Here is a 55561-nt window from a genome sequence, read left to right as displayed (position 1 = left end):
TCAGCCGCCAGGTATCGCCGTCGCGCTCGAAGATGATGCTGCTGCGGCCGACGGCGAAGGCCTGACCCTCCTCGGTGACCCAGCCAGCGCGCATGGCGCGGGAGTCGGGGGCATCCTGGCTCTGCCACTGCTCGCCGGGCGCACTGCGCGCGAGCAGGGTACCCCGCTCACCGACAATCAGCCCCTGGCCGTTCTCGGCCATATGGATATGGTTCAGGTCGCGGTTGGTGGGCATCCGCTCCAGGGTCAGGCTGTCGTCTTCCGGCTCCAGCCGCAGGGTCAAGCCGCGCTCGCCGACGATCCAGGCGCTGCCGTCCACGTCGGTGGCCACGGAGTTCAGCGTCATGCCGCGTCCCAGGGGACTCTCGAGCGCCTCGAAGCTGCCCGAGGCAACATCGCGGCGCCAGATGGTCTCGTTTGCCCCCACCATCAGCGCCGTGCTCTCGTCACGCCAGGCGACGCCGCTCAGGTGCGTCGTTTCGGGCGCCTCGAAGCGCTGCCAGTCGCTGTCCTGAGCGGCATCGGCGAGCAGCGCCACGGCACCACCCTGCCCTACTGCCAGCGCCGATCCCGCCGGGCTGATGGCGACGTCGTTCAGGGTGGCGTCCAGCGGTGTCTCGAGCTCCTGCCACTCGCCGTCGGCGAAGCGCCATACCGCGCCGTCGCGCCCTACCGCCATGCCGATACCGTCGCGGTAGTCAGCCGCATTCAGGGTGCGGCCACCCAGGGCAGCCTCCTGCACCCAGCGCACCTGGCCGTCCTCCACCGTGCGTGTCAACAGCGAGCCTTCTTCCCGCTCGTTGACCGAGAGTGGCTCATGGGTGGAAAGAAATGGCGCAAACAGCGCCATCGCGATGATCGACAGCAGGACCACCAGGCCGATCATGGCCAGTCGGTCGCCGATAATGGCGCGCAGCGGTTCCTGCGCGCTCTTGAGGAATCTGGATCGCATCATTTGAAGCTCACCCTCGGGTCAAGCATGGTGTAGAGGATGTCCACCAGCAGGTTGAGGGTGACCACGAAGGCCGCCATCACCAGAAAGCTGGCCTGGGCGAGGGGGAAGTCCGAGGTACGTACCGAGTTGAGTATCTCGCGGCCTAGTCCAGGCCAGGAGAAAACCACCTCGACCACCACCTGGCCACCGGCGGCAAGCCCGATGGTCACCGCCAGCTGTGTCACCACCGGCAACAGGGCATTTCGGGCCGCATGGGCGTAGAGAATGCGCCGCTCCGGCAGCCCCTTGGCGCGGGCCATCTCGATGAAATCCTCGCCGTATACCTCGAGCATGGTGTTGCGCATGATCAGCAGCGGCGAGCCCAGGTAGTAGAGCGCCACCACCAGCGCCGGCAGAATCAGGTGATGCAGGAAATCCAGCGTGAATATCTTGTCGAGGAAGCTAGAGGCCTCGTAGGGCAGTGTGCGCATGCCACTGGTGGGCAGCCAGCCCAGTCCGATCCCGAAAAACAGGATGGCGATCATGCCGGTCCAGAACATGGGCGCCGAGCGGAACATCAGCCCGACGAAGATGCCGGAAGTATCGATGCGGCTACCGCGCCGCCAGGAGAGCCAGGCGCCGAGGGGGGCACCGATGCCATAAGCCAGGATGATGGCGGGCAGCATCAGGATCATGGTATTGCCGAGCCGCTCCCAGATGATGTCGGCCACCGGGGCGCGATAGTGAAAGGAGTAGCCGAAATCACCCTGGACGATATTGGCCAGGTAGATAAAATACTGTTCCCAGATAGGCTGATCGAGCCCGAAGCTGGCGCGAATCTGCTCGCGCTCCGCGGGATTCAGCCCTTCGGTGATCAGGGCAGCGGTCGGGTCGGGAAGTCCAAGGCGGAAGAGAAAGAACAGTACCGTGGCGATGATGAACAACGCCATGAAGCCGTGTAGCACACGGCGTATCAGATAACTTCTGCGTGACGACATGGCATGCTCGCTGTTGACGACTGTACGCTCCCCACCGCCTGGTAGGCGGTGGGGAGTGGCGACGTACGCGGGTTAGGATTGGAAGGGTGGGTTACTTGAGCAGACGACCTTCGTCGTCCCAGGAATAACCCGCCTCTTCCAGCTCCGCACGGGCGGCATCCATGTCAAAGTCGAAGCGCTCGACGAAGGGCTCGTTCCAGAAGGTGTTGACCGGGGCGATCACACTGGAACCCACCTCGCCGCGTCCATCGAGCAGCACGTTGACCATCCGCTCACGATCGGAAGCCATGGTCATGGCCCGGCGCATGGCACGATCGCTCATCGGCTCGCGGCGCAGGTTGTAGGTCATGTGGAAATAGCCGAAGTCCGGCACGTTGACCACGGTGAGGTGCTCCTCGCCCTCCGCCAGGCCGATCTGGCCGGGCTCCATGCGCCAGGCGGTAACGTCGATCTGGCCGGTCTGCAGGCCGGTGTAGACGCCCTCCATGTCCGCATAGATGATGAATTCGACGCCATCCACGGCGATCTCGTCGGCGTGGAAGTGATCCTCGAACTTGCTCAACGCCATGAATTCGCCCCGATCGAAACGCTCATGCACGAACGGACCGGAGCCGACGGTGGGCGTATCGGAGGGCGACAGGGTGGACGCATCCTCGATGCCTTCCCAGATGTGCTTGGGCAGGATCGGGATCTGCGACAGCGAGATGCTGGCAAACGAGGCCGAGGGCTCGCTCAGGTGGAAATGCACGGTGAGATCGTCGATCTGCTCGGCGTTGTCCAGGGCGGCCAGGTAGGAGTTGAAGTAGCTGTAGTCCTGGTCCAGATAGTAGTTCCAGGTGAAGGCCACGTCCTCGGCGGTGACCGGCTCGCCGTCGTGGAAGGTCATCCCGTCGCGCAGGGTCACGGCGATGGTGGTCTCATCCACCTGATCCACCGACTCTGCGGCCCAGGGTAGCGGCTCCACGTCGGCGGAGAGGCGGACCAGGCGATCGTAGTAGAGGCGCATCCATTTCCAGCCCCAGACCGAGGTGGAGGCCAGCGGGTTGAGGTTGTCCGGCTCCTGGGGTCCGCCGATACGCAGGGTACTGCGATCCCCAACCGGCGTCGCCTCCATGGGGCCCCACTCGCTATAAAGGCCCTCACCCGCCATGGGGTTGATGCCCTCGAAGGCGTCGTGATTGAAGGCCACCACCTCATCGCGGTGGAAGAGCACCGCCACCGGCATGTCCGGCTTGTAGAGCGCCTGCATCTCCTGCACCAGGCGCTGGCGCTCGTCCATGTCGAAGGACTGGGACTGCTGGTCGAACAGCTCATCGAACTCGGGATTTTCATAGCCCCCCGGATTGTTGCCGCCCGGGTGCGCCTGGCGGGAGTCCAGGGTGCTCAGGAAGAACTGGGGATCGAGCCTGTCGGTGCGACCGCTCCAGCCGAGAATGGTGACATCGAAGTCCTGCTGGTCGTAGAAGCGCTCCAGGGCCGTGCTGAACTCGGTGGGCTGGACATTGACCTCGAGCCCCAGTTCACGCCAGCGCTCGGCGATGATGAAGGCCGCCTCATAGCGAATCGGGTCATAGGACTCGGTGGTGGTCATCAGGTTGATCGGGGGGACCGGCTCCTGAGCCGTGGCCGAGAAGGCCAGGGTAGTCAGCCCAAGCCCTACCGCACCAGCCAAGAGATTTCTCGCGAAAATATTGTTGTTGATGGTTTTCACTACTGCCACCTCGGGTTGAAATAGGTTTTCATGCCATGGTTATGCATTGCATGAATATCACGCACCAACCGTAGGAAGCAGCGTTGAAGGTGTCAAACCTCGGATTAAACGCTTACTTCGTTTGCAAATCGAGCCGCAGTCCATATTTCACCGACTCGGTCAGCGGACGCTTGCCGCGCCAAAGCAGAAATGATTCCGCAGCCTGCTCCACTAGCATGCCCAGCCCGTCGACCGGCATGGCCCCAAGCCCACTGGCCCAGCGCAAGAACACCGTGGGCTCGGCGCCATACATCATGTCGTAGGCCGTCGCACCCGGCGCAAAGAGCGTCTCCGGCAGTGGCGGCAGCTCGCCCGCCAGGCTCGCGCTGGTACCGTTGACCACCAGGTCGAACTGGCCTGTCGCCGCCTCGAATCCTCCCCCCTGGATCGTGCCCAGGTCCTGAAAGTCCGCTGCAAGGGCAGCGGCCTTGGCCGCGGTACGGTTGACCACCAGCACGCTGGCCGGCCCGGCCGCCAACAGCGGCTCCAGCACGCCGCGCACTGCACCGCCCGCACCCAGCACCAGGATGCGGCGCCCCTTGAGGACAACGTCGTGATGGAACAGGTCGCGTACCAGGCCGACCCCGTCGGTGGTATCACCGTGGGTGCTGTCTTGATCAGCGCCAACTACCAGTGTATTCACCGCGCCGGCCCGCAGGGCCCGATCGCTCAGCGTGTCGCAAAGCGCGAACGCCTGCTCCTTGAACGGCACTGTGACGTTGGCACCCCGCCCCCCTTCAGCCATGAAGCGGTGCCAGGCACCGGCGAAATCGTCCAGCGGCGCCTCGATGGCGGAGTAGTCGATAGCCTCACCGGTCTGCTCGGCAAAGGCGGCATGGATCACCGGTGACTTCGAATGCGAAATGGGGTTGCCGAAGACGCAGTAGCGGTCTGTCATGGGATCTCCTCGCTTTCCCCCAGCCAGTCGCGAGGGCGCAGATAATCTCGATAGAGCCGCTCCTCGGCGCTGCCGGGCTCGGGCTGCCAGTCGTACTCCCAGCGGGCCAGGGGCGGCATCGACATCAGGATCGACTCGGTGCGTCCACCGCTCTGCAACCCGAACAGGGTGCCGCGGTCCCACACCAGGTTGAACTCCACGTAGCGGCCGCGACGGTAGAGCTGAAAATCACGCTCTCGCGCGTTCCAGGACATGTCACGCCGGCGCTGCACGATGGGCAGGTAGGCTTCGAGGAAGGCGTCGCCGACGGCGCGCTGGAAGGCAAAGCTGCGGTCGAAGCCCCACTCGTTGAAATCGTCGAAGAAGAGGCCACCGACGCCGCGGGTCTCCTCGCGGTGCTTGAGATAGAAGTAGTCGTCACACCACGCCTTGAAGCGAGGATAGACGTCATCCCCAAAGGGCGCACAGGCGTCCCGCGCCACCCTATGCCAGTGCAGCACGTCCTCGTGAACCGGGTAGAAGGGCGTTAAATCGAAGCCGCCCCCGAACCACCAGACCGGCGTCTCCCCTTCCTTCTCGGCGATGAAGAAACGGACGTTGCCATGGCTGGTCGGCACATGTGGATTCTCGGGATGCATTACCCAGGAGACGCCCACAGCCTGGAAGCCGCGCCCGGCCAGCTCGGGGCGGGCGGCGGTGGCCGAGGGAGGCAACAGGTCGCCGTACACATGGGAGAAATTGACCCCGCCCTTCTCGAAGATCCGCCCATGCTCGAGCACCCGGGAGCGGCCACCGCCCCCGGCTTCTCGCTGCCAGCTGTCTTCATGGAACAACGCCCCGCCGTCCTCCGCAGCCAGCGTCCGGCAAAGGCGTTCCTGGAGGTCGAGCAGGTAAGTCTTGACGTCTTCGAGGTTGGCACCTGCCATGAGAGGCTCCTTGCTCCAGTCCTTCGATTCGCCAGGCACGCCTCAGGCGCGCAGCACCCGTCCGCTGACCAGGTCGCGAATGGTGCTGGGGCGGTCAAGCCCGCCCAGCGCACCCTCGACGATGGCGTCGAGCTCATTGCCGAAGGCCTCCTGGACCTCTTCGGCGCTCAGTGCAGTGGCTTCGCCGGCAGGATTGGCCGAGGTCGACACCAGGGGGCCACCGAAGGCCTCGCAGAGCGCCACCACCCCGGGATGGTCACTGACCCGCAGGGCCACACAGTCATGCGCGCCACGCACCAGCGCATGGGTGCGCCCGTTGTCCGGCACCAGCCAGGTATGGGGCCCAGGCCAGGTGGAGACCAGCGGCGCATGGAGCTCCAGGGGCAGACCCTCGAGCCAGGGCGTGAACTGTTCGATGCTGGCCGCGATCAGGATCAACCCCTTGGCCGGGTCGCGCTGCTTGAGCCTTAGCAGATGCGCCACGGCTGCGTCGTTGTCGGGGTCGCAGCCCAACCCCCAGACGCCTTCGGTGGGATAAGCGATCACGCCGCCGGCACGCAGTGCGGCCACGGCGTTGGAAACTGACGTTACCTGAGGCATACCGGGTTGACCCTCGACGTTACGAACACAGACATTACGGCTCCCTACATCCGGCCGGCAAGACACGGATATCGGCCGGCCAATATGCTATCACGCCTGGGCAGCGCCCGGCAGGCGCACCCAGCCGCCCGGTGCCTGCGCCACCTGGCCTTCAAGCTCGAGCTCCAGCAGGCGACGCTGGCAGTCGGGCACGGCCAGGCCGGTCAGCGCGACGAGTGCATCCAGCGGCGACGGGGAGTCGCTGAGCCAGCGCAGCAGTGGGTCGCCGCCGGTATCGAGCGGCCCCGGGGCAGCAGACGACTGGGCGGGGGTGGAAAGCGAGGTGAAGGAAGGCGCCGCCCAGTGGGTCAGCTCCTCGAGAATATCCTCCAGCCGGCGCACCAGCACCGCACCCTGGCGTATCAATTGCAGGCAGCCCCTGGCCTGGGGATTGTGGATCGAACCAGGCAGCGCGAAGACCTCGCGGCCCTGTTCAGTGGCCAGCCGCGCACTCACCAGGGAGCCGCTCTTCTCGGCGGCCTCCACCACCAGCACGCCGAGAGAGAGGCCGGTGACGATGCGGTTGCGGCGGGGAAAGAAGCCCGGCCGCGCCCGGGTACCGGGGGGGTGTTCCGACAGTACCAGGCCGCCGCGATCGAGCAGCTGGTGGTAGAGCCCGGCATGACGGGGCGGATAGATCACATCGACACCGCAGCCCAGCACCGCCACGCTGCGCCCGCCGGCCTCCAGAGCAGCATGCTGCGCAGCCCCGTCGATGCCCAGCGCCAGGCCGCTGTTCACGCACCAGTCCCGGGCGGCCAGCTCGCGGGCGAAGGCCGCCGCATTCGTCAGGCCTTCACGGGTCGGTCGGCGTGAGCCGACGATCGCCAACCCGGGGGGCAGGAGTGCGTCGAGATCGCCCAGGGCCCAGAGCACCGGCGGAGGGTCGGCGATCTGGCCGAGCAGCGTCGGCCAGGCCGGATGACCGGGGAAGAGCAGATGCCGGGCCGGGGCGGCATCGAGCCAGGCCAGGTCGGCATTGACCAGGGCATCGAGGGGGCTACGGGAAGGGTGATCGAGCCATAGCCGCAGCGCCGTTGCGGCCTGCCGTGGCAGTCGCGCCAGCCACCCATCGGGCCAGGTCGGCTCCGTCGCTATCAGTTCGGCCAGGCGTGTCGCGCCCATGCCCGGCAGCCGCATCACCGCCAGCCAATCCCGCCTGTCCGATGACGCCGCTCTCACCGCTGCGCCACCCCCCGCCCATGGCGGGGATTATGCACCCGGTCGCCGACTTCCAGCGTGCGAGATGCCCGCATGACCAGGCCATAGCTCATCTTCTCGTAGGGGCGGAAAACCATGATCAGGCCCGCCTCGTTACCCGGCAGCCGCAGGATCTCGCCGCTGCGCGGGTCGTTGACCCGCTCACCCTGCTGCTCGACCTGTAGCACGTGGCCGGCTTCCAGGCCGTCGCGGCGGCCGCGGTCCAGCGCCACCACCTGCAGCCTCCCGATGAAGCGCACGCCGCCGGGTGCCGCCAGAATGCGGCCATCGACCGCGCCATCCGGGGCCCGGGGCACGAACTCGCGGACGAGCTCACGGCTCTCCAGCGGCAGGATGATGTCGTTGTTGCGCACCTCCTGGGTGGCCGAGAGCACCTCGAGGACGACGATATCCTCCTCGGCGCGCTGGACCCGCGCCTGGCCGACGCCCTCCAGCTCCAGGCCCAGCAGCTCGCCGGTGGTCGCGTCGCTATAGCGCTCGCCAATGCGATAGATACCGTATCGTGGTCCGCGCTCGATCTCGCCACGTGCATAGATACGATCTCCCGCCCCGCTGATGATGCGCCGATCGTCGCCGGCAACCACATAGGCCAGCTCGTCCAGGGCCTCTGGGTCGTCGACGATTCGATGATCGCGCAGGAAATGGCGTATCACTTCCAGGGGAATCGGCTCGATGGCCTCGCGGGTGGGAATTCGCCGCACCTCGGGCGAAAGCCGAACGGTACCCTGCCCCCGCTCGAGGCCAAGGCAGGGCCGCCCGTTGCAGTCATAGAGGTAGACCACATCGCCGGGATAGATCAGGTGCGGATTGCGGATCTGGGGGTTGACCTGCCATACCTCCGGCCACTGCCAGGGATGCTGCAGGAAACGGCCGGAGATACCCCAGAGAGTATCGCCTCGCACCACGGTATAGCGCTCGGGCGCGTCTCCGCGCAGCCCCTCCTGCCAGGTGAGGGCCTGAGCCAACGCCGAGCCAAGCAGCATCGCAACACAGACACCGCTTATCAAGGCGACTCTGAAATAAGCAGCCAGCCAGCCGTATCTTGCCCTATCGTTGTATTCCGCCATCCCCAACTCCCCCTGCTCTCGCCCCATCCCGGAAGCCCTGAGGCCATCCCGCAGGGAACCTGAGCGACGTGTCATAGTCTGATTTTATCGAAATAATAGGTGATCGGGCGGTTTCACCCCGAGCCGCAGCCCCCTAGAATAAGGGAATCCCTGATGACAGCATAACGGTGGTTCCAACGCCATGGCCAAATTACCTATCCTCGAATTCCCCGACGAGCGACTGCGCACCAAGGCGGCGCCGGTCGAAGCGGTTGATGACGAGGTGCGCCAGCTGGTCGACGACATGCTCGAGACCATGTATGAAGCCAGCGGTATCGGGCTTGCTGCCACCCAGGTGGACGTACATCGCCGCGTCATCGTAATGGACGTCAGCGACAGCCGCGCCAGTCCTCTGGTGCTGATCAACCCGGAATACACGCCGATCGGCGATGAGCGCGATCTGATGTCCGAAGGCTGTCTCTCGATTCCGGAGTATTACGCCGAGGTGCCCCGCGCCCTGAAGGTTCATCTCAAGGCGCTGGACCGGGACGGCAATCCTTATGAGCTCGATGCCGAGGGCCTGCTGGCCCACTGTATTCAGCACGAATACGATCACCTGGAAGGCGTGCTGTTCGTCGACTATCTCTCCGCACTCAAGCGCGACCGGGTACTGAAGAAAATGCAGAAGCGCCATAAGCAGATGCAGGGCGCCTGAAGCTCGTACTTTCTGCTGAAGGCCGGTGTAATAACGCCGGCCTTCGTCGTTTCCGCCTGCCTCCGTTATGATGGGAAACATCGCCCACTGGCAAGGCTTCGAAATCATGTCCCCACCCCTGCGCGTCGTTTTCGCCGGCACCCCCGACTTCGCCGCTTCCAGCCTGGCTGCGCTGCTCCAGAGCCGCCACGCCGTTATCGCCGCCTACACCCAACCGGACCGACCCGCCGGCCGGGGTCGTAAACTCGCCGCCAGCCCGGTCAAGCGGCTGGCGCTGGAGCACGGCCTGCCGGTGCTGCAACCGGAGAGCCTGAAGGCGGCGGAAGTCCAGGACGAACTGGCCGAGCTGAAGGCGGACATCATGGTGGTCGTGGCCTATGGCCTCATCCTGCCCCAGGCGGTACTGGACATTCCCCCAAGGGGCTGTCTCAACGTACACGCCTCGTTGCTGCCGCGCTGGCGCGGGGCCGCCCCCATCCAGCGGGCCATCGAGGCCGGTGACAATGAGAGCGGCGTGACCATCATGCAGATGGATGCCGGGCTGGATACCGGCGATATGCTGCTGGTGAAGCGCACTCCGATCACCGCCACCACCACCGGTGGCGAGCTGCATGACACCTTGGCAACGCTCGGCGGCAAGGCCATCGTCGAAGTGCTGGACGCCCTGGCGAGCGGTGCGATGACGGCAACGCCGCAGCCTGCCGAAGGCGTTACCTACGCCGCCAAGCTCACCAAGGCCGAGGCCGAACTGGATTTCCAGCAGCCGGCCGGGACGCTGGCGGCCAAGGTGCGCGCCTTCAATCCCTGGCCGGTAGCCTGGTGCGCACATGGCAAGGAGCGCCTGCGCCTGTTGATGGCGACGGCCTCGTCCCTCCGTGATGGCGAATCGCCCCAGCCTCCTGGCACCCTGCTCGAGCATGCCCCCGATGCCCTGCGAATCGCCTGCGGCGCGCAGGGTACCGAGGTGTTGCAGGTGACGCGCGCCCAGCTGCCGGGCGGCAAACCGCTGGCTGTTCGTGACCTGCTCAATGCCCGCAGCGAGGCCCTGGTTCCAGGCCTGCTTTTAGGACATGCCTTCGAGGAGACTTCCTGATGCATCGATCGACGCCCTCCTCCCGCGCAGGCAAGGCCGTTCAGGACGGCGGCCAGGCAGTGCGGGTCAGCGCCGCACGCGCACTGGTACCGGTCATCACCGGCAAGGGGTCCCTGGCCGACCTGGACGACCACCAGGTGGTCTCCCGGGACCGCGCCCTGTTCAAGGCGATGTGCTACGGCGTCTGCCGCACGCTGCCGCGGTTGGAGGCGCTCGCCGCTCAACTGCTCAAGACCCCCTTCAAGGCTCGCGATGCCGATGTTCAGGCACTGCTGCTGCTGGGTATACACCAGTTGCTCTACATGCGCATTCCGGCCCATGCCGCCGTGGGCGAAACCGCCGGCGCAGCGCGTCTGCTGGGCAAGGAGTGGGCAACCAAGGTGCTAAATGGCTGCCTGCGCCGTTTGCAGCGGGAATCCTCAGCGCTTGAGGCCGAAGTCGACAAGGACCCCGGCGTGGCCCTGCTGCATCCACGCTGGCTGCTGAAGGCGCTGCGCCAGGCCTGGCCCGATGACTGGCTCACCATCGCCGCCGCCAACAATGAGCCGGGGCCGATGACGCTGCGCATCAACCGTCGCCGCGGCGACCGGGAAGCGTACCTGGCAAGGCTGATCGACTCCGGCCACGAGGCCAGGCTCTGTGCGCACTCACCCGATGGCCTGGTCCTGGAAACGCCCTGCGACGTCCAGGCACTGCCCGGCTTTGCCGAAGGCGATGTGAGCGTCCAGGATGAGGCCGCCCAGCTCGCCGCCGAACTGCTGGGGCCAGTGCTGGCACCACGCCCCGGCGGGCGAGTGCTCGACGCCTGCTGCGCCCCCGGCGGCAAGGCCGCCCACTTGCTGGAGCTGTTCGACGTCGACCTCCTGGCGCTGGACAGCGACGACACGCGTCTGGCCCGAGTGGAGGATACCCTGGCCCGCCTTAGCCTCTCGGCGACTCTGTTGCACGCCGACGCCACCCAGCGGGACTGGTGGAACGGCACGCCCTTCGACGCCATCCTGCTCGACGCTCCCTGCTCCGGCAGTGGCGTGATACGACGTCATCCGGACATCAAGCGTCTGCGAAGGTCGTCGGATATCCCCAAACTGGTCGAACTGCAGTCACGCCTGCTCGACAACCTCTGGCCGCTGCTACGCCCGGGTGGCTCCATGGTCTACGCCACCTGCTCGGTGCTTCGCGAGGAGAACGATGAGCAGATCGAGGCGTTCCTGGCCCGCACGGCCGATGCCATCGCCACCACGCCCCAGGAAGTGAGCTGGGGCCGGCCGGCCGGCGCTGGTCGCCAGCTGCTGCCGGAAGCGGAGAGTCACGATGGCTTCTTTTATGCCAGACTGAAGCGGCAGGGTTGATCATGCCCTGCCTTCCCGACCACCAAGGAGCAAGGAGCCCACATGAGCGATCATGTCTACAAGCACATCGAGCTGACCGGTTCTTCGGAGAAGGGCATCGAGGATGCCATCAACCGCGCGCTCGCCAAGGCCTCGCAGTCCCTGCACGGCATGCGCTGGTTCGAGGTAACGGACACGCGGGGCCACATCGAGAACGGCAAGGTCGGCCACTGGCAGGTGACGATCAAGGTGGGGTTCACCCTGGACTGAGGATGTCTCCCGCAAGGCCCGGTCTGTTACCCGGTGAACGGCTGGTTTATGCTAGCCACCATGCTGCGGCGCCAAATCGGCGTCGCAGAGTCGTTTCACGGACCCGACAGCAATGAAGATCATCATTCTTGGCGCCGGCCAGGTCGGCGGTACGCTGGCCGAGCATCTGGCCCGCGAGGAAAACGACATCACCGTGGTGGACACCGACGGCGAGCGGCTGCGCGAGCTGCATACCCGGCTCGACATCCGCACCGTGGTGGGCCCCGGCTCCTACCCCGTGGTGCTGCGCCAGGCCGGCTGCGAGGACGCCGACATGCTGATCGCGGTGACCAGCCAGGACGAGGNCCGACCTGTCTCAGCTGTCCCCCGATCAGCTCCGCCATCTGGCGGCAACGCTGATGTCGCAGGTTGAACAGCAAGACCAGGCGCTGCAGGAGCGAGAGCAGGCGCTGGAGCAGAGCCAGAAAACCCTGCGTCACACCGAGCAGGTCAACCAGAAGCTGACCTATGAACTGGCGGTGCTCAAGCGCCACGCCTTCGGCAAGCGCAGCGAGCAGCTCAACCTCCTGCAGATCAGCCTGCTGGAAGAGGGGGTGGAGGCGGACATTGCGGCGATCGAAACCGAGCTGGAAGATCTGATCACGCTCGACGCGCCACCGGCCACCAAGAAGACGCCCAAGCGCGCGCCCTTGCCCCCTGAGCTGCCGCGCACCGAGATCCGCCATGACCCGGAGAGCGAACACTGCACGTGCGGTTGCCAGCTTCGGCGCATCGGCGAGGAGATCAGCGAGAAGCTCGACTACACGCCGGGCGTGTTCCACGTTGAGCGCCATATCCGCGGCAAGTGGGTCTGCGACCAGTGCGAGACGCTGACCCAGGCGCCGATGCCGGCGCAGATCATCGACAAAGGCATTGCTACCGCGGGCCTGCTGGCTCAGGTGTTAATCGCCAAGTATGCCGATCACCTGCCGCTCTATCGCCAGGAGCAGATCTTTGCCCGTGCCGGCGTGCCGATGCCGCGTTCCCCCCTGGCGGAGTGGGTCGGCATCTGCGGCGTGCGGCTCCAGCCGCTGGTCGATGCGCTGCGTGATCTGTTGCTGGCTGAGCCGGTACTGCATGCCGACGAGACCCCGGTGCCGATGTTGGCGCCGGGCAAGAAGAAGACCCACCGCGCCTACCTCTGGGCCTATGCCACCACGCCCTACGCCGGGTTGAAGGCGGTGGTCTACGACTTCACCGACGGGCGCGGCGGTCAGCATGCCCGCGACTTCCTGGGGACGTGGCAAGGCAAGCTCGTCTGCGACGACTACAGCGGCTACAAGCAGAGCTTCGCCAAGGGCGTCACCGAGATCGGCTGCATGGCCCACGCCAGACGCAAGTTCGTCGACCTGCACGTGGCCGACAAGAGCCAGATCGCCGGGCAAGCCATCGACCTGATCGGCCAGCTTTACCAGATAGAGCGCGAGGCCCAGTCGCTGACCGAAGAAGAACGCCAGCAGTTACGCGACACCCGGGCGAGGCCGATTGCCGACGCCCTCCATCGCTGGATGCTGGCTCAGCGCGAGAAAGTGCCAAATGGCACGGCAACGGCGAAAGCGCTGGACTACAGCCTGAAACGTTGGACGGCGCTGACGCGCTACCTCGATGATGGCCGGCTGCCCATTGACAATAATCGCGTCGAGAACCTGATTCGCCCTTGGGCACTTGGACGCTCCAACTGGCTATTCGCCGGGTCGCTGCGCAGTGGCCAGCGTGCTGCCGCGATCATGAGCCTGATTCAGTGCGCCAAGCTGAACGGCCATGATCCCTACGCCTACCTCCGAGACGTGCTGGAACGGCTGCCGACCCACAAGGCCAGCCAGATCCACGAACTCCTGCCCCATAACTGGCAGCACACCGCCTGATTATCAACAAGCGGTGATGCCCGTTCGCTTACCCTGCTTCTGGTATTGGTACCGCTAATTATTTCCTCATCCTGCCTGCTGATACTCGAGGGCCTCGAACGTATCGATTCCAACCGTACCCAGCTCGCCCAGCAGCGTGAACTGATGCTCGAAGCGCGTCGCCATGGCGCCGAGAGTATCGTTGAGGTGGCCACGACATTGGTCGAGAGTGTGGCACGCTCTGCCGCTGAACCGCAGGCGGGGCGACTGGCTGCTATCGAGCTGCTTCGCGACTTGCGCTTTGAAGAGGATAATTACGTCTTTGTCTTCGACTATGAGGGCACCATGCTGGTACAGCCTGCTGTCCCTGAACAGGAAGGGCGGAACATGTTGGCTACCCAGGATGCCAACGGCAATCGGATGATACGCGACATGATCGACATCGCCCGTCAGGGCGGTGGCCGATACGAGTACGAATGGCCCAATCCGGCAAGCGGTGTGGTGGAGCCCAAATATTCCTATGCCGCTGCCATACCCGAGTGGAACTGGGTAATCGGTGCCGGCGTCTACGCCACCGGTGTAGATGCAGCCATGGCAGTCATCGAGGCAACGGCCAGGGAGAACCTGATCGAAACGCTGATACGACTTTGGATCATTGCCTCGGTCATCAATTTATCCATCACGGTTTTTGCTATCTGGATTACCCGCCGTACAGTACATCAGATTCGCCAGACCGCCACCGACATGAACGAGATTGCTCAGGGCGTGGCAGAAGGCAAAGGCGACCTCACGCGTCGGCTGCGCGTTAACAGTAAGGACGAGATTGGCGAGCTCGCTAGGCAGTTCAATGGTTTTCTGGCGCGCATTCAGGCCACATTGGGAGAGGTAAGGGCGGGGGCGAACGATGTGTACTCGGCCTCATTGAGCATTGCACGCAGCAGCGATGAGCTGGCATCGCGCACTGATCAGGCGGCGGCCAGCCTGCAACAGACCTCATCAGCTATGGAAGAGATTACTTCCACCGTACAGAACAACGCCGAGCATACTGAGCAGGCGGACCAGCTTGTCAGAAGCAGCGCCGAGGTTGCTCGGCAGGGCAAGGAATCGATGCAGCGGGTCGAGGAGACGATGGAACAGATCAATGCCTCATCGTCACAGATCGGCGAGATTGTCTCGCTTATCGACGGCATTGCATTCCAGACCAATATCTTGGCGCTGAACGCCTCAGTAGAGGCGGCCAGGGCCGGTGAGCATGGTCGTGGCTTTGCGGTGGTGGCCCAGGAGGTCCGCTCGCTGGCGCAACGCTCGGCCGATGCGGCTCGCGAGATCAAGACACTGATCGAGGAATCGATGACGCGTACCCGCCATGGTACCGATATTGTTCATCAGGCTGGCATGACCATGCAGGAGATCTATTCCAGCATCAGCAGGGTCAATGATGTCATCGCCGAGATCAGCGCCGGGTCGCGTGAGCAGAGCCTTGGTATCCATGAAGTCAATGCCGCCGTCAGTCAGATGGATACCATGACACAGCAGAATGCCGCCATGGTGGGCCACAATACCGATACCGCGGCAGCAATGCGCAGCCGGGCAGAAAAGCTGACCCAACTGATCAATGCGTTCGTGCTTGGCGGTGAGGAGTCGTCGTCATCCTCGTTACCCCCGGTACAAGCCGGCTTGCCGGCCCCCACCGCTTTGTCAGCCGAGCCTCCCCGGCGGCAAAAGCTCCAGCCGGCCGAAAGCGAATGGGAGACGTTCTAGGCGGGAGTCGCTTGCCCGAGAGTCATAGTGGAGCGACCATGAAACCATGTGGCTGGTAAGGGAGCTTGACCTTGGCCGAGACGTCCTCGCCGAAGAGTGCGATACCGGTGGGCATCAGCGCCTGCCTGATGGGGGAGCCGGTGCGCTACAACGGTGGTCACAAGCGCTCCCGATACTGCCTGGAGGTGCTTCAGGACTGCTTCGCCTTTGAACCCTTCTGCCCTGAACTGGAAGCCGGTCTCGGCGTGCCGCGTGAGCCCATTCGCCTGGTCGGTACGCCCGGCGAGCCAACGCGGGTCAAGGGAACGGTAGATCCCGAACTCGATGTTACCGAGCGCTTGAAAGAGGTGGGACAGGCGTTCGTGGTACGCCACCGTCATTTGCGCGGCTTCATCCTGATGAAGGGCTCGCCAAGCTGTGGGCTCGAGCGGGTCAAGGTATATGACGAGAACGGGACGCCAAGCCACTCCGATTCGGGGCGCTTCGTCCACGTGCTGCGTGAGCATTTTCCGGAGCTTCCGCTGGAGGAAGAAGCACGCTTGAATGACGCCGTGCTGCGCGAGAACTTCATCTCCCGGGTATTCGCCTTCGACGACTGGAAACGGCACGTCGAGGGCGTCACGGATTTTCATGCCCTTATCCAGTTCCACAGCCGCCAGAAGTACCTGCTCATGGCGCATCACGTCGAGTCTTATCGTGTCCTTGGCCGCTACCTTGGCAGCGAAGCCCATGCCATGCCGCTGGAGCAGGCCAAGCACTCTTACCTGCGACGGTTCATGGCAGCGCTGTCACGTCTGGCTACGCGCAAGACACATACCAACGCGCTGATGCACGTGATGGGTTACCTGAAGCAGGAGCTCGACAGAGCGGCCAAACAGGATCTGCTGCAGGCGGTGGAGGAGTACCGCCTTGGCCATGTACCCCTTGCCGTCCCGGTGCGGTTGCTCAACCACTACGTGAAGCGCCACGGCTCGGACTATATTCGTCAGCAGACGTATCTGAATCCTCATCCTTATGAACTCGGCCTGCGCAACACCATCTGAACGTATCGATGGTAGAGCACGTTCAGGCTTCCATTCTGTGCCGCTCAAACTGCAGTTCCGCCAGGTGGCGGTAGAGCGGACTCTGTTCGAGCAGTTCGGCGTGGCGGCCGGCGGCGACGAGCTGCCCCTCGTCGAACACCAGCAGGCGGTCTGCGGCGGTTACGGTGGCCAATCGGTGGGCGATCACCAAACTGGTGCGCCCGGCCATCAGCCGGTCCAGTGCCTGCTGCACCAGCCGCTCGCTCTCGGCGTCCAGGGCGCTGGTGGCCTCATCCAGCAGCAGTACCCGCGGATCCTTGAGCAGCGCCCGGGCAATCGCCAGGCGCTGGCGCTGGCCGCCTGAGAGCTGCACGCCGCCGGGCCCTAGGTCGGTGTCGAAACCTCGGGGCAGGGCTTCGACGAAGCCCAGCGCGTTGGCGTCACGGGTAGCATCGCGCAGCTCTTCTAGGGAGGCGTCGGCCTTGCCGTAGCGCAGGTTGTCAGCCACCGTGCCGGTGAACAGCACCGGTTCCTGAGCCACCAGGCCCATGGCAGCGCGCAGCGCTCTCGGGTCGAGTTCGCGAAGGTCGATGCCATCCAGCGTCAGGCGGCCGTGGTCGGGGTCGTGGAAGCGCAATAGCAGCCCGAACAACGTACTCTTCCCGGCGCCGGAAGGTCCTACCAGGGCGATGCGCTCGCCGGGACGAATACACAGGTCGAGGGAGTGGAGCGCCGGTATCTCGCGTCCGGGATAGGCAAAGCTCACGCTCTCCAGTCGAATCTCGCCGCGCAGCGGGGTCGGCAGCGATATCGGATGAGGTGGTGGGCGTATGCCAGGCTCGGTGTCGAGCAGTTCGAGCAGCCGCTCGGCGGCGCCGGCGGCGCGCTGCACGTCGCCGGCCACTTCCGCCAGGGTCGCCACTGCGCCTGCCGCAAGTACTGCATAGAAGACGAAGGCGGAAAGCTCCCCTGCGCTCATCTCTCCGGCCAGCACCGCCTGCCCGCCCTGCCACAGCATCAGCCCCACGGCCGCGAATATCGCCATCATGGCCGCACCGGTAAGCCAGGCCCGCTGTCGCGTGCGAATCACAGCGGTGGCGAAGGCCTGCTCGACGCGCTCGCCGTAGTCGCGTCGGTCGATCGCTTCATGGGTGAAGGCTTGCACCGTGCGGATGCCATCGAGTGCCTCGCTGGCGTAGCGGCCGAGCTCGGCCACGCGATCCTGGCTGTGGCGTGAGAGACGACGGACGCGCCGACCGAACCAGAGAATCGGCAGTACGGTGGCGGGTATGCCGATCAGCACCAGCGCCGAGAGCCAGGGTTGTGTTAACAGCATCAGCGCTACGGCACCCAGCAGCATCACCAGGTTGCGCAACGCCATGGAGATCGAGGAGCCGAACAGGGTCTGCAGCACGCTGGTATCCGCGGTCAGCCGTGAGGCGATCTCGGCGGCGCCATGGTCGCGGTGGCTGGCACTCTCGAAGTAGGCCGGTTCGAGGGCGAGAAGATGGTCGAAGACCTGCCGGCGCAGGTCGCCGGCCAGGCGTTCGCCGATCCAGCTAACCTGGTAGTAGCGCAGCGCGGAGGCCGCTGCCAGTACGCTGACGACGGCGAGCATGGCTGCCAGCGTCTGGTTGAGCTGGGTGCCGTCGCGGGCCAGGAAGCCCTGGTCGATCACCAGGCGTAGGCCCTGGCCCAGCACCAGCACACTGGCCGAAGCCGCCAGCAGTGCCAGGGCGGCAATGAACAAACGGCCACGATAGGGCGCCAGCAGCTTGAGCAGGCGTAGCAGGATACGAGGGTCGGGGCGTGAGGTCATGACAGGGTCGTCGCTGGTGGCAGGCATGCCGCCACGATACCAGTACCGTCCTGGGAGTGCATGGGAGTGGCAGGCGTGTGACCCGCTGCAGTACTTTTCGCATCGGTTCGAAGCGGTTTAAGCTGGAAGGGTTACCTGAAAAGGGAGTTTCATACGATGACGAGCGGGATGAAGAGTGTGGTTGCCATTCGCCATCTGGCATTCGAAGACCTGGGGGTCTTCGAACCGGTGCTGGAGGAGTTGGGATATCGTGTTCGCTACCTGGATCCAGGAGTGCTGGGAGCCGACGCCCTGGAGGCACTGGACGTGGAGAGTCCCGAGCTGATGGTGATACTCGGGGCGCCAATTGGTGCCAACGATGAGGCGCTATACCCTTTCCTTGGCGCGGAACTCGACGCCATTCGACACCGCCTCGACTCTGGTCGGCCGCTTCTTGGAATCTGCCTTGGGGCCCAACTGATCGCCCGTGCCCTGGGGGGAAGGGTGTTTCCCATGCCGGAGAAGGTGATCGGCTTTGCCGATGTCAGTTTGACCCGCGAGGGACAGGAAGGCCCGCTGCGCCATATCGGCAATCCGGATAGCGTATTGCACTGGCATGGTGACATGTTCGAGACCCCGCCCGGTGCCGTGCGCCTGGCCTATAGTCACGATTGCCCGCACCAGGCTTTCGCTGTGGGCGACACCGTGCTGGGGCTGCAGTTTCACCTGGAGGCGGACCCGGGGCGAATCGAGCAGTGGCTGATCGGCCATGCCGTCGAACTGGCGGAGGCTGGTGTCGATCCCGTTGCGCTTCGCCAGCAGGCCTTGTTGCTAGGCCCCGACCTCGAACGGCGCGGTCAGCAGGTCTTCAGGGAGTGGCTGATGGCGGCGGATGCGGCCAACCAGCTCATCCCTGCCGCTCCTTGAGCTGCTCCCGCAGCCCATTGGGGACTTTCTTGATGATCAGGCGATCCTGCGTTTCGTCGTATTCGATGCTGGAGCCTAGCAGGTGCGAGTCGAAGCTGATCGAGACGCCGTTGGAGCGCCCGGTGAAGCGTCGAAACTGGCTGAGGGTTCGCTTGTCCGGTGGAATCTCGGGGGAGAGTCCGTAGTCGGCGTGGCGAATATGATCGAAGAAGGCCTTCGGCTGCTGCTCGTCGAGCAGTTCCGAGAGCGTTTCCAGGGTCATGGGCTCACCGCTGCGGACCTGCTCGTTGGCATATTCCAGCAGTACATCCGTCTTTTCCCGGCTCTTGTCTTCGGCAAAGTCCTCCTGCTCTACATAGTCGCTGAACGCCTTCAGCAGGGTGCGGGTCTCGCCGGTGGCGTCCACGCCCTCGGTGGCGCCGAGCAGTTCGGCAAAGCCCTCGGCCAGCTTCTTTCCCCCACGGTCACGGGTCCAGGAGAGGTATTGCCGGGAAGAGGCGTCGCTGCGCCACTGGCTGAGGTTGATTCTCGCTGCCAGACTCATCTGGGCCAGGTTGAGCTGGGCTGACGTCGTTACGCCATGGTCGGCGTCGATGGCGTAGCCCTCGCGATGGTGGAGCAGTGCCAGGCTCAGGTAGTGGGTGTCGCCATGCTGGTACTCGACGAACAGCAGGTGCCCCGAGACCGAAAGGTGCGCATCGAGCAGTTCGGCGATGTGCTGTGCCACGTCACGGGTGAAGGCGGCGAAGTCGCTTTGGTTCTCCAGGTAATCCGTCAGCGCCCGCGGAAATCGCAGCGCCTGAGCATTTTCGATGTCCTCTGCGCTAATGAAGTGACCCCAGGCCTTGGGCTTGGCGTGGTAGGCATCGCTGAAGCGGGCCAAAAGCTCTTCGAGGGAATCCGAGGCCTCGGCTTCGGCAGGTGCCGGATACAGGGTGGCCGGTTGCTCGCTGGATGCCTTGGCGATGCGATGAATAATGCAGTGCAGTATCGGCATGGACTGTCCGGGAAGAGGGGCGGGAAGGGGATGATACCCGCTACGGGAATGAGTTCAACCCGGCGGCTGATTGACTACCCGCACTCAGGCTTCAATGGCGGCGTGAGATGAGGGTGCGTCGGCCACCACGACACGGTTTCGCCCCTGCGCCTTACCTTCATAGAGCGCTTCGTCGGCCCGCAGCATGGCCGGTTCGAGCGTCATTTCTTCCTCCGCCACGAGACTGACTCCCACCGTGACGGACAGCATGGGTGTTTCGCCGAGCATTGGCAGGGACAGCGTTGCCACCTTCGCGCGTAGCCGCTCTGCGATGACGGTGGCGGTAGCAACGTCGGATCCGGGCAGGGCGATGATGAACTCCTCGCCGCCGTAACGGCCGATGATATCCGTGTCACGCAGCACCGACGCGCAACAGGTAGCAACCGTTGCCAGGACAAGGTCGCCTACGGCATGGCCATGATGATCGTTGAGCTCCTTGAACAGGTCGATATCGACCATGCAGATGGCGAGCGGCGTGTCCTCACGCTTGGTACGGTTCAGTTCCCGCGCGGCCAGCTCGAAGAAATGGCGGCGGTTGGCGATGCCGGTCAGGTGATCGGTGCTGGCCAAGAAGCGAAGCTGCTGCTCGAGTAGACGTCGTTCATCGATTTCGGATTGCAGCTTGCGATTGTTGTCTTGCTCCTCGAGCAGCAAGGCGAACTGCCTGCGCTGAAGACGGTTGAGCCGAGTGAGTGTCACCCAGCCCAGCAGATTGGCGAAGCCCAGCAGTAGCAGGCCGCTGGCCAACATGCCAGGCGAGAGGTAGGAGCTGAAACCGAGCACGACGGCAAAGCCGATGGCAAGATAGGCGTTCCAGACAAGAATCCAGAGAAGCCGATTGGGTACCAGCAGGTATATCGTTGTGGTGGCCACGACCATGGTAGCAATATGCAGTCCGTCTGTGCCGGGGTGAAGCGGTATGGTGAAAAGCAGCCCAGTGATGCCGACGAAATAGGCCAGGTTTACGGGCATGCGGCGATGCGCCAACGCGGGCTGCAGCTTGACGGCCAGTGCCAGTGCCATGCAGCAAAGGGCGACGAACGTACGGATGGCAAGCAGTGCGAGAAATTCACTGCCAGCGCCGAGCAGGGCGAAGTCGGCCAGGGTGAAGGCGAAGAAAATGCCGGAAATTGCCCACAGGGCGTAGCAAAGCTGCTGGGCATCTTGGGCCAGCATGGTGCGACGGTGTAACTCTTCCAGCGCTGAATCCTGAAACTCGCTGTGCCAGTCTAGAAGAGGCGCCTCTCTTGCCTTGTTGTTGCCAGCAGCCATCGACTCCTTCCTTGGAAGGGAACTGCTAGCCCTTCCGTTTATCATTCTTGTCTATTGTCCGCGGAGCCGGTTCCCTGGATGCGCCGCTTCATTGCATATCAAGCATGGACGCGAGTCGCCCGTTTTACCAGTCGCTACTGTGCGCATTCGACACACAGGATTACACTCCTACGGTCGCGAGCCGGTCAGCGTCCTGCTGATAAATATCGACCATTTCAAGTGCTTCAAGGATACCCACGGCCACCTGGCCGGTGATGAGTGCCTTAAGGAGGTATTCGCTAAATGTGAACTAACCCCCGTGCTCAAGCGACTGGGCTGCGGTCGCGTCTTGTCAGCGTGCCTTCAAGGCTTCAACCGATAGCCGGTCTTGAATATCCAGTTCACCACTGCCAGCGAGACGCCAAGGAAGGCCACGATCATGAACATGCTGGCCCAGATGCTGACATCGCCGCTGCCGTAGAAGCTCCAGCGAAAGCCGCTGACCAGGTAGACCACCGGGTTGAGTAGCGTCACCGTCTGCCAGAAGGGGGGCAGCATGTCGATGGAGTAGAAGGTGCCGCCGAGGAAGGTCAGCGGAGTGACCACCAGCAGCGGCACGAGCTGCAGCTTCTCGAAGCCGTCGGCCCAGATGCCGATGATGAAGCCGAGCAGGCTGAAAGTTATAGCGGTGAGCACCAGGAAGAGCAGCATGACCAGCGGGTACTGGATGGTAAAGGGTACGAACAGGCGTGCCGTGCCAAGCACGATCAGGCCCAGTATCAGCGACTTGGTGGCTGCCGCACCGACGAAACCCAGAACGATCTCCAGGTAGGAGATGGGGGCCGAGAGGATTTCGTAGATCGAGCCCGAAAAGCGTGGAAAGAAGATACCGAACGAGGCGGTGGAGACGCTCTGAGTCAGCAGCATCAGCATGATCAGCCCGGGCACGATGAAGGCGCCGTAACTCACGCCATCCACTTCGCTGATGCGTGAGCCGATGGCGGCGCCAAAAACCACGAAGTAGAGCGAAGTGGACACAACCGGCGAGACGATGCTCTGCAGAACGGTGCGCAGGCTTCGTGCCATCTCGGCCAGATAGATGGTCTTGACGGACTGCAGGTTCATGCTCTCTCCCTGACCAGGCTGACGAAAATCTCCTCCAGCGAACTTTGCCGGGTATGCAGGTCCTTGACCCGGATGCCGGTGGCTTCCAGGTCGGCAAGCAGGCCGGCGATTCCGGTACCTTCCTCCTGTTGTGTCACGTCGTAGGTGTAGACCAGTGCATGGCCGTCCTCCATCAGCGCCAGGTCGTGACCGGCCAGCGCCGCCGGTACGTCATCGAGGGCCTGATCCAGATGCAGTGTCAGCTCCTTGCGCCCCAGCTGGCGCATCAACGCCGCTTTCTCTTCCACCAGCACCAGCTCGCCACCCAGTATCACGCCGATACGGTCGGCCATCTCTTCCGCTTCCTCGATATAGTGGGTGGTGAGGATGATGGTCACCCCCTGGTCGCGCAATTGGCGTACCACCTCCCACATCTCGCGGCGCAGCTCCACGTCGACACCGGCGGTAGGCTCATCGAGAAACAGGACCTTGGGCTCATGGGCAAGGGCCTTGGCGATCAATACCCGGCGCTTCATGCCGCCGGAGAGCTGAAGCAGGCGGTTGTCGCGCTTCTCCCACAGGGTCAGGGCGCGCAGGACATTCTCGATGTGTGCAGGGTTCTTGGGCTTGCCAAACAGCCCGCGGCTGAAGCTCACCGTATCCCATACCGTGGTGAAGGCCTCGTTGGTCAGCTCCTGCGGCACCAGGCCGATCATTGCCCGCGCCTGGCGATAGTCACTCACGTTGTCGTGGCCATCCACCCTGACACTGCCACTGCTGGCCCGCACAAGCCCACAGATCACACTGATCAATGTGGTCTTTCCCGCCCCGTTGGGGCCGAGCAGGGCGAAGATCTCGCCGCGCTGGATTTCCAGGCTGACATTCTTCAAGGCGTGAAAGCCACCCTCGAAGATCTTGTCCAGCTGGGCTACCTGGATCATCGGTGAGCCGGTAGCTGTCCTCTGTCCCAGGCTTGCAGCGGTATCCGCTCTGGCCTTGGGCTCCTGGCTGAATGATAGGGTCATGTCCCTGCTTCCGTTAGAGAACGAGTCAATGAAGGCCATCGTAACGCGAGATAGCGCCGGGCACAGGGCATGGAACGAGAAAAGCCGCCGTGACGGGCACGTGCGGCTTCTTTCTGTCCCGTTGCGGGTCAGCTACGGCTGGTGATTTCCAGCAGATGGTAGCCGAACTGGGTCTTGACCGGGCCGTGAACCTTGTTCAGCTCGCCGGAAAAGACGACCTCGTCGAACTCGCGAACCATCTGGCCCGGCCCGAAGCTGCCGAGGTCACCGCCCTGGGCGCCGGAAGGGCAGGATGAGTTTTCTTTCGCCACTTCGGCGAAATCACGCCCACCCTCGATCTCCGCCTTGAGGGCCTCACACTTCTCTTCGCTGCTTACCAGAATATGACGCGCGGTTGCCCTGGCCATGTCGTTATCTCCAAAGTTGGCATCTTGCCGTTGAAAGGGAGAGCAATTCTATCATGGCCACACGTCAGCCGGCGCTACCGCTGGGATGGTTTCGCCAGTGCCTTCACTCCCCGCTTCCGATCCTTAACCGCAGTGCCTGCAGCCCGTCCAGCTCGACCCGGATCTCATCCGAAAAGATAGGGTGGCCGAGGACCCGGATGTCCAGGGTGGCTTCTGCGCCACGATAGGTGACCGTGGCCGAGATCCTGGTCTCCGAGGTGAGCGGTGCCAGAGGGCCATAATCGATACGCTCCACCTCCAGGGTGGATAGGCCGCGGTCGGCGACCTGCTGCTCGATGGCCTGCTTCATTGCCACGCCGTAATACAGGTAGAGTCCGCCATAGGCGAGACCCATCATCACGATAAGAGAGAACAGGCGCCCCATGGGGCCTCCTTGAAGGCTGACCTAGTTACAGCGGGGAGCCGCAGCTCCTGCCCGTTTCGCGGTAGTGCGCAGTCATCGAGTAGCAATCGGGGCATCGAAATCGACCGGTTCATCGGTATAGACGCAGACATTGGCCGCCTCGATATCTCCGTCGGGTGACTCGACCTGATCGCGGAAGAACTGCTGGATCTCACGGCGCTGGCAGTGCGCCTCAAAGGCTTCACGGTTGGCCCATATCTCATGGAAGACGATGGGGAAACTGTCACCCTGGGCAAATGGACTGTCGATCTGGCGGGTGACGGTATAGAGCAGACAGGCATCCTCTCGATGGCTATTGGGCTCGAGTGCCTGAAGCGCCTTGAACACAGCCTTCTCCTTGCCGGGCTTGGGGAGGAATCTGGCAGTGCAGTAGATCTTCTGCGACATGTCATGTCTCTGTGGAATCAGTGGAGCGCAGACGATACCACTCAGTCCTCGTATGCCGCCAGGTCGACCGTAGCGGCGGCGTCGCGCAGTGGAATCAGTGCCTGATAGGCGGGAGAGGCGTACCAGCCGTGTATCGATTCCAGGTCGGGAAAGGAGATGACTACCAGGTTGCTGTGCTGCGCCTCGCCCGCCAGCACGGCAGCCCGTTTGCCACGCAGCATGAGCTCGCCACCCCAGGGGGTGATGGTGGCAGGCACGTCGGCGACGTATTGCGCCCACCTATTGGCATCCTTGATAGTGACGTTTCCCACGACATAGGCTTTACTCATTTCTCGCGATCCTCCGGTGGATGGCGCCAAGGCGGCTGGCAGGTCACCTTATCATTCCGCCGCAGATAATGGCGCGACTGCCTGGCGTAAACCCTTGATGGACGTTGGCTGTGGCGTCATCTTGTAGTCAATGTCGCGATCAAGGAGCCCCTTCATGTCCGCTTCACTCATTCTTGGCTGTCCCAGCTGTGGCGCTATCAACCGCGTCAGCCAGGCGCGCCTGGCCGATGGGCCGAAATGCGGCAGCTGCAAGAATCGGTTCTTTACCGGAGAGCCAGTCGAGCTGACCGAGGCGAATTTCCGCGCGGTTGTCGAGCGCAGCGAGATGCCGGTCGTGGTGGACTTCTGGGCCAGTTGGTGCGGTCCCTGCAAGGCGATGGCACCGATATTCGCCGAGGCAGCCAGGGAACTCGAGCCACGGATGCGGTTTGCCAAGCTTGATACCGAAGCCCATCAGGTTCTGGTCGGTCGTTTCGGTATACGTAGTATCCCCACCCTGATCGTCTTCCGTGGCGGCCGGGAAGTGGCACGGCAGCCCGGTTTGGTGCAGGGGGCACAGCTCCGCCAATGGTTGCAGCCTTATCTACTGACTTGATTGTTGTTTCGACAAGAAGCGCATCATGGGGGCTTTTCCGGTTACCCTGAGAAGAGATTCAGACGCAGACGTCTACGCTCGTGGTCCGCTGGTCAAAGGTGGCGTGGCTGGGCACTAGCAAGGGGGAAGCATGAAGCAATGGGGGGCGATGGTCCTGAGTACCATACTGGCCGGCGGGTTCTGGTCGGTATCGGCTATGGCGGAGCGCCTGGAAGGTGAGCTCGATGGAACCGAGCGCGAGTGGTTTATCCTGAGCCAGTACGACGACGCCAGCGCTACCTTTACCGATATCGGCGACGGTGACTACCTGATCGATATCGTTGGCTTCGCCGACCCCGACGGGAGGAGAAGCCGGGATTCACTCTCCATCAGCATGGCGCTAAAGGACGGGGAGGTGCTCAATTATGATGTGCTCAACCTGATCGGCACCTCGGCCATGCCCCCCGTTTACACCTCGGAGGGGGGCGATGTGCAGTTCACCCTGGCTACCTTTGCCGTGGAGGGAGCCGTCGCACGGGTGGCTGGCAGCGTGCAGGGCACCTTGGCCTTGCAGGAGGCCCTGGGTGAGCCACCGAACCTGGAAGAGGGGGTCGACATCGCCGTGACGTTCGATATCACTGCTTCCCGCATTGAGTACTAGGCAGTCTTTGGTAGTGCCAGGCCAAGAAGGAGTCGACCCTCAGGCTAATCATCTCCTTGCCCGCCTCACCGAGCTGCTGTCCCGCTGGCAGCCGCTGTGGCGCCCGCTGCCCTTCCAGTACCGTTGCCTGCCCTGGCACGACGATTTTGCAGCTCTTGGCGAGACCCTGCTTGGCTTGAGTGAGCAAGACGTGGTGCGACTGCAGGCCAATCCCTTTCATGCCTCGCCGCTTGCGGAGTGGCTGCCGGTGGCAGAGCTGGAGGCGCTCGTTGACCTGCCGATTTTATCCCCTCCGGTTGCCTCGCTTCCCCGTGAATGGGGGCAGCATGTAGGAGGACGCAAGTGGTCGCAGATCGAGGCCTTCGTCGAGCAACTGCGCATAAAGCCCGGTGAATCGCTGGTGGAGTGGTGTGCCGGCAAGGGGCACCTTGCTCGTACACTGGCACGTCGACATGCCGTCGACGTCACCGCCCTGGAGTGGCAGGGCGCCCTGTGTGACGAGGGCCGCCAGCTTGCACAGCGACAGGGTGTGGCGGTGGACATGCGTCAGCAGGACGTGATGGCCTCTCAGCTGGAGCAGGCGCTGTCGTCGCAGACCCACATCGCGGCACTGCATGCCTGTGGCGACCTGCATGTGAGATTGCTCCAACTCGCCGCAGAAACGGGTAGTTCGGTCACGCTGGCGCCATGCTGCTACCAGCGCACCCGTGACGAGGTCTACCGGCCGCTGTCCCGCCGCGCCAAAGCCCTGATCGAGGCGCATGACCTGTTGCTCTCCCGGGAAGACCTGGCGATGTCGGTCCAGGAGACCGTAACAGCCCCCGGCGGGGTTCAGCGGAGCCGGGAACGGGCCAATGCCTGGCGTCTGGGCTTCGATGAATGGCAGCGTCAAGTACGTGGTATCGATGCTTATTTGCCCGTTCCCAGCCTGGCCTATGGGCGCATGCCCGATAATTTTGCCGATTTCTGCCGCTGGGCGGCACAACAGAAGGGCCTGTCCCACGCCACGGACGTTGACTGGGCGAGCTTCGAGGCAGCCGGGTGGCGACGCCAATGTCGGGTGAAGCGGCTGGAGCTGGTACGCCATCTGTTTCGGCGCCCGCTGGAGGTGTGGCTGGCACTGGACCGCATGACGCTGCTGACCGAGTCGGGATTCGATGCTGAGCTCGGCATCTTCTGCGATCGTGAGCTGACTCCCCGCAACCTGCTGCTGCGAGCCAGCCACTCAAGCGGTCAGGCCGGAGCCTGAGGGCAAGCAGCCTCGCGTGGGGTGCCATGGCTGCGATTGCACGCCGGTCATCGCTTCACTTCCAGATGAAGCTCGATCATCCGCAGCAACCGCTGACGGTCGATCCAACCGCTGGCGTGTCCCCGCGCCATGACCGGCACCTGGTTCAGGCTGTGCTCGTTCATCAGTTGCAGGATATCGTCGGCCTTGTCATCGGGTGCGACATGATGAAGGGCATCAGCCGGCGTCATGATCTCGCTTACGGGGGTTCTGGGCCATTGCTCCTGGGGCAGGCGTTGCGTGTCGCTGAGCGAGACCAGACCCAGCACGTGGGTGGGACTTCCCACCAGGAAGGCGCGTCGGCCGGAGACCAGCACCTGATCGCGCAGCCACTCCTCGATGGACTGTCCTGCGGCAACAAAGGGAACATCGGGGTCGGCCAGGTCCCGGGCGCGAACTCCCGCCAGGCGATCTCGAAGGAGGTACATGCGACTCTGAGCATGGTTCATGGTGAGCAGGAACCAGGCAATCAGCATGATCCACAGCCCGCCGACCAGGTTGCCCATGACCAGCATATTCCATAGGGACAGGCCGAATAGCCCATAGGCCAGGAAACGGCCGCTGGCGATGGCGGTCTCGTTGCCTCGCTGAGTACTACCCGTGACTTTCCAGACCAGGGCGCGAAGTACCCGCCCCCCATCCAGGGGAAATCCGGGGATGAGGTTGAAGATGGCCACGACCAGGTTGATCATGGACAGCCAGCCGAGCGCCACAGGAATCGGCTCGTACCAGCCAGCGGTCACCCAAGCCAGTACGCCGAACAGAAAGGCCAGTGCAAAGCTGACCGCGGGTCCGGCCACAGCGATCCAGAACTCGTCGTTGGCCTGTTCCGGGTCGCGACTCATTTGCGCCATGCCGCCGAAGATGAACAGGGTAATGGCGGTGACCGGCACCCCTCGCCGGATTGCCACCAGGCTATGGCCCAGCTCGTGGGCCAGTATGGAGGCGAAGAAGATCAGTACCGTGACGAAGGCAGTAAGGGCGGCATCCGCGGTGGTCCAGTCCGGATGTTGCTGCTGAAGGCCGGTGGTCATGCTGACCATGATCAATGCGAAAATGATCAGCCAACTGACGTGGATTTCAAGCCGAATACCTCGGAAATGTCCCAGCACCCATACGGATTTGAACATGGTAGACCCCTCAGATTGCTTGACGACACGCGACGTATTGTATGAGCAAGGCTTTTTCGGGCAAGTGGCCTGGTCGGGCTAGACGCTCATACCTCCCGTTCCCTCCGAGTCGCTCGTAGCAGGACCCGGTCCATGCCACGTGTGGAGAGGATACGCTTCAGAGCTGCAAACAAGTGGGTCGGCACCGTGATGTGGTAACGGGCCTTGGGCCGCCGGCTTTCCAGGGCATGTATCAGCTTGCGAATCACCGCATCGGCCTCGAGCGTGAAGGGGGCCGATGGTCCTTCCCCCGCCAGGCGGGCCTCCAGGGCGCAATAGGTGACGGCGTGATGGCTGGTCGCGGCATTGATGTTGTCGCGAAAGGCGCGGTAGGCGTTCTCGCGAAATCGGCTGGCGATGGGGCCAGGCTGCAGCAGGCTGACGTGGATGCCGGTGCCGTAGAGTTCTTGGCGCAGGGTGTCGGTCAGCCCTTCCAGGGCGAACTTGGAGCAGACATAGGCGCCACGGTAGGGCAGGGCGGAAAAGCCTAGAACAGAGCTGTTCTGCACGATGCGGCCGGCACCTTGCTCCCGCATCACCGGGATGATTCGCGTCGTCAGTTCGTGGGTGCCTAGCAGGTTGGTTTCCAACTGGTCGCGCAGCACGGCGCGCGAGAGGTCTTCCACCGCACCCGGCTGGCCGTAGGCACCATTGTTGAACAGTGCATCGAGGCGGCCGCCAGTCTGTCCCAGCGTCTCGTCGACCGCGGCCGAAATCGATGCACTGGATGCCAGGTCCAGCAGCAGCGCGTTGAAGCCTTCCTGACGCAGTCGCTCAACGTCATGGCCCTCCTGCCGACTCGCCGCATCGCGCTCCTCGTCGGGCTGGGCACGCTCGCCGAGAAGTGGCCCGTGAGGTCGGCATGCTCGGTGTGTTGCTGGCCTACATGGGCGGTAACCTCATCGCCACCTTCGCCATCGGCGAGACCGGCGAGCTCTCAACTCGCGCATCGCTGTTCCTCAACGCCTTTCTGATCATCGAACTGCTGAAGGCCGCCGTGCGATACCTGCATGGCCCCACAGCAGGGGATGGGGATACGGCCCCAGCGGGGGGCTCGGGCTGGTGTTGATAATCGTGATCGTTCTAGTGTTGACGGGTACGTTATAGGTATCGCATTGAAAGAGGTTCTGGTGATTACCGGTGGCAGCCATGGCATCGGTGCGGCCACCGGATGTGCCGTGGGGTAGGTAGCCTAGCGGGCTTCCAGCGTTTCAATACTCGCCACTTCCAGCCGGAAGGCCCCGTCGCGGCGGTCGGCAATCAACAGGCCGAGCTGTTGGATTTCGTCAGGTGCCAGCGGCGGTGCATCCTCGAGCAGGCGACCACGAAATACCGCCTCGAACATGCTCCAGGGCAGGGCGATGCGCTGCCACCCACCGGCCGGGGGCTGAAAAACGGCACGATAGGCGGCGCCGTCGATCAGTTGGTTACTGTAAAGGCGCAGCTGATACTGGCGACCGTCGCCACGCGCCTCTACGGTCACGCCTTGGTGGCGAGATAGCCGCATGGGTTCTGGCTCGCGGCGTACCGAGGCAAAGCCGCCGCCGTTGGTCAGCGAAAGCTCACCCGAGAAGATGCCCAGGGCACCTGCTGCGTGCATGGCGCCTTGAGACCCCCCACCCATAACCGTGTCGTTGATGGCGCGCCAGCGTGCGGCTTCATCCCCGGCGCTGAAATCGATCAGTGTTGGCATCGTACCTCCTGGCCCAGGTTGCGTTTCTGCATCCCTCAGCATGACGGCGATAGGCTACCGTTGCCAGGCCAGGCTGATGGGTTCGCTTTCAGCGGCCGATTGACAGGTGATACCATCACCCCATACGGCAGCAGCCTGCGCACCACCCCTGCCCACCCCTCTTCCCAAGCTTTAACGCCCGGTACCCTGTTAATGGAAATCAAAGTCAATTTTCTCGAAAATCTCAGACTTGAAGCCAAGTTTGACGATTTCACCGTCATCACCGACCAGCCCATTCGCTACAAGGGCGACGGCTCGGCGCCAAGCCCCTTTGATTACTTCCTGGCGTCCTCCGCGCTGTGCGCGGCCTACTTCGTTCGGGTCTACTGCCTGGCGCGCGACATCCCAACCGAGAACATCCGGCTTTCCCAGAACAACATCGTCGACCCGGAAAACCGCTACAACCAGATCTTCAAGATCCAGGTCGAGCTGCCGGAAGACATCTCCGAGAAGGACCGCGAGGGCATCCTGCGCTCCATCGACCGCTGCACCGTCAAGAAAGTGGTGCAGACCGGCCCCGAGTTCCAGATCGAGACGGTAGAGAATCTGGACGAGGACGCCCAGGCCCTGTTGATGGCCAAGCCCGACGAGGCTGCCTATACCTGGATCGAGGGCAAGGACCTGCCGCTGGAGCAGACCATCGCCAACATGTCGGCCATGCTGGCGGACCTGGGCATGAAGATCGAGATCGCCTCCTGGCGTAACATCGTGCCCCACGTGTGGTCGCTGCACATCCGCGATGCCGCCTCGCCCATGTGCTTCACCAACGGCAAGGGGGCCACCAAGGAGAGCGCACTCTGTTCGGCACTTGGCGAGTTCATCGAACGCCTGAGCTGCAACTTCTTCTACAACGACCAGTTCTTCGGCGAGGAAATAGCGAACAGCGAGTTCGTTCACTACCCCAGCGAGAAGTGGTTTCAGCCCGGGTCCAACGACGAGCTGCCCGAGGGCATCCTCGATGCTTACACTCGCGAGATCTACGACCCGGAGAGCGAGCTGCTCGGTTCGCACCTGATCGACACCAACTCCGGCAAGCGTGAGCGCGGCATCGTCGCCTTGCCCTTCGTACGCCGGTCGGACGGGGAGACGGTATTCTTCCCCTCCAACCTGATCGAGAACCTCTACCTCAGCAACGGCATGAGCGCCGGTAACACGCTGCAGGAAGCCCAGGTGCAGTGCCTTTCCGAGATCTTCGAGCGGGCGGTGAAGCGCGAGATCCTCGAGCAGGAACTGGCATTGCCGGACGTGCCCATGCATGTCCTTGAGCGCTACCCGGCCATTCTCGAAGGCATCCAGGCGCTGGAGGCGCAGGGCTACCCAGTGCTGGTCAAGGACGCCTCGCTGGGTGGGCAGTTCCCGGTGATGTGCGTGACCCTGATGAACCCGCGCACCGGCGGGGTATTCGCCTCCTTCGGCGCACACCCCAGCTTCGAGGTGGCGCTGGAGCGCAGCCTCACCGAGCTGCTGCAGGGCCGTAGCTTCGAGGGCCTCAATGATTTCCTGCCGCCGACCTTCAACTCGCAGGCCATCGCCGAGCCTAACAACTTCGTCGAGCATTTCATCGACTCCTCGGGGTTGGTTTCCTGGCGCTTCTTTAGTGCCAGGAGCGACGTCGAATTCAGCGACTGGGACTTCTCCGGTACGAACGAGGAAGAGGCGGCAACGCTGTTCGGCATTCTCGAGGAGCTGGGCCTGGAGACCTACATGGCCGTGCACGAGGATCTGGGTGCGCCGGTGTGTCGTATCCTGGTGCCGGGCTACTCTGAGGTGTACCCGGTGGATGATCTGATCTGGGACAACACCAACATGGCGCTGGATTACCGCGAGGATATCCTCAACCTCCACGCCCTGAACGACGCTCAGCTCGCCGGCCTGCTGGAGCGTCTGGAGGAGAGCCAGCTCGATGATCACATGGATATCATCACCCTGATCGGCATCGAGTTCGACGAGAACACCGTGTGGGGGCAGCTCACCATCCTCGAGCTGAAGCTGCTGATCAACCTGGCCCTGCAGCAGCATGAAGAGGCGCTGGAGCGGGTCGAGATGTTCCAGCAGTACAACGACAACACCGTGGAGCGCGGACTGTTCTACCAGGCCGTGGCCGCGGTGCTGGAGATCCTCCTCGATGACGAGCTGGAGCTCGCAGACTACCTCCACAATCTGACTCGCATGTTCGGCGAGCAGATCATGTCCGCCGTGGTTGGCTCGGTGATGGGCGAGGTGCGCTTCCACGGCCTGACGCCCACCAACATGCAGCTCGAAGGCCTGGAGAAGCACCAGCGCCTGGTCGAAAGCTACAAGAAGCTGCACGCTCACCGCGCCGCAAGGGCGGGGGTGGCGGTTTAGTCAATCAGGTGCCACTTTGGTACTGCGAATGTGCCCTTGGCCAAGTCTGGCTTGGGGCGCTGCTTTTTGTCGACAGTGGATCGGCAAGCTAGTGGTTGTCGCTGAGTGAGTGCATGGGAAGAAGAATCAACATTCTCTGGTTGAGGAAACTACTGTTTGCTGCCTATTGATCCTGAGATAAACGTCGTGCTTATCACCGCGGCAGTCGTGGCTCTGGTGGTTGTCTTACACTATGAGGTGATCCAGCTATTGAGCTGCTGGTGTGCTAGGCGACAACAAAAATTTCCTGATGAACCTCGCAATAGAAAGATAATCGTGGGCGTCATGTTTGTGCTGATTTTAGCCCATGTTGCCGAGATATGGCTGTTTGGTACAGCGTTCTGGTGGTTATTGACTCATGAGGGATATGGGGAAATTACTGGCTACACCTCGGTTAGTTTTTTGGATAGTGTTTATTTTTCTGCAGCCACGTATACCACGGTAGGCTGGGGCGACCTGGCGGCAACTGGACACATACGCTTCCTTGCCGGCACGGAAGCGTTAGTGGGTTTCATGATGATCACATGGTCCGCTTCTTTCGGCTATTTGGTCATGGCGAAGACTCTGGATAAGAAGGTTTAGGCTCGGTTTTCAATTGGGTGACCCAACATGATGGTGGTATTGTTGCTTTGATTTCAGCCATGCTGTCGCAGTGTCGGCTGGATGCAAGGCTCGATTCTGCACGGACGCCCATACCAGATTTGTGGGGCCATGATGCCATGACTAATGATGCCACTGAGATGAGTATAGACACCGCCGTTTATAAAACGCTGCTGGAGTCGACCGAGGCAATCCCCTGGAAAATCGACTGGGCAACGTTGCGTTTCGCCTATATTGGGCCTCAGATCGAGCGCTTGCTGGGGTGGTCCCAGGGCAGTTGGGTCGGTATCGACGACTGGGTGGAGCGCATGCACCCGGAGGATCGTAGCTGGGTCGTGGACTTCTGCGTTGCGCAGTCGAAGGCGGGTGTCGACCACGAGGCCGACTATCGCGCACTGACGGCGGAAGGCAACTACGTGTGGATTCGCGATGTCGTCCACGTGGTGCGCAATGATAAGGGCGAGGTGGAAGCACTGGTCGGCTTCATGTTCGATATCAGCGAGCGTAAGAAGAGCGAAGAGAAGCTGCTGCAGCTGCAACGGGAACTCCAGGAACTCTCGTATCAGGATGGCCTTACCGGTGTGGCCAATCGGCGCTTGCTCGACTCCGTGCTGGAAGTAGAGTGGGCGAGTGCCCAGCGCGGCGGCCAGCCGCTGTCATTCATCATGCTGGATATCGACTGCTTCAAGCAGTACAACGACCACTACGGCCATCTCGCCGGGGACGACTGCCTGCGCCGAGTCGCACAGATCCTCGCCGCGTCGATCCTGCGGCCGCGCGACTTGCTGGCACGTTTCGGTGGCGAGGAGTTCGCGCTCGTCTTGCCCGAGACGGACCTGGAATCTGCCCGGCAGGTGGCGGAGCGCTGCCGGGCAGCCATCAGTGACGCATCCATCCCTCACCGAGCGTCCGATGTTTCCCACCTCGTCACTGTCAGCATGGGGGTCACAACCGCCAACCCGGCGGACGGCGGCGGTCAGGCCTCGCTGATCGAGAAGGCGGATAGACTGTTGTACCGGGCCAAGCAGAACGGGCGGGACCAGATCGTTGCGGACTGACAGGGGAGCGGCGTAGCCGATGTGTCGAAACCCTCTAGGGTCGTTCGACGACTGATCGTGTGTTGCGCATTTCATGGAGATCACGATGAGTCAGCTACGCGTTTCTTGCTTCAGCCTGTCGCTTGACGGGTTCGCAGCCGGCCCGGCGCAGAGCCTGGAGAACCCGACTGGCATCGGTGGCCTGGAGATCCATGACTGGATGTTCCGGACCGAGACGTTCCGTCGAAGCGTTCTAGGCGAGGGAGGCGGTGAAACCGGTGTAGACGACGACTTCGTGACTCGTGGCCTCGAGAATATCGGAGCCTGGATCATTGGCCGTAACATGTTTGGTGCCGAGCGCGGACCCTGGCGGGACGACAGCTGGAAAGGGTGGTGGGGGGATAGCCCTCCGTTCCACGCGCCTGTCTTCGTGCTGACGCAACATGCTCGCGATCCCATCGAGATGGCAGGCGGAACGACCTTTCACTTCGTAGCCGATGGCATTCATGCTGCCCTTGGGCGTGCCCAAGACGCTGCCCACGGCATGGATGTCCGCCTCGGCGGAGGCGTGGCAACGATCCAGCAGTACCTGCGGGCTCAGCTGGTTCATGAACTGCACTTGGCCATTACACCGGTTCTGCTCGGCGAAGGGGAGCGTTTGTTCTCCGGCGTCGACATGCGCGCTCTCGGCTATCAATGTGTGGAGAGGATAGTTACCGATCGAGTTCTCCATGTCGTTCTCAAGAGGGAAACCTGAATGTCTGAACTGATCCTGACCACCTTCGATTGGGTTCCTGAAACGCCAAGGGGATTTGTCCGTGACTTACGCCTGAGCTGGGCGATGGAAGAGGCCGGCTTGCCCTATCGTATCGAGAGCGTGCCATTTCGTGAGCGTGGGGCCGTGCACTTCACCCATCAGCCCTTCGGCCAGGTGCCGTGGTTGACCGATGGCGACCTCTCGATCTTCGAGAGCGGCGCGATTCTGCTGCATCTGGGTGAGCGCAGTGAAAGGCTGATGCCTGCCGATCCACGCGGCCGAAGCGACGTTATCGTATGGCTTTTCGCGGCGCTCAACTCCGTGGAGATGGCGACCCTTCCGTGGTCCATCTTCAAGTTCACTGGCGATACTGAGGAAACACCTGCTCGGAAAAGCCTGAACAATTTCCTGGCATCCAGGCTACAGCACATGGAGGCAGTCCTGGCAGGACGAGAATGGCTGGCCGGCAGCTTTTCCATTGCCGACATCGCCATGGCGGATGTGCTGCGCCTGGTCGATCGGTTCGATGGCCTGGCGGGCTACCCGGCCTGTCGTGGCTATGTCATGCGTGCCACGGCTCGGCCGTGCTTCATGAAGGCACATTCGGACCAAATGGCGTATTTCGCTGCGGTAGACCCACCGGCATGAGAACATTCCTAACGAGTACGTCACGATGACAAAAGAAGACTCCATTTGCACCGGTGAGAGCTAACTGCTGCAGCCCCTCACTGTGACGTATATCAGGGAGGAATCGATGAACCAGTACCACATTGCCCAGCTCAATATTGCCAATCTGATGGCACCGTTGGATTCGCCGCAGCTTTCTGATTTTGTCGCTAATCTGGACAGGATCAATGCGTTGGCAGAAAAGTCCCCCGGGTTTGTCTGGCGGCTGCAGACCGAAGGTGGCGATGCCACCGGGATCGACTTTTTCGGCTCTGACCTCATCGTGAATTTTTCGTTATGGGAATCGATAGAAGCATTGCATCACTACGTGTATCAAACGGCCCACGTTGAGATCATGCGCCGAAAGAAAGAGTGGTTTCACAAGCTCGGTGAGGCCCATATGGTGCTTTGGTGGGTGCCCGCTGGGGACATTCCGTCGATTGAAGAGGCAGCCACAAAGCTCAGTGTGCTGAGGGAGCGAGGCCCTACGAGCGAAGCTTTCACCTTCAAGAAAGTATTCGCTCCTCCCAGTGAGCCTGTGGGTGCGTCAGCCTCTTGACGCTCCAGCCTCGGGCTTGGCAGCTTGGCCCTTTCTGAGCATCGTGGCACTGCAATGAGTGCCACTTTTCCCCACGACTACACCTTGCTGACTATCAGTGCCGCATTCACCCCGCCAAACCCGAAGCCGTTGCACAGCACGTGCTGGGTGCGATGCTCGCGTGCCGAGTCCGTGACGATGTCCAGGTCGTGCAGCTCCTCGTCGCGGTTCTCCAGGTTCAGCGTCGGGGGCAGGCGGCCGTGCATGACCGAGAGGGTAGAGAAGATGCTCTCCACGCCGCCGGCGGCGCCTAACAGGTGGCCGGTGGCCGATTTGGTCGCGGTGATCGGGATGCCGGCGAGGGCGTCGCCAAAGGCGTTGCGCAGCGACGCGATCTCGGCCCGGTCGCCGACCGGTGTCGAGGTAGCGTGGGCATTGATATGGTCGATCGCTTCGGGTGAAAGCCCCGCCATCTTCAGTGCTGGGCGGATGGCCGCCGCGGCACCGGTGCCGTCCTCCGGGCCGGCGGAAATATGGTAGGCGTCGGCGCTGGTGCCATAGCCGCTGAGGATGGCCAGCGGTGTCGCGCCGCGGGCCTCGGCGTGGGCCAGGGTTTCGATCACCAGCAGCCCTGCGCCTTCCCCCATGACGAAGCCGTTGCGTGCCTGGTCGAAGGGCCGCGACGCCCTGGCGGGATCGTCCTGCTCGGTGGAGAGCGCCTTCATGGCATGGAAGCTGGCAAGCGACAGCGGGTCGATACAGGCCTCGGCACCGCCCACCAGGGCCACGTCGGCTTCGCCGCTGCGGATCATGCGCATGCCGTCGCCGATAGCTTGCACGCCGGCTGCGCAGGCCGTCACCGGGCAGCCTAGCGGCCCGCGGAAGCCATAGCGAATCGACACATTGCCCGCCGCCAGATTGGCGAGGAAGGCCGGCACGGTAAACGGAGAGAGCCGGCGGTGGCCCCGCGTCGACAGGGTGCTCTGCGCTTGGGTGATGGTGGGGAAGCCGCCGATGCCGGAGCCAACGATGGTGGCCGTGGCCAGTTGGTCCGCCTCGCTCGAAGGGAACCAGTTGGCCTGGGTCAACGCCTCTTGGGCGGCGGCCATGGCGTAGAGGCTGAACAGCTCCATCTTGCGACGCTCCTTGGCGTCGGCCACGCGGTCTGGATCGAAGCCGGCTTCCGGGTCGTCGGCGATGTCGGGCACCGAGCCTGCGACCTTGATCGGCAGCTCGCCGGTATCGAAACGATTGATCGGAGAGATGCCGGAGCGGCCGGCAAGAAGGCGCTCCCACCCTGCCTTGACGCCGGAACCAAGCGGGCTGATCATGCCCATGCCGGTGATGACGAGCGGTGATTGCATGGTAATTTCCTGAACAGCTGGGGTTGTGCCACGCTAACACTGGGCTTGATATGATCAAGGTAATATTCAGCGGAGTGAGAGGTTGCCATGCCTTACTCGACGAACCACAAGGCCAAATCGCGGGAGCGCATCCTTAAATCCGCTATCGAGCTGTTCAGCCGCAAAGGCTTCGAGAAGGTCTCCATCGGCCAGATCATGAAGCTGGCCAAGATGACCCACGGCGCCTTCTACGCACACTTCGCCTCGAAGGAAGCGCTCTACCATGCCTCGGTGCGGGAAACCCTGGAGGGCAGCCGCGCGGCCAGGCTGGTCAAGGGGCCGCTCTCGGTAAAGCACCTGACGGACCTGGTCGCCAACTGCTGGAACCTCCAGGAGCTCGAGCGCAAGCACAAGCCGGGGCCCGAGTCGGTGCTCTTCAACGAGATCGGCAACGAGAACGCCGAGGTCCGCACCCTATTCGAAGCCTCCTACCTGAGCATGAGGAAGATGCTGGAGACCCGGCTTATTGCCTTGAGCCGCCTGAAGAAACTGCCCTTCGAGCCCGACCGCGAGGTCATCGCCGATAAATCCCGCGCCATTCTCGCCTCCCTGGTGGGCGCCGTGGCCATCGCCAAGAGCCTGCCCGGCGAGAAGGAGCGCCAGCACATCCTCAACGCCGCCCAGCGCAACATCCTGCAGATGCTCGGCGTCAACGAAAGCGAGCTGGAGAGCATGCTTGGCGNGTCGTCCCGCTTCGGCGGGGCTACCGGAGAGCCCACTGGGAGCCTCATGGCTTCTCTCTCACTCTCACCTCAGTGGGCTCCCCCGTAGCGGATCAGCGCTATGCAAGTCGGGCGCGGCCCGGGCGTGCTGACAGGCCACGCCGTCATGGATGAGTCTGTTCTGACCACTATTGCAAGTGGAATAATTCCCCGTATAGTCACCATCCTGATTAACTGCCGCGGCCGCATAAAAAGTGCCATCGCCCGAACCGTCATCATTCTCGATAAAAACATACTTGCTTCCACCGTTCTTGCCGACAATATCGTCAACTATTTTTTGCGCCTCTTCCTTATTGGCTGCCGATATTGCCGGGTTTCGCGTGCCATCAACTTCTTCTTCGCCCTCCACGCCGGCCTGAGAGGACATTCCCTTATAATTTTCCAAGGTTGCTGCGATATTGAGCGGCGAAAGGTTGCCTGCACCCAGCCCGTTCAGGCGAGCCAGAATCTCGATCTCACGAGATGCTACAAGATCAGTTCTAGCGCTGTCTGAAAAAACCTCCCCCGTGGCTCGTAACGGTATATCTAGCCCCACGCCATCCATCATCTGAATACGAAAAAAGACGTTGGGGTGAGCACCCTCACTCCCCGCCACAGGGCGGTGATCTCCAAGACTCACCTCACTGTCGAGAGCACTTTCAAAGGTACTATCAGACGTTTTATCCACCTCGACAGCCAAGGTACCCGCCCACGCTTCCGAGGCCCCGAATTCCGCCGCCATCATGGCCAAGGCACTGCTTCGATAGTTACCCGCCAGTCGCTCATCGATCTGCGAAGACTGCATGCCGGATAGGCCGAGCATCAGCGACATCGTCAATAGCGACAAAACAACAATCAGTGCTGCTCCTCGTTGCTTTTTCATGACCTTCTCCCAAAACACATAAATCTAACAATCAGAAGACGACTGCCTCTCTGCGATTCCTTACATGAAAAACAATATCATCTTCCTCTCCAACGAGCTTAAACGTGATTTCAAAAAATCCGGGAGCAATATCAATATCGACCACTTCTGCCACGCTAAATGATTCATCGTCTTGAAATCCATCGACGACAGGCTCTGAATTACCATCATACTGCAGGTAAAGCGACCACCCACCATTAAACTCTTCTAAGTTATATATATACGACTCACCATCCACCACAACGGCTAGCTCATGTCCTCCGCTCCCAATTTCCACTGACTCTGCTCGCCTAACGTCCCTTGCCATGACATCTGATGCAAATGTCAAGGCGGCCTGCTTATCGCTTATCACCCTGAGCTGCTGAAAATTCTGAAATCCCATCAGAAATAGCTGCCCGGCACCGAGAATAATGATAAGCCCTATAACAAGGGCCACCATCAGCTCAACAAGCGAGAAGCCTTCTTGCCTAGGGCTCATCATTCACCCCCCGACGGAGTACCTAACAGGCGAGCCGTATATAAAAAAACTGGATTTCCTTCATCCTCGTAGCGACCCTCATCCCAACTGACTGTTATCTGATAAACACAGTCAGCAGACGGTGAACTAACGGGAGACCCGTTAAGCCCTGGAAGAAACTTACCCCAAGCATCATGCCAACCACCATCGTTGACAACATCTTCTTCAGGGCAGTAATAATTGTTATTGGCATCTTCTGTCAGCCCGGCCCATAGCCATTCGACAGCATCCTGCGCAGCCAATGATGCCACTGCACGCTGATAGCCCATATGGGCACTCTGCAACGCCTTAAGCTGCATGGCCGCGACGCCCAGCAGCCCGATGGAGAGCACCACCAAGGCGATCAAGGCTTCGATCAGCGTAAAGCCATTTTTCCTGAACTTTATGTTCACGACTTTCAACCTCGCCCAATACGGCCGAATGAATTGATATTTATCTCTCTGCTTCCTGCCGAGTGAGTAATCTTAAGTACACACCCACTACTGCAAGCGGGCGCACGTCCTAAGCTATTGAAAGTCACACTCGAACCGCCTTCAAACGAGAGGTCGCCTCTTGATCCACTTCGAACACGTAGAGGGTCGCTGTCAGAGTCGCTGCCTAAGGTAATTTCATAACCCCATGGCGGCCCAGTGGTAATCTCGAAATCCACTTCCTGCCGCCGCTTGATGGCCTCACTTCTAGCCAGGTTCAATCCTGCAAGTATTTCATTATGGTCACTAGCCAACCGGTTGCTCGCCATCATATTCTGAAATCCCGGTACGGCAATGGTGGCCATGATGGCCGCAACCGCTATGGTCACCAACAGCTCTATTAGCGTAAAGCCACCACTTTTTCGTGGTTTACCAGCAATCATTATCGCTGTCCCGTTCGCCGGTCTGCGTAACCTCAAGCCATGCACACCTAACTTGACTTGGCGAGTTGGCAGAGGCTCTTAATGTATAAGATCCTGACGAAGGCCCCGTTTGAAAATCGATACTATAGAAGCCCTCCTCGGACGGCTCAGGCAAGGTTACACAGTTGGCATAGGAATTTGTTGCGGTATAACATCGCTCCAGACGTCCCGTAACCTCCATCAGCTTCGTCTGCCCGTCGCTGACGCGGGCATTCTGCACATACCGCTGGTAGTTGGGTATCGCAATCGCCGCCAGGATGCCAATCACGGCGACCGCTATCATCAGTTCGATGAGCGTGAAGCCGGCGGTGTGCCGGAGGATGCCTGTGGCGGCCCGGGAGCGGCCTCGGATGGCTAGCCTCATCAAGCGGCGCGTCTCCATGGTTGCGGTGCGTTTTGTTTCAGTATGTAGCATGACATCTTCTGCCGCCAGTCCGGCATCAAAAAAGCCGGGCCTCTGCCCGGCTTCCGTGCCTAATTCGAACGAATGGCCCCGTGATCATGCCGGTGCCAGTTTTCTCCTACCCTGGACCCATCATAGCGAATCGCTGGTGATCACGCGCTCCCGCAACTCGCGGGGCATCGAGAAGGTGATGGTCTCTTCCCGTCCGGACAGCTCCTCCGGGGCTTCGGCGCCCAGGCCCTGCAGCCGCTCGATCACGCCCTTGACCAGCACCTCCGGCGCACTGGCCCCGGCGGTGATGCCGATGGTGGCGACGCCCTTGAGCCAGTCGGGCTCGATCTGGTCGGCGTTGTCGATCAGGTAGGCCGGCGTGCCGCTGCGCTCGGCCAGTTCGCGCAGGCGATTGGAGTTGGAGCTGTTGGGGCTGCCCACTACCAGCAGCAGGTCGCTGCCGGCCGCCAGCTCGCGAACGGCATCCTGACGGTTCTGGGTGGCGTAGCAGATGTCATCCTTGCGCGGTCCCTCGATCTCGGGAAACTTGGCCCGCAGGGCGTCGATCACTCTGGCGGTGTCATCCATGGAGAGGGTCGTCTGGGTGACGAAGGAGAGCCGCGACGGGTCCTTGACCTGGAGCCGCTCGACATCCGCCTCATCCTCGATCAGGTAGATCTCACCGCCATGGCTGGTGTCATAGCGACCCATGGTGCCTTCTACCTCGGGGTGGCCCGCGTGGCCGATCAGGATGCACTCCTGGCCACGCCTGGCGTAACGCAACACCTCCAGATGCACCTTGGTGACCAGCGGGCAGGTGGCATCGAACACCTTGAGGCCGCGGCGCTCGGCGTCCTCCTGCACGGCGCGGGAGACGCCGTGGGCGGAGAAGATGACGATGACGTCATCGGGCACCTCGTGGAGCTCCTCGACGAAGACGGCACCGCGCTCACGCAGGGTGTCTACCACATAGCGGTTGTGCACCACCTCGTGACGCACGTAGATGGGCGGGCCGAAGGCATCCAGCGCCCGGTTGACGATCTCGATGGCGCGATCGACGCCGGCACAGAAGCCGCGGGGATTGGCCAACTTGATTTGCATGGGTTTGCGTTGCATGGCGCCTTGCCTTGATGCCTGGGCATCTGATGATGATATTTCGGTCCAGGGCTATCTCGAGGGCAGGCCTCCGCGGAGGCGCTGTGAACCCATCCCTGGGCGCTACTTTTGCCTTCCCTGGCAAAAGACCTCCGCTTCGACCTGCCCCCGACGCCCTTCCGCAGAAGAAGCATCGAGCAAACAGCTCAATGTGTCTGAGCGGGCCTCACATCCAACACCTCGACCTCGAAGGTCAGGGTACGCCCTGCCAGCGGATGATTGAAGTCCACCTCCACCTGCTTGCCCTCGATGCTGGTGATCACGCCGGGCAGCTCGCCCCCGGCGGCGTCGGCGAACGACATCACCGTGCCCACCTCGGGCTCGATATCCTCGAAGTCGTCACGGCTGAGCAGCTGCACGTTCTGCGGGTTGTGCTGGCCGAAGGCATGCTCGGGGGTGATCTCGAAACTGCCGCTCTCGCCGTCGCTCATTCCCTTCAGCGGATACTCGAAGCCCGGCGGCAGGTTGCCGTCGCCCATCTGGAAGGTGGCGGGCTCCTTGTCGCGGGTGGAGTCCACCACGGTGCCGTCCTCGAGCTTGAGGGTGAAGTGCAAGGTGACTTCCATCCCCTCGTCGATGCGATATTCGCTCATGGTTGCCCTCTGCTGTCTCTGTCGTGCCGCGGCATGATGACTGTCAACCGCGACGGCGCGCCTGCTTGCGCCCCTCGAAAATGGATTCCCAGATCAGGCCGATGGCCCCCAGGGTGATGCCGATGTCGGCCACATTGAAGGCCGGGTAGTACCAGCCGGCCACGTGGAACGACAGGAAATCCACGACGTAACCATGTACCAGGCGATCGTAGAGGTTGCCCAGCGCCCCGCCGATGATCAGGGCCAGCGAGATCGCCAGCAGCGTCTCGTCGCGCTTGAGCCGCGTCATCCAGTAGGTCAGGCCGATACTGGCGCCCACGGCGACGATGGCAAAGAACCAGCGCTGCCAGCCGGGGCTGTCGGCCAGGAAGCTGAAGGCCGCGCCGGTATTGTGCAGCAGTGTCAGATTGAAGAACGGCAGCACCTCCACGGGCTGGCCGTAGCTCAACAGGCTGGAGGCCAGCGCCTTTGTGCCCAGGTCCAGCACGACCCAGGCCGCCGCTAGCCACAGCCAGCGCAGCGGCCGCTCCATGGGCTCTCCACCAGACACATCAGGCATAGTGGCGCACTTCCCCTGGGCCCTGGGGCAGGTTGCCGATACAGCGGCCGCAGAGGTCCGGGTACTCGCTGTGCGAACCGACGTCCTCGCGATGATGCCAGCAGCGCTCGCACTTCTGGTGCGGGCTGGCCGACACTGCCACCTTGAGGCCTTCGAGCTCGGTGGCTTCGGCCACGTGCCCCTCGGGCTGTTTGCTCTCAGACAGGGGCGCCAGACGCACCTCGCTGGTCAGCATCACGAAGCGCAGCTCGTCGCCGAGCTTGGCCAGGGTCGCCTGCAGTTCGTCACTGACGTAGAGCGTGACGTCGGCGGCGAGGCTGCCCTTGATGGTCTTGGCATTACGGGCATCCTCCAGGCACTTGTTCACCGCCTGCTTCACCTCGAGCACCTGCTCCCAGAAGTCGCGGCCCAGGGGCGCATCGTCGGCAAGGGTCGAGAGTCCGTCGTAGTAGGTCTCGAGGAGCACACTGTCGCCCCGCTGCCCGGGGATATGCGCATAGATCTCCTCGGCAGTGAAGCTGAGGATCGGTGCTACCCAGCGGGAGAGCGCTTGCACCACCTGGTAGAGGGCGGTCTGACAGCTGCGTCGGGCCAGGGAGTCGGCCTGGGTGGTGTACTGGCGGTCCTTGATCACGTCCAGGTAGAAACCGCCCAGTTCCCGGGAGCAGAAAGTGTGAACCTGCTGGTAGACGTCGAGGAAGCGATACTCCTCATAAGCCGTCTCGATGCGCGCCTGGAGCTGGGCGGCGCGATCCACCACCCACTGATCCAGGGCCAGCATGTCGTCGAAGGCCACCTGGTCCCGGCTCGGCTCGAAGCCGTTCAGGTTCGAGAGCAGGAAGCGCGCGGTGTTGCGGATACGCCGATAGACGTCCGCGGTGCGCTTGAGGATCTCGTCGGAGACCGCCATCTCGCCGGAATAGTCGGTGGAGGAGACCCACAGGCGCAGGATGTCGGCGCCGAGCTTGTCCATTACTTCCTGGGGCGCGACCACATTGCCTAGCGACTTGGACTGCTTGCGCCCCTGAGAATCCACGGTAAAACCATGGGTCAGCAGTTGACGATACGGTGGAGTCCCATCAATGGCCGAACCGGTCAGCAGAGACGAGTGGAACCAACCGCGGTGCTGGTCGGATCCCTCCAGGTAGAGATCGGCACGCGGACCGCTTTCATGGCCATGGGGATGCGAGCCACGAAGCACATGGCGGTGCGTGGTCCCGGAGTCGAACCAGACGTCCAGGGTATCGGTAACCTTGTCGTAGTCCGCCGCCTCATCCCCGAGCAGCTCGGTCGGGTCGAGACGGAACCAGGCATCGATGCCCTCCTTCTCCACGCGCTTGGCAGCCTCTTCCATCAGCTCGAGGGTACGCGGATGCAGCTCACCGGTGGCCTTGTGAAGGAAGAAGGGAATCGGCACGCCCCAGTTCCGCTGGCGCGAAATGCACCAGTCGGGTCGGTTGGCAATCATGCTGTGCAGCCGCGCCTTGCCCCAGGCCGGGGTGAAGTGCGTCGCCTCGATGCCCTCAAGCGCACGCTCGCGCAGGGTGCGGCCATCCTTGCCCTTGATGTCCATGCCCACGAACCACTGCGCGGTGGCGCGGTAGATCACCGGCGTCTTGTGCCGCCAGCAGTGCATATAGCTGTGGGTAATCACCTTGTGTGCCAGCAGCGCATCGACCTCGCGCAGCTTTTCCACGATCTGCGGGTTGGCCTTCCAGATCATCTGGCCGCCGAAGAACGGCAGGTCGTCGACATACACGCCATTGCCCTGCACCGGGCTCTTGATCTCCTCGAACGCCATCCCATGGGCACGGCAGGTAACGAAGTCGTCGACGCCATAGGCCGGGGCCGAGTGAACGATACCGGTACTGCCCACTTCGGACTCGACGTAGTCGGCGAGATAGACCGGCGAGACACGGTCGTAGAAGGGGTGGCGGAATTCGATCAGGTCGAGCGCCTCGCCCTTGGCGGTGGCGATCACCTCGCCCTGGAGCTCGTAGCGCTCCAGACAGCTCTCCACCAGTTCTTCGGCAAGCACCAGCAGACGGCTGCCGGTATCGACCAGCGCATAGGTGAACTCGGGATGAACGTTGAGCGCCTGGTTGGCCGGCACGGTCCAGGGCGTGGTGGTCCAGATCACGATGGCGGCGGGCTTGGATAGCGGTGTCAGGCCGAAGGCCGCCGCCAGCTTGGCTTCGTCGCCGGCGGGGAAGGCCACATCGATGGCGTCGGACTTCTTGTCCTGGTACTCCACCTCGGCCTCGGCCAGCGCCGAGCCGCAGTCGAAGCACCAGTTGACCGGCTTGAGCCCCTTGAACACGTACCCGGCTTCGACCATGTCGGCCAGGGCGCGGATCTCGCCAGCCTCGTTGGCAAAGTCCATGGAACGGTAGGGGTTGTCCCAATCACCGATGATGCCCAGCCTTACGAAGTCGACGAGCTGGGTCTCGATCTGGGCAGTGGCATACTCGCGGCACAGCCCCCGGGCCTGCTCGGGCTCTAGGTGCTTGCCGTGGGTGGTTTCCACCTTGTGTTCGATAGGCAGGCCGTGGCAGTCCCAGCCGGGCACATAGGGTGCGTCGAAGCCGGCCAGGTTCTTCGACTTGACGATGATGTCCTTGAGGATCTTGTTGAGGGCGTGACCGATATGAATGCTGCCGTTGGCATAGGGAGGGCCATCGTGCAGCACGAACTGTTCGCGACCGCGGCGCTCGTCACGCAGGCGCTGGTAGAGCTTCATATCCTGCCACTGCGACACCTGACCGGGCTCACGCTTGGGCAGCATGCCGCGCATGGGGAAGTCGGTTTCGGGCAGATTCAGTGTGTGCTTGTAGTCGCTCATATCCTGGGGGTCAGCCGTCGTCGTGGTCGGGGGGGCGTCCCGCCGAGAATTCGGAAGCCACGGTCTCGCGCGCCAGGGGCGCCGATGCCAGTGGAAGTGTGTCGTCTGTCAAACCGATGTCATCGGCCGCGGGGTGGGCGGCGAAATAGCCCCGGGCCCGCACCTGGTCGGCGCCGATCTGCCGCTTGAGATCGGCGAAGTCGTCGAATTTCACCTCGCCGCGAAGCTTGGCGCAGGGGAAGACCGCCAGCCGCTGGCCGTAGAGGTCACCGTCGAAGTCGAACAGGTGAGCCTCCAGCACCGGACGAATGCTGCCCACCGTAGGGCGCCAGCCGATATTGGCTACGCCCGGCCAGCGGCTGCCATCGGGCAGCTCGGCCACCACCGCATAGACGCCACGCAATGCCAGGGGCAGTGGCAGCAGCGGCAGGTTGGCGGTGGGCACGCCGATGGTGCGGCCAAGCTTCTGGTCGGCCACTACCCGTCCATTCAGGCGGTAGGGCCGGCCCAGCATGCGCGCCGCCTGGGAGAAGTTGCCGCTGGCCAAGAGGGTCCGCACCCGGGTGCTCGAGACGCGCTCGTCGTCCAGGGTGAAGGTCCGTGTATGCTCGACGCTGAACCCAGCTTGCCCACGGCGCTCACCCTCTTCCGCGAGCAGGTTGAAGTCCCCGCTGCGATCGCAGCCGAAGCGGAAGTCATCCCCCACCACCAGATGTCGCACACCCAGGCCTTCGACCAGCACCCGGTCGATGAATTCCACCGCCGTCAGGCTGCGCAGGGCATCGTTGAAGGGCAGGCAGAGCACATATTCCACCCCGGCCTCGCCCAGCAGACGTACCTTCTCGCGCAGTCGGGTCAGCCTCGGCGGCGCCTGGTCGCCGGCGAAGAACTCCCGGGGCTGGGGCTCGAACACCACTACCGTGACCGGCAGCTGCAGCTTCGAGGCCTGCTCGCGGCACTGGTCGAGAATCGCCTGATGGCCACGATGCACGCCATCGAAATTGCCGATGGTGGCCACGCAGCCGCGATGCTCCTCGCGCAGATTGTGCAGTCCTCGAATGACTTCCATCTGGTCGTCGCTATGTCCTGTTCTGTTTGAAACGTGTAAAGGCGTCGATTATAGCGAACCCATCAGCCGTTCGCCTATGTTCCAGACACCGAACGACCGGGGCTGATCCGGGGCCAGGCCGTCTCAGAGGCGCTGTAAATCCTTCCCTGGACGCTACATTTGCCATCCATGGCAAATGACCTCTTGCGCCGACCTGCCCCCGGCGCCCCTCAGGGCTTCTGGCGTCCCGTCGCTTATCCTTTCATCCGAAAGTGCCGCAGCCGCACCCCGAAGGCCATCAGCCAGGCGAAATAGACCGCCGCACCGGCCACCACCAGCATCGCCAGCCACTGCACCCGGGTCCAGACGCCCCAGCCCAGCCACTGCTGCCAGTCGGGCGAGAGCCACGCAAGGCCCAGCCCCATGACCGTACAGCCGCCCAGCAGCTGCAATCCAAAACGTCCCCAGCCGGGCTGGAACACCAGCACCCGCTCCTTCCACAGCAGCCAGCCCAGCAGGCCGGCGTTGAGGAAAGCCGACAGCGCCGTGGCCAGGGCCAGGCCGGCGTGGGCCAGCGGCCAGACGAGAATCAGGTTGAAGACCATGTTGGCCGCCATGGCAATGATGCCGATCTTTACCGGGGTCTTGGTGTTCTGGCGGGCGAAGAAGCCCGGCGCCAGCACCTTGATCAGCATGAAGGCGATCAGCCCGAAGGCGTAGGCGCGCAGGCTCATGGCCGCCATGGTGATGTCATGCTCGGTCATGGCGCCATAGTGGAACAGCGAGATCAGCAGCGGCTCTGCCAGCACTGCCAGGGCCAGAGCCGCCGGCAGGCCCAGCAGCAGCACGATCCGCACCGCCCAGTCGAGCATGGCAGCGAAATGCTCCCCTGATTGGGCCGCATGGCGCTTGGAGAGTGCCGGCAGGATCACCGTACCGATGGCAATACCGAACACGCCCAGGGGTAGCTCCACCAGCCGGTCGGAGTAGTAGAGCCAGGAGACGCTGCCCGGCGCCAGCAGCGAAGCCAGCACGGTGTCGAGCAGCAGGTTGATCTGTGAGACCGAAACCCCGAACAGCGCCGGCGCCATCAGCACCAGGATGCGCTTCACCCCACTGTGGGCAAAGTTGGGCCATGGCGTGGGCATCAGCCCCAGGCGGACCAGGAACGGCACCTGGAAAGCCAACTGGGCGAACCCCGCGATCAGCACGCCCCAGGCCAGCGCCATGGCGGGCTCTTCCATCAGCGGCGTCAGCAGCAGTGCCGCACCGATCAGCGAGAGATTCAGCAGCACCGGGGTGAAGGCCGGCACCGCGAAACGGTTCCAGGTATTGAGCACGCTGCCGGCGAAGGCGGTCAGCGAGACCAGCAGCAGGTAGGGAAAGGTCAGCCGCAGCATGTCGGCAGTCAGCGCCAGCTTGGCCGGGTCGCGACCGAAACCGGGGGCGAAGAGCCACACCAGCCAGGGCGACGCCAGCATGGCCAGCGCCGTGATCAGTGCCAGCACCGCGGTGAGGCTGCCCGCCACGGCATTGAGCAGTTCGCGCACCTCCCGCTTGCTGCCACGGGTGGCGTACTCCGACAGCACCGGCACGAAGGCCTGGTTGAAGGCACCCTCGGCAAACAGTCGGCGCATGAAGTTGGGGATCTTGAAGGCTACGAAGAAGGCATCGGCACCGCTGCCGGCACCGAACAGCGTCGCCACCACCACGTCGCGCACCAGCCCCATGACCCGCGACAGCATGGTCATGACGCTGACCACCAGGCCGGAGCGCATCAGTCCCCCGGCCTTCGGCGCCACGGCCCGGTCATCGTCGGCCACTGCCACAGGGGAGGGGTCCCCTGGCGGTAGCGGCTTTGACTCGGGCGGCTGTTCGCGATCCGTCACGCTATCCTTTCCTCGGCAGGCTGACTCAACAAAGACTCACTGGGGTAGAAACCAGACACAGCTAGAAACCAGACACAAAAAAACCGGCCTTGGCCGGTTTTTCGTGGGATATCTTCGAACGTGAGCGCATCGGCGCCGCAGCGTTCGGGACTCCTCCAAAGCGTCCGGCTTACGCAGCCAGCGCCTTAATTCGCTTGTTCAGGCGGCTCTTCAGGCGCGCGGCCTTCTTCTTTGAGAGCACGTCCTTGTCGGCGATACGGTCGATGACCGGCTGCGCCTGCTTGAACTGGCTCATGGCCTCGGCGTGATCGCCGCCCTGGATGGCCTTGATAACGCGCTTGAGGTAAGTACGCACCATGGCACGCTGACTCGCCTTCAGAACACGACGGCCTTCGGCCTGACGGGCACGCTTGCGGGCTTGCTTGCTGTTCGCCACTGACTATCTCCTGGAATACAGTAACGCCGCCGGGCATCCCGACGGCATTGATAACATTTTGTCCGGACTGGAAAAATTGACTTTTCCGCCGGTGTGGCCATCCGGCAACGCGATGGTTGTCGACGGGCCGTGTCTGAGAGGATGGCGCATCCTACCATAACAACACACTACCTTGCCACAGGTGGATGACGTCGCCAGCGCGGTGGCGCATGATGCTTCTTGCATGATGCTTCTTGAGAGTGTCCGTGCAGCGCTCATTGTCAGAGCACCACCAGGTTGTCGCGATGAATGAGCTCCGGCGCCTCCATGTAGCCCAGGATCGCCTCGATCTGATGGCTGGGCTTGCCGAGAAGGCGGCTCGCCTCGACGGCATCGTAGTTGACCAGCCCCTTGGCGACCCGCTCGCCCTGCTCGTCCACACAGAGCACCATGTCGCCGCGCACGAAGTTGCCCGACAGCGCCTTGACCCCCACCGGCAGCAGGCTAGAGCCGCTGCCGCGGAGCACCTTCACCGCACCGGCATCCAGAACCAGGCTGCCCCGCACTTGCAGCTGGCCGGCCAGCCAGCGTTTGCGGGCCGCCATGGGCGCCTCTTCCGGACATAGCAGCGTGCCGAGCCGCTCTCCCTCCACCAGCCGCGTCAGCACCTCGGGCTGGCGCCCACTGGCAATCGCCGTGACCGCGCCGGAGCGTGCCGCCAGCCGCGCCGCCTGCACCTTGGTGGTCATGCCCCCGCGCCCCAGCGCACCCCCGGTGCCCGCCATGGCGGCCAGCGACGGATCGCCGGCACGCCCTTCGTGGATCAGCCGGGCACCTGGGTTGTGGCGCGGGTCGGCGTCGAACAACCCCTCCTGGTCGGTGAGGATCACCAGGGCATCGGCTTCCAGCAGGTTGGCCACCAAGGCACCCAGGGTGTCGTTGTCCCCGAAGCGGATCTCGTCGGTGACCACGGTATCGTTCTCGTTCACCACCGGCACCACCCGTAGATCGACCAGGGTGCGCAATGCCGAGCGGGCGTTGAGGTAGCGCTTGCGGTTGGAGAGATCGTCGTGGGTCAAAAGCACCTGGGCGGTGAGCAGGCCGTGACGGGCGAAGTGGTGCTCATAACACTGGGTGAGGCCATTCTGGCCCACGGCGGCGGCGGCCTGCAGCTCGTGCACCGCCGAAGGACGCACCTGCCAGCCCAGCCGCACCATGCCGGCTGCCACAGCGCCGGAAGAGACCAGCACCACTTCGACGCCACGCTTGTGCAGCGCGGCGATCTGGTCCACCCAGCCACCGATGGCGGGCTCATCGAGACCGCGACCGTCATTGGTCAGCAGTGCGCTGCCGATCTTCACCACCACCCGACGAGCGCCACGCAGCGCATCGCGTCCCGGTACCCGCTCGTTGCTCACCTTTCGACTCTCCAACAAGGCTGAACCTCAAACCCAGAGACACTGCGCGAGCGCAGCCAGTTGTTACCTCAAGGAGCGTATTCGACCTCGACGTCATAATCATCATCATCGAAGTCGTCATCATCGTCGTCCTTGCGCTTGCGACGCCGACCCAGACGCGCCTCGGTACGTGCCACGGACTCGGCCTCCATGCGCTCGCGCATCTGACGCTCGCGCTCAGCGGCCTCCTCGTCCTCGTGCTCGAGACGGCGCCGCTCGGTCAACCAGCGATGCGCCACCTGCACCAGGGCATCGGTGCCCTCGCCGCTGATGGCGGAGATACGATACACCGGGCCCTCCCAGGCAAGACCCTCGACGATGGCGGCCACCCGCGCCTCGCGCTCCTCCTCGGGCACCAGGTCGAGCTTGTTGACCACCAGCCAGCGCGGCAGCTCGGCGAGGGCCGGCGAGAACTGGCCCAGCTCGTGGATGATCGCCTCGGCGGCCTCCACCGGATCGGACTCGTCGAAGGGCGCCATGTCGACCACATGAAAGAGCAGCCGGGTGCGCGTCAGGTGCTTGAGGAAACGCAGCCCCAGTCCGGCACCGTCGGATGCCCCTTCGATCAGCCCCGGCACGTCGGCCATGACGAAGTGCTCGTGCATGCCGAGCTTTACCACACCAAGATTGGGCACCAGGGTGGTGAAGGGGTAGTCGGCCACCTTGGGCTTGGCCGCGGAGACGGAACGGATCAGCGTCGACTTGCCGGCATTGGGCATGCCCAGCAGACCCACGTCGGCCATCACCTTCATTTCCAGGCGCAGGTTGCGCCGCTCGCCCTCGGTGCCCGTCGTGGTCTTGCGCGGGGCCCGATTGGTGGAGGACTTGAAGTGAATATTGCCGAGCCCGCGACGCCCGCCCTGGGCCACCAGCACCTGCTGGCCGATCTCGGTGATATCGACGATCACTTCGAGCGTGTCCTCGTCGATCACGGTGGTGCCGACCGGCACCTTGACCACCAGGTCGTCACCGGCGCGTCCGCTCATCTGCCGCCCCTGGCCGGGCCGGCCGTTCTCGGCCTGATAGAAACGCTGGAACTTGAAGTCGATGAGGGTATTGAGGGAGTCGTCACCCACCAGGTAGACGCTACCGCCATGCCCGCCGTCGCCGCCATCGGGGCCACCCTTGGGCACGTATTTCTCGCGGCGGAAGCTGAGGCAGCCACTACCACCCCTGCCTGCCTCCACGATGATCGAGGCTTCGTCGACGAACTGCATTGCTACTCTCCCGACGGTATCCACCGTCATGATACAAGAAGGCCCCGCCTTGGCGGGGCCCTCCTACTACCGGTTCGTGCGCTCTCAGGCAGAGACGACGCTGACGAACTTGCGGTTTTTCGGACCCTTGGTCTCGAACTTGACCACACCGTCGCTCAGGGCGAACAGCGTGTGGTCGCGGCCGAGGCCGACACCGGTGCCGGCGTGGAACTTGGTGCCACGCTGACGGACGATGATGTTGCCGGCGGTCACGACCTGGCCACCGAACAGCTTGACGCCAAGGCGTTTGGATTCTGAATCGCGGCCGTTACGGGTAGAGCCGGCTGCCTTCTTATGAGCCATTGCAAAGTCCTCGCTCGTTCAGGGGGTTGCCGCTTACGCGGAGATCCCGGTGATCTTGACTTCAGTGAACCACTGACGGTGGCCCTGACGCTTCATGCTGTGCTTCCGGCGACGGAACTTGATGATGCGGATCTTTTCGCCACGGCCGTGGGAAACGATCTCGGCAGCCACCTTGGCACCGTCAACCAGCGGTGCACCAATGGTGACGTCATCACCATCGGCTACCAGGAGGACCTGATCGAACTCGATGGTTTCGCCGGTCGGCACTTCCAGCTTCTCGAGCTTGAGAGTCTGGCCTTCCTGAACGCGGTACTGCTTGCCACCGCTCTTGATTACTGCGTACATGTGCGTGTCTCTCCAGAACTCATCGGGGTTGGCTCTTCGTCGGCCTGCTTCGAGTGGCGCCCCTTTTGGCAGCCATCTGACAGGGAGCGTGATGAGTGGGCCGCGTATTATAACGACACCCACCTGGCCGTTCAAGCCACATCTTGACTAGCTAGGGTACGGCGTCATTAACAGGTATGACGCCGCTTGACGCCCATTGGGGCGGCCCATAGCATGACCCGCAACCCAAGGCCACGGACAAAGCCACCGGCTTGCCGGCCCCACCGCCTGAATGACAACGAATCCATGCCAGCCAACGTCTCCTCGAATTCATCTGACAGCACCACCCCGGACTCGCCGCTGCACGCCGCGGTTGCCGATGATTTTGCCGCGGTAAACCGCACCATCATGTCACAGCTGGCCTCGCGGGTTCCGCTGGTGGAAACCATCGGGCAATACATCATTGCCAGCGGCGGCAAGCGACTGCGCCCGCTGCTGGTACTGCTGGCCGCACGATCGCTGGGGTACGAGGGCGACAAGCACATCTTCCTGGCCACGCTGATCGAATTCATGCATACCTCGACGCTGCTGCATGACGATGTGGTGGACGACTCCCACTTGCGCCGCGGCCGGGCCACCGCCAACGACGCCTGGGGCAATGCCCCTTCGGTGCTGGTGGGGGACTACCTCTACTCCCGCTCCTTCCAGATGATGGTTGAGATCGGCTCGCTGCGGATCATGGGCGTGCTCTCGGGGGCGACCTGCGTCATCGCCGAGGGCGAGGAACAACAGCTCACCAACGTGGGCAATCCGGACATCGACGAGGCCACCTACTTCGAGACGATCCTCGGCAAGACCGCCATGCTGTTCGAGGCCGCATCGCACAGTGGCGCGATCCTTGCCGAGGCAACCCCGCAGCAGGAGGCGGCATTGCAATACTACGGCCGCTACCTGGGGCTTGCCTTCCAGCTCATCGATGATCTGCTGGATTACCAGGGTGATGCCAGGGCCATGGGCAAGAACGTGGGCGACGACCTGGCCGAAGGCAAGCCGACCTTGCCTCTGATACAGGCCATGTCCGCCGGCACCCCCGAGCAGAGCAGATTGATTCGCCAGGCCATCCGCCAGGGCGGCCTCGACCATCTGGAAGATGTGCTGACCATCGTGCGCGATACCGGCGCGCTGGACTACACCCGTGCCCGCGCCGAGGAGATGGCCGCCAAGGCCCTGGAGCAACTGGATCTGCTGCCCGCCAGCCGCTATCGGGACAGCATGGCCGAACTGGCTCGCCTGGCGGTGGAACGGGAAGCCTGAGGCAGCCGCTGGAGGGCTTGCAAGCCCAATACAATGGCGTATAATGCCGATCTCGTCAGCCGCCCAGACGCCTGACGGCACAGTGAAAACTGGCAAAAATCGGAGTATAGCTCAGCTTGGTAGAGCGCTGCCTTCGGGAGGCAGAGGTCGTAGGTTCGAATCCTGCTACTCCGACCATAGCATTCTGTAAAAACCGCCACCTGCGGATCACTCCGGGTGGCGGTTTTTCGTTGCTGCTACACCCCCCTTCCATCTAACCCACGACCTTATGCGGATGAACGCATGTCAAAAAGGCGCTAAGCTCTGCCTTTCTGGAGTCGACATTTCTCCATGATAGACTGGTTATTCAAACAATATCGATAAGAGACTTGCGCTAGAACAAGTCCAACAGTACGGAGGGGCCCTGTGAAGACAGACGGCCACGCCACACCGCTTGCCGGCACACCCACTGATTCGGCAAGTCTCGGCTCTGACTGGGTCAACGCCGACCTGGCCACACTGCGAGCCAAGTTCTACCAGCTCTATATAGCCGTGGAGCAGAGCCCTGCCGCGACAGCCATCACCGATACTGAAGGTCGATTCGAGTACGTCAACCAGCGCTTTATCGATGTTACCGGCTATACCCGCGAGGAGCTGGTGGGCAAGACCCCCGCCATGATCCAGTCGGGCATGACACCGGAGAGCGTCTATCGCGACATGTGGCAGACTCTGCGCAGCGGTCATGTCTGGCAGGGGGAACTGCTCAATCGCAAGAAGAACGGCGAACTCTACTGGGAGGCCGAGACGCTCACGCCGATACGAAACGACAGCGGCGAGATCGTCAACTTCGTGGCGGTGAAGGAGGACATCACCAAGCGCAAGCGCCAGGAGGAAGAGCTCAAGCTGCTCGCCAGTGTGTTCCAGACCGGACAGGCCACGCTGATCACCGATGCCAATATGCGAATCGAAAGGGTCAATCA

59 protein-coding genes, 1 tRNA gene and 1 pseudogene (2 of these 61 running past the window's edge) are annotated in these 55561 nt (G+C 62.8%); 24 read left to right on the top strand and 37 right to left on the bottom strand.

What is annotated here, in order from left to right; translation table 11 throughout:
- The 8 genes from LOKO_RS01115 to LOKO_RS01080 all read right to left on the bottom strand — a co-directional run.
- Window positions 1-955, bottom strand: partial view of an ABC transporter permease subunit gene (locus tag LOKO_RS01115; protein WP_066443899.1) — the 5' portion only. The gene continues 788 nt to the left of window position 1, outside the view; the window shows 955 of its 1743 coding nt (coding positions 1-955); it begins with the start codon at window positions 953-955; the stop codon falls past the left edge of the window.
- Window positions 952-1932: an ABC transporter permease gene (locus LOKO_RS01110; RefSeq protein WP_066443897.1), complete on the bottom strand. Its 981-nt coding sequence runs from the start codon at window positions 1930-1932 to the stop codon at window positions 952-954. Before LOKO_RS01110 ends, LOKO_RS01115 begins: the two co-directional genes overlap by 4 nt.
- Window positions 1933-2023: 91 nt before the next feature.
- A complete protein-coding gene (locus LOKO_RS01105) occupies window positions 2024-3643 on the bottom strand; it encodes an ABC transporter substrate-binding protein (RefSeq protein WP_083517362.1) in 1620 nt (539 codons plus the stop codon).
- A 112-nt stretch (window positions 3644-3755) separates the two neighbouring features.
- A complete protein-coding gene (gene aroE / locus LOKO_RS01100; RefSeq protein WP_066443895.1) occupies window positions 3756-4580 on the bottom strand; it encodes a shikimate dehydrogenase in 825 nt (274 codons plus the stop codon).
- Window positions 4577-5506 (bottom strand): oxygen-dependent coproporphyrinogen oxidase, encoded by a 930-nt coding sequence (hemF, locus tag LOKO_RS01095; protein WP_066443893.1) that lies wholly within the window; start codon window positions 5504-5506, stop codon window positions 4577-4579. The genes aroE and hemF overlap by 4 nt, the downstream gene beginning before the upstream one ends.
- Window positions 5507-5548: 42 nt before the next feature.
- Window positions 5549-6106: an L-threonylcarbamoyladenylate synthase type 1 TsaC gene (gene tsaC / locus LOKO_RS01090; protein WP_066443892.1), complete on the bottom strand. Its 558-nt coding sequence runs from the start codon at window positions 6104-6106 to the stop codon at window positions 5549-5551.
- Between the two features lie 90 nt (window positions 6107-6196).
- Window positions 6197-7285, bottom strand: a complete 1089-nt coding sequence (gene dprA, locus LOKO_RS01085) for a DNA-processing protein DprA (protein ID WP_066443890.1) — start codon at window positions 7283-7285, stop codon at window positions 6197-6199.
- A gap of 38 nt (window positions 7286-7323) precedes the next feature.
- Window positions 7324-8349: a LysM peptidoglycan-binding domain-containing protein gene (locus LOKO_RS01080; RefSeq protein ID WP_066443888.1), complete on the bottom strand. Its 1026-nt coding sequence runs from the start codon at window positions 8347-8349 to the stop codon at window positions 7324-7326.
- A gap of 265 nt (window positions 8350-8614) precedes the next feature.
- Between LOKO_RS01080 and def the strand changes: the two genes are divergently transcribed.
- The 8 genes and pseudogenes from def to LOKO_RS01040 all read left to right on the top strand — a co-directional run bounded on the left by def (window position 8615) and on the right by LOKO_RS01040 (window position 16505).
- The gene (def, locus tag LOKO_RS01075) at window positions 8615-9127 is read left to right on the top strand and encodes a peptide deformylase (RefSeq protein WP_066443886.1); all 513 of its coding nucleotides are present in this window, start codon (window positions 8615-8617) and stop codon (window positions 9125-9127) included.
- Window positions 9128-9233: 106 nt separating this feature from the next.
- A complete protein-coding gene (fmt, locus tag LOKO_RS01070; RefSeq protein WP_066452149.1) occupies window positions 9234-10220 on the top strand; it encodes a methionyl-tRNA formyltransferase in 987 nt (328 codons plus the stop codon).
- Window positions 10220-11569 carry a 16S rRNA (cytosine(967)-C(5))-methyltransferase RsmB gene (rsmB, locus tag LOKO_RS01065; protein ID WP_066443883.1) on the top strand — a complete coding sequence of 450 codons (1350 nt, stop codon included), beginning with the start codon at window positions 10220-10222 and terminating at the stop codon, window positions 11567-11569. Before fmt ends, rsmB begins: the two co-directional genes overlap by 1 nt.
- Window positions 11570-11611: 42 nt before the next feature.
- Window positions 11612-11818 carry a dodecin gene (locus LOKO_RS01060; RefSeq protein ID WP_066443873.1) on the top strand — a complete coding sequence of 69 codons (207 nt, stop codon included), beginning with the start codon at window positions 11612-11614 and terminating at the stop codon, window positions 11816-11818.
- Window positions 11819-11930: 112 nt separating this feature from the next.
- Window positions 11931-12176, top strand: a pseudogene (locus tag LOKO_RS01055) (NAD-binding protein); the annotation flags it as partial.
- Window positions 12169-13722 (top strand): IS66 family transposase, encoded by a 1554-nt coding sequence (gene tnpC / locus LOKO_RS01050; RefSeq protein WP_083517360.1) that lies wholly within the window; start codon window positions 12169-12171, stop codon window positions 13720-13722. The pseudogene LOKO_RS01055 and the gene tnpC, both read left to right, overlap by 8 nt.
- 144 nt (window positions 13723-13866) lie before the next feature.
- The gene (locus LOKO_RS01045; protein ID WP_235588995.1) at window positions 13867-15462 is read left to right on the top strand and encodes a methyl-accepting chemotaxis protein; all 1596 of its coding nucleotides are present in this window, start codon (window positions 13867-13869) and stop codon (window positions 15460-15462) included.
- A 71-nt stretch (window positions 15463-15533) separates the two neighbouring features.
- Window positions 15534-16505: a YbgA family protein gene (locus LOKO_RS01040; RefSeq protein ID WP_083517359.1), complete on the top strand. Its 972-nt coding sequence runs from the start codon at window positions 15534-15536 to the stop codon at window positions 16503-16505.
- A gap of 22 nt (window positions 16506-16527) precedes the next feature.
- On the opposite strand, the gene LOKO_RS01035 is transcribed toward LOKO_RS01040, so the two are convergent.
- Complete coding sequence (locus tag LOKO_RS01035; RefSeq protein ID WP_066452147.1) at window positions 16528-18303, bottom strand: ABC transporter transmembrane domain-containing protein; 1776 nt, start codon at window positions 18301-18303, stop codon at window positions 16528-16530.
- A gap of 156 nt (window positions 18304-18459) precedes the next feature.
- On the opposite strand from LOKO_RS01035, the gene LOKO_RS01030 reads away from it, so the two are divergent.
- Window positions 18460-19209, top strand: a complete 750-nt coding sequence (locus LOKO_RS01030; RefSeq protein WP_235588912.1) for a glutamine amidotransferase — start codon at window positions 18460-18462, stop codon at window positions 19207-19209.
- Here LOKO_RS01030 and yejK read toward each other — a convergent pair.
- Window positions 19190-20206, bottom strand: coding sequence for a nucleoid-associated protein YejK (gene yejK, locus LOKO_RS01025; RefSeq protein WP_066443858.1), 1017 nt, complete (start codon window positions 20204-20206; stop codon window positions 19190-19192). The genes LOKO_RS01030 and yejK overlap by 20 nt on opposite strands.
- A gap of 84 nt (window positions 20207-20290) precedes the next feature.
- Window positions 20291-21517: a GGDEF domain-containing protein gene (locus LOKO_RS01020; RefSeq protein ID WP_066443855.1), complete on the bottom strand. Its 1227-nt coding sequence runs from the start codon at window positions 21515-21517 to the stop codon at window positions 20291-20293.
- 139 nt (window positions 21518-21656) lie between these two features.
- Here LOKO_RS01020 and LOKO_RS20555 point away from each other — a divergent pair, with 139 nt between their 5' ends.
- Window positions 21657-21878 (top strand): diguanylate cyclase domain-containing protein, encoded by a 222-nt coding sequence (locus tag LOKO_RS20555; RefSeq protein ID WP_417935376.1) that lies wholly within the window; start codon window positions 21657-21659, stop codon window positions 21876-21878.
- On the opposite strand, the gene LOKO_RS01015 is transcribed toward LOKO_RS20555, so the two are convergent.
- From LOKO_RS01015 to LOKO_RS00990, 6 genes are all read right to left on the bottom strand, one after another.
- Window positions 21860-22621 (bottom strand): ABC transporter permease, encoded by a 762-nt coding sequence (locus LOKO_RS01015; protein ID WP_066443854.1) that lies wholly within the window; start codon window positions 22619-22621, stop codon window positions 21860-21862. The two genes, LOKO_RS20555 and LOKO_RS01015, sit on opposite strands and share 19 nt — an antisense overlap.
- Window positions 22618-23541 carry an ABC transporter ATP-binding protein gene (locus LOKO_RS01010; RefSeq protein WP_066452145.1) on the bottom strand — a complete coding sequence of 308 codons (924 nt, stop codon included), beginning with the start codon at window positions 23539-23541 and terminating at the stop codon, window positions 22618-22620. Before LOKO_RS01010 ends, LOKO_RS01015 begins: the two co-directional genes overlap by 4 nt.
- A 212-nt stretch (window positions 23542-23753) precedes the next feature.
- The gene (locus LOKO_RS01005) at window positions 23754-24032 is read right to left on the bottom strand and encodes a peptidylprolyl isomerase (RefSeq protein WP_066443853.1); all 279 of its coding nucleotides are present in this window, start codon (window positions 24030-24032) and stop codon (window positions 23754-23756) included.
- Between the two features lie 103 nt (window positions 24033-24135).
- The gene (locus LOKO_RS01000) at window positions 24136-24456 is read right to left on the bottom strand and encodes a hypothetical protein (protein ID WP_066443851.1); all 321 of its coding nucleotides are present in this window, start codon (window positions 24454-24456) and stop codon (window positions 24136-24138) included.
- Between the two features lie 72 nt (window positions 24457-24528).
- Window positions 24529-24882 (bottom strand): putative quinol monooxygenase, encoded by a 354-nt coding sequence (locus tag LOKO_RS00995; RefSeq protein ID WP_066443841.1) that lies wholly within the window; start codon window positions 24880-24882, stop codon window positions 24529-24531.
- A 41-nt stretch (window positions 24883-24923) separates the two neighbouring features.
- Window positions 24924-25211: a DUF1330 domain-containing protein gene (locus LOKO_RS00990; RefSeq protein ID WP_066443838.1), complete on the bottom strand. Its 288-nt coding sequence runs from the start codon at window positions 25209-25211 to the stop codon at window positions 24924-24926.
- A 154-nt stretch (window positions 25212-25365) separates the two neighbouring features.
- On the opposite strand from LOKO_RS00990, the gene trxC reads away from it, so the two are divergent.
- The 3 genes from trxC to LOKO_RS00975 all read left to right on the top strand — a co-directional run bounded on the left by trxC (window position 25366) and on the right by LOKO_RS00975 (window position 27695).
- The gene (trxC, locus tag LOKO_RS00985) at window positions 25366-25806 is read left to right on the top strand and encodes a thioredoxin TrxC (protein ID WP_066443835.1); all 441 of its coding nucleotides are present in this window, start codon (window positions 25366-25368) and stop codon (window positions 25804-25806) included.
- A gap of 130 nt (window positions 25807-25936) precedes the next feature.
- Window positions 25937-26446 (top strand): hypothetical protein, encoded by a 510-nt coding sequence (locus tag LOKO_RS00980; protein ID WP_144439585.1) that lies wholly within the window; start codon window positions 25937-25939, stop codon window positions 26444-26446.
- Window positions 26447-26459: 13 nt separating this feature from the next.
- Entirely contained in the window at window positions 26460-27695 is a 1236-nt protein-coding gene (locus LOKO_RS00975; protein WP_066443827.1) for a methyltransferase, read from the top strand.
- Between the two features lie 47 nt (window positions 27696-27742).
- Here the strand turns inward: LOKO_RS00975 and LOKO_RS00970 are convergent, their stop codons facing one another.
- Together LOKO_RS00970 and LOKO_RS00965 are read right to left on the bottom strand one after the other, a co-directional pair.
- Window positions 27743-28864, bottom strand: a complete 1122-nt coding sequence (locus LOKO_RS00970) for a site-2 protease family protein (RefSeq protein WP_066443824.1) — start codon at window positions 28862-28864, stop codon at window positions 27743-27745.
- A gap of 86 nt (window positions 28865-28950) precedes the next feature.
- Window positions 28951-29673, bottom strand: a complete 723-nt coding sequence (locus LOKO_RS00965; RefSeq protein WP_066443821.1) for an SDR family NAD(P)-dependent oxidoreductase — start codon at window positions 29671-29673, stop codon at window positions 28951-28953.
- 178 nt (window positions 29674-29851) lie between these two features.
- On the opposite strand from LOKO_RS00965, the gene LOKO_RS20550 reads away from it, so the two are divergent.
- Window positions 29852-30010 carry a DUF3309 family protein gene (locus LOKO_RS20550; RefSeq protein ID WP_144439703.1) on the top strand — a complete coding sequence of 53 codons (159 nt, stop codon included), beginning with the start codon at window positions 29852-29854 and terminating at the stop codon, window positions 30008-30010.
- Window positions 30011-30095: 85 nt separating this feature from the next.
- Here LOKO_RS20550 and LOKO_RS00955 read toward each other — a convergent pair whose 3' ends face one another.
- Complete coding sequence (locus tag LOKO_RS00955) at window positions 30096-30596, bottom strand: CIA30 family protein (RefSeq protein ID WP_066443815.1); 501 nt, start codon at window positions 30594-30596, stop codon at window positions 30096-30098.
- Window positions 30597-30788: 192 nt separating this feature from the next.
- Between LOKO_RS00955 and LOKO_RS00950 the strand changes: the two genes are divergently transcribed.
- From LOKO_RS00950 to LOKO_RS00925, 6 genes are all read left to right on the top strand, one after another.
- On the top strand, window positions 30789-32981 hold the full coding sequence (locus tag LOKO_RS00950; RefSeq protein ID WP_066443809.1) for an OsmC domain/YcaO domain-containing protein: 2193 nt from the start codon (window positions 30789-30791) through the stop codon (window positions 32979-32981).
- 156 nt (window positions 32982-33137) lie between these two features.
- A complete protein-coding gene (locus LOKO_RS00945; protein ID WP_066443806.1) occupies window positions 33138-33602 on the top strand; it encodes an ion channel in 465 nt (154 codons plus the stop codon).
- Between the two features lie 158 nt (window positions 33603-33760).
- Window positions 33761-34678 (top strand): GGDEF domain-containing protein, encoded by a 918-nt coding sequence (locus tag LOKO_RS00940; protein WP_235588911.1) that lies wholly within the window; start codon window positions 33761-33763, stop codon window positions 34676-34678.
- Between the two features lie 85 nt (window positions 34679-34763).
- Window positions 34764-35414, top strand: coding sequence for a dihydrofolate reductase family protein (locus LOKO_RS00935; protein WP_066443798.1), 651 nt, complete (start codon window positions 34764-34766; stop codon window positions 35412-35414).
- Entirely contained in the window at window positions 35415-36062 is a 648-nt protein-coding gene (locus LOKO_RS00930) for a glutathione S-transferase family protein (RefSeq protein ID WP_066443795.1), read from the top strand.
- Window positions 36063-36168: 106 nt separating this feature from the next.
- Window positions 36169-36639, top strand: a complete 471-nt coding sequence (locus LOKO_RS00925) for a DUF3291 domain-containing protein (protein ID WP_066443794.1) — start codon at window positions 36169-36171, stop codon at window positions 36637-36639.
- A 77-nt stretch (window positions 36640-36716) separates the two neighbouring features.
- On the opposite strand, the gene fabF is transcribed toward LOKO_RS00925, so the two are convergent.
- Window positions 36717-37982: a beta-ketoacyl-ACP synthase II gene (gene fabF, locus LOKO_RS00920; RefSeq protein WP_066443791.1), complete on the bottom strand. Its 1266-nt coding sequence runs from the start codon at window positions 37980-37982 to the stop codon at window positions 36717-36719.
- An 87-nt stretch (window positions 37983-38069) separates the two neighbouring features.
- Here fabF and LOKO_RS00915 point away from each other — a divergent pair, with 87 nt between their 5' ends.
- Entirely contained in the window at window positions 38070-38792 is a 723-nt protein-coding gene (locus LOKO_RS00915; protein ID WP_235588910.1) for a TetR/AcrR family transcriptional regulator, read from the top strand.
- On the opposite strand, the gene LOKO_RS00910 is transcribed toward LOKO_RS00915, so the two are convergent.
- From LOKO_RS00910 to rplU, 16 genes are all read right to left on the bottom strand, one after another.
- Window positions 38769-39605 carry a pilus assembly PilX family protein gene (locus tag LOKO_RS00910; protein ID WP_066443789.1) on the bottom strand — a complete coding sequence of 279 codons (837 nt, stop codon included), beginning with the start codon at window positions 39603-39605 and terminating at the stop codon, window positions 38769-38771. The two genes, LOKO_RS00915 and LOKO_RS00910, sit on opposite strands and share 24 nt — an antisense overlap.
- Before the next feature lie 31 nt (window positions 39606-39636).
- Window positions 39637-40125, bottom strand: a complete 489-nt coding sequence (locus tag LOKO_RS00905) for a PilW family protein (RefSeq protein WP_083517356.1) — start codon at window positions 40123-40125, stop codon at window positions 39637-39639.
- On the bottom strand, window positions 40122-40553 hold the full coding sequence (gene pilV, locus LOKO_RS19995; protein WP_235588909.1) for a type IV pilus modification protein PilV: 432 nt from the start codon (window positions 40551-40553) through the stop codon (window positions 40122-40124). Before pilV ends, LOKO_RS00905 begins: the two co-directional genes overlap by 4 nt.
- 5 nt (window positions 40554-40558) lie before the next feature.
- Window positions 40559-41014, bottom strand: a complete 456-nt coding sequence (locus tag LOKO_RS18475; RefSeq protein ID WP_083517355.1) for a GspH/FimT family pseudopilin — start codon at window positions 41012-41014, stop codon at window positions 40559-40561.
- Window positions 41001-41468, bottom strand: coding sequence for a type IV pilin protein (locus LOKO_RS20430; protein ID WP_083517354.1), 468 nt, complete (start codon window positions 41466-41468; stop codon window positions 41001-41003). Before LOKO_RS20430 ends, LOKO_RS18475 begins: the two co-directional genes overlap by 14 nt.
- Window positions 41469-41588: 120 nt before the next feature.
- Window positions 41589-42563, bottom strand: coding sequence for a 4-hydroxy-3-methylbut-2-enyl diphosphate reductase (gene ispH / locus LOKO_RS00895; RefSeq protein ID WP_066443778.1), 975 nt, complete (start codon window positions 42561-42563; stop codon window positions 41589-41591).
- 185 nt (window positions 42564-42748) lie between these two features.
- Window positions 42749-43195, bottom strand: coding sequence for an FKBP-type peptidyl-prolyl cis-trans isomerase (fkpB, locus tag LOKO_RS00890; RefSeq protein ID WP_066443776.1), 447 nt, complete (start codon window positions 43193-43195; stop codon window positions 42749-42751).
- A gap of 43 nt (window positions 43196-43238) precedes the next feature.
- A complete protein-coding gene (gene lspA / locus LOKO_RS00885) occupies window positions 43239-43754 on the bottom strand; it encodes a signal peptidase II (protein WP_066443773.1) in 516 nt (171 codons plus the stop codon).
- Entirely contained in the window at window positions 43747-46596 is a 2850-nt protein-coding gene (ileS, locus tag LOKO_RS00880) for an isoleucine--tRNA ligase (RefSeq protein ID WP_066443771.1), read from the bottom strand. Before ileS ends, lspA begins: the two co-directional genes overlap by 8 nt.
- A 10-nt stretch (window positions 46597-46606) precedes the next feature.
- On the bottom strand, window positions 46607-47665 hold the full coding sequence (ribF, locus tag LOKO_RS00875; protein WP_066443768.1) for a bifunctional riboflavin kinase/FAD synthetase: 1059 nt from the start codon (window positions 47663-47665) through the stop codon (window positions 46607-46609).
- Between the two features lie 233 nt (window positions 47666-47898).
- Entirely contained in the window at window positions 47899-49422 is a 1524-nt protein-coding gene (gene murJ / locus LOKO_RS00870) for a murein biosynthesis integral membrane protein MurJ (protein WP_066452144.1), read from the bottom strand.
- A gap of 280 nt (window positions 49423-49702) precedes the next feature.
- Entirely contained in the window at window positions 49703-49969 is a 267-nt protein-coding gene (gene rpsT, locus LOKO_RS00865) for a 30S ribosomal protein S20 (RefSeq protein WP_066443760.1), read from the bottom strand.
- 260 nt (window positions 49970-50229) lie between these two features.
- Complete coding sequence (gene proB / locus LOKO_RS00860; RefSeq protein ID WP_066443757.1) at window positions 50230-51366, bottom strand: glutamate 5-kinase; 1137 nt, start codon at window positions 51364-51366, stop codon at window positions 50230-50232.
- Between the two features lie 68 nt (window positions 51367-51434).
- Window positions 51435-52622: an Obg family GTPase CgtA gene (gene cgtA, locus LOKO_RS00855; protein ID WP_066443754.1), complete on the bottom strand. Its 1188-nt coding sequence runs from the start codon at window positions 52620-52622 to the stop codon at window positions 51435-51437.
- A gap of 84 nt (window positions 52623-52706) precedes the next feature.
- On the bottom strand, window positions 52707-52964 hold the full coding sequence (gene rpmA / locus LOKO_RS00850) for a 50S ribosomal protein L27 (protein WP_066443752.1): 258 nt from the start codon (window positions 52962-52964) through the stop codon (window positions 52707-52709).
- Window positions 52965-52997: 33 nt separating this feature from the next.
- Window positions 52998-53309, bottom strand: a complete 312-nt coding sequence (rplU, locus tag LOKO_RS00845; protein ID WP_066443749.1) for a 50S ribosomal protein L21 — start codon at window positions 53307-53309, stop codon at window positions 52998-53000.
- A 285-nt stretch (window positions 53310-53594) separates the two neighbouring features.
- Here rplU and ispB point away from each other — a divergent pair, with 285 nt between their 5' ends.
- The 3 genes from ispB to LOKO_RS00830 all read left to right on the top strand — a co-directional run.
- Window positions 53595-54602, top strand: coding sequence for an octaprenyl diphosphate synthase (ispB, locus tag LOKO_RS00840; RefSeq protein ID WP_066443746.1), 1008 nt, complete (start codon window positions 53595-53597; stop codon window positions 54600-54602).
- Between the two features lie 100 nt (window positions 54603-54702).
- Window positions 54703-54779 (top strand) — tRNA-Pro (locus LOKO_RS00835).
- Window positions 54780-55007: 228 nt separating this feature from the next.
- Window positions 55008-55561, top strand: partial view of a sensor domain-containing diguanylate cyclase gene (locus LOKO_RS00830; RefSeq protein ID WP_066443741.1) — the beginning only. It continues 778 nt past the right edge of the window; the window shows 554 of its 1332 coding nt (coding positions 1-554); its start codon is at window positions 55008-55010; its stop codon lies off the right edge, out of view.

Source organism: Halomonas chromatireducens, from assembly GCF_001545155.1.
Lineage (GTDB): Bacteria > Pseudomonadota > Gammaproteobacteria > Pseudomonadales > Halomonadaceae > Halomonas > Halomonas chromatireducens.
This window is presented reverse-complemented; position numbering and strand designations above follow the sequence as displayed.

What these genes read in the sequence shown, in the direction of transcription:
- LOKO_RS01110 (WP_066443897.1), bottom strand. Translation starts at nt 1,932, where the DNA reads ATGTCGTCACGCAGAAGTTATCTGATACGCCGTGTGCTACACGGCTTC.
- aroE (WP_066443895.1), bottom strand. Translation starts at nt 4,580, where the DNA reads ATGACAGACCGCTACTGCGTCTTCGGCAACCCCATTTCGCATTCGAAG.
- hemF (WP_066443893.1), bottom strand. Translation starts at nt 5,506, where the DNA reads ATGGCAGGTGCCAACCTCGAAGACGTCAAGACTTACCTGCTCGACCTC.
- tsaC (WP_066443892.1), bottom strand. Translation starts at nt 6,106, where the DNA reads ATGCCTCAGGTAACGTCAGTTTCCAACGCCGTGGCCGCACTGCGTGCC.
- dprA (WP_066443890.1), bottom strand. Translation starts at nt 7,285, where the DNA reads ATGCGGCTGCCGGGCATGGGCGCGACACGCCTGGCCGAACTGATAGCG.
- LOKO_RS01080 (WP_066443888.1), bottom strand. Translation starts at nt 8,349, where the DNA reads ATGCTGCTTGGCTCGGCGTTGGCTCAGGCCCTCACCTGGCAGGAGGGG.
- def (WP_066443886.1), top strand. Translation starts at nt 8,615, where the DNA reads ATGGCCAAATTACCTATCCTCGAATTCCCCGACGAGCGACTGCGCACC.
- fmt (WP_066452149.1), top strand. Translation starts at nt 9,234, where the DNA reads ATGTCCCCACCCCTGCGCGTCGTTTTCGCCGGCACCCCCGACTTCGCC.
- rsmB (WP_066443883.1), top strand. Translation starts at nt 10,220, where the DNA reads ATGCATCGATCGACGCCCTCCTCCCGCGCAGGCAAGGCCGTTCAGGAC.
- LOKO_RS01060 (WP_066443873.1), top strand. Translation starts at nt 11,612, where the DNA reads ATGAGCGATCATGTCTACAAGCACATCGAGCTGACCGGTTCTTCGGAG.
- LOKO_RS01045 (WP_235588995.1), top strand. Translation starts at nt 13,867, where the DNA reads ATGCTCGAAGCGCGTCGCCATGGCGCCGAGAGTATCGTTGAGGTGGCC.
- LOKO_RS01035 (WP_066452147.1), bottom strand. Translation starts at nt 18,303, where the DNA reads ATGACCTCACGCCCCGACCCTCGTATCCTGCTACGCCTGCTCAAGCTG.
- LOKO_RS01030 (WP_235588912.1), top strand. Translation starts at nt 18,460, where the DNA reads ATGACGAGCGGGATGAAGAGTGTGGTTGCCATTCGCCATCTGGCATTC.
- yejK (WP_066443858.1), bottom strand. Translation starts at nt 20,206, where the DNA reads ATGCCGATACTGCACTGCATTATTCATCGCATCGCCAAGGCATCCAGC.
- LOKO_RS01020 (WP_066443855.1), bottom strand. Translation starts at nt 21,517, where the DNA reads ATGGCTGCTGGCAACAACAAGGCAAGAGAGGCGCCTCTTCTAGACTGG.
- LOKO_RS01015 (WP_066443854.1), bottom strand. Translation starts at nt 22,621, where the DNA reads ATGAACCTGCAGTCCGTCAAGACCATCTATCTGGCCGAGATGGCACGA.
- LOKO_RS01010 (WP_066452145.1), bottom strand. Translation starts at nt 23,541, where the DNA reads ATGATCCAGGTAGCCCAGCTGGACAAGATCTTCGAGGGTGGCTTTCAC.
- LOKO_RS01005 (WP_066443853.1), bottom strand. Translation starts at nt 24,032, where the DNA reads ATGGCCAGGGCAACCGCGCGTCATATTCTGGTAAGCAGCGAAGAGAAG.
- LOKO_RS01000 (WP_066443851.1), bottom strand. Translation starts at nt 24,456, where the DNA reads ATGGGGCGCCTGTTCTCTCTTATCGTGATGATGGGTCTCGCCTATGGC.
- LOKO_RS00995 (WP_066443841.1), bottom strand. Translation starts at nt 24,882, where the DNA reads ATGTCGCAGAAGATCTACTGCACTGCCAGATTCCTCCCCAAGCCCGGC.
- LOKO_RS00990 (WP_066443838.1), bottom strand. Translation starts at nt 25,211, where the DNA reads ATGAGTAAAGCCTATGTCGTGGGAAACGTCACTATCAAGGATGCCAAT.
- trxC (WP_066443835.1), top strand. Translation starts at nt 25,366, where the DNA reads ATGTCCGCTTCACTCATTCTTGGCTGTCCCAGCTGTGGCGCTATCAAC.
- LOKO_RS00980 (WP_144439585.1), top strand. Translation starts at nt 25,937, where the DNA reads ATGAAGCAATGGGGGGCGATGGTCCTGAGTACCATACTGGCCGGCGGG.
- LOKO_RS00970 (WP_066443824.1), bottom strand. Translation starts at nt 28,864, where the DNA reads ATGTTCAAATCCGTATGGGTGCTGGGACATTTCCGAGGTATTCGGCTT.
- LOKO_RS00955 (WP_066443815.1), bottom strand. Translation starts at nt 30,596, where the DNA reads ATGCCAACACTGATCGATTTCAGCGCCGGGGATGAAGCCGCACGCTGG.
- LOKO_RS00950 (WP_066443809.1), top strand. Translation starts at nt 30,789, where the DNA reads ATGGAAATCAAAGTCAATTTTCTCGAAAATCTCAGACTTGAAGCCAAG.
- LOKO_RS00940 (WP_235588911.1), top strand. Translation starts at nt 33,761, where the DNA reads ATGAGTATAGACACCGCCGTTTATAAAACGCTGCTGGAGTCGACCGAG.
- LOKO_RS00935 (WP_066443798.1), top strand. Translation starts at nt 34,764, where the DNA reads ATGAGTCAGCTACGCGTTTCTTGCTTCAGCCTGTCGCTTGACGGGTTC.
- LOKO_RS00930 (WP_066443795.1), top strand. Translation starts at nt 35,415, where the DNA reads ATGTCTGAACTGATCCTGACCACCTTCGATTGGGTTCCTGAAACGCCA.
- LOKO_RS00925 (WP_066443794.1), top strand. Translation starts at nt 36,169, where the DNA reads ATGAACCAGTACCACATTGCCCAGCTCAATATTGCCAATCTGATGGCA.
- fabF (WP_066443791.1), bottom strand. Translation starts at nt 37,982, where the DNA reads ATGCAATCACCGCTCGTCATCACCGGCATGGGCATGATCAGCCCGCTT.
- LOKO_RS00910 (WP_066443789.1), bottom strand. Translation starts at nt 39,605, where the DNA reads ATGAAAAAGCAACGAGGAGCAGCACTGATTGTTGTTTTGTCGCTATTG.
- LOKO_RS00905 (WP_083517356.1), bottom strand. Translation starts at nt 40,125, where the DNA reads ATGATGAGCCCTAGGCAAGAAGGCTTCTCGCTTGTTGAGCTGATGGTG.
- LOKO_RS18475 (WP_083517355.1), bottom strand. Translation starts at nt 41,014, where the DNA reads ATGATTGCTGGTAAACCACGAAAAAGTGGTGGCTTTACGCTAATAGAG.
- LOKO_RS20430 (WP_083517354.1), bottom strand. Translation starts at nt 41,468, where the DNA reads ATGCTACATACTGAAACAAAACGCACCGCAACCATGGAGACGCGCCGC.
- ispH (WP_066443778.1), bottom strand. Translation starts at nt 42,563, where the DNA reads ATGCAACGCAAACCCATGCAAATCAAGTTGGCCAATCCCCGCGGCTTC.
- fkpB (WP_066443776.1), bottom strand. Translation starts at nt 43,195, where the DNA reads ATGAGCGAATATCGCATCGACGAGGGGATGGAAGTCACCTTGCACTTC.
- lspA (WP_066443773.1), bottom strand. Translation starts at nt 43,754, where the DNA reads ATGCCTGATGTGTCTGGTGGAGAGCCCATGGAGCGGCCGCTGCGCTGG.
- ileS (WP_066443771.1), bottom strand. Translation starts at nt 46,596, where the DNA reads ATGAGCGACTACAAGCACACACTGAATCTGCCCGAAACCGACTTCCCC.
- ribF (WP_066443768.1), bottom strand. Translation starts at nt 47,665, where the DNA reads ATGGAAGTCATTCGAGGACTGCACAATCTGCGCGAGGAGCATCGCGGC.
- murJ (WP_066452144.1), bottom strand. Translation starts at nt 49,422, where the DNA reads ATGCGCTCCGGCCTGGTGGTCAGCGTCATGACCATGCTGTCGCGGGTC.
- cgtA (WP_066443754.1), bottom strand. Translation starts at nt 52,622, where the DNA reads ATGCAGTTCGTCGACGAAGCCTCGATCATCGTGGAGGCAGGCAGGGGT.
- rpmA (WP_066443752.1), bottom strand. Translation starts at nt 52,964, where the DNA reads ATGGCTCATAAGAAGGCAGCCGGCTCTACCCGTAACGGCCGCGATTCA.
- rplU (WP_066443749.1), bottom strand. Translation starts at nt 53,309, where the DNA reads ATGTACGCAGTAATCAAGAGCGGTGGCAAGCAGTACCGCGTTCAGGAA.
- ispB (WP_066443746.1), top strand. Translation starts at nt 53,595, where the DNA reads ATGCCAGCCAACGTCTCCTCGAATTCATCTGACAGCACCACCCCGGAC.